General features: G+C 70.1%; 52 protein-coding genes and 1 CRISPR repeat array (1 of these 53 only partly in view). Of the genes, 25 read left to right on the top strand and 27 right to left on the bottom strand.

What is annotated here, in order from left to right; translation table 11 throughout:
* The 5 genes in view from rplB to rpsJ are tightly spaced (at most 20 nt apart) and all read right to left on the bottom strand, a layout consistent with a single transcriptional unit that may run on beyond the window.
* A protein-coding gene (rplB, locus tag ABZX10_RS16695) for a 50S ribosomal protein L2 (RefSeq protein ID WP_355542076.1) crosses the window boundary here: on the bottom strand, positions 1 to 698 show its 5' portion. 139 nt of this gene lie to the left of the window's left edge; only the first 698 of its 837 coding nucleotides appear in the window; the start codon lies at positions 696 to 698; the stop codon falls past the left edge of the window.
* Positions 699 to 1010, bottom strand: coding sequence for a 50S ribosomal protein L23 (gene rplW / locus ABZX10_RS16690; protein WP_068522672.1), 312 nt, complete (start codon positions 1008 to 1010; stop codon positions 699 to 701). It lies immediately after the preceding gene.
* A complete protein-coding gene (gene rplD / locus ABZX10_RS16685) occupies positions 1010 to 1663 on the bottom strand; it encodes a 50S ribosomal protein L4 (protein WP_355542072.1) in 654 nt (217 codons plus the stop codon). Before rplD ends, rplW begins: the two co-directional genes overlap by 1 nt.
* Complete coding sequence (gene rplC / locus ABZX10_RS16680; RefSeq protein WP_355542069.1) at positions 1660 to 2325, bottom strand: 50S ribosomal protein L3; 666 nt, start codon at positions 2323 to 2325, stop codon at positions 1660 to 1662. Before rplC ends, rplD begins: the two co-directional genes overlap by 4 nt.
* Positions 2326 to 2345: 20 nt before the next feature.
* Positions 2346 to 2651, bottom strand: coding sequence for a 30S ribosomal protein S10 (rpsJ, locus tag ABZX10_RS16675; RefSeq protein ID WP_003938093.1), 306 nt, complete (start codon positions 2649 to 2651; stop codon positions 2346 to 2348).
* 383 nt (positions 2652 to 3034) lie between these two features.
* Here rpsJ and ABZX10_RS16670 point away from each other — a divergent pair, with 383 nt between their 5' ends.
* Entirely contained in the window at positions 3035 to 4042 is a 1008-nt protein-coding gene (locus tag ABZX10_RS16670; protein WP_355542064.1) for an alpha/beta fold hydrolase, read from the top strand.
* A 24-nt stretch (positions 4043 to 4066) separates the two neighbouring features.
* Here ABZX10_RS16670 and ABZX10_RS16665 read toward each other — a convergent pair whose 3' ends face one another.
* On the bottom strand, positions 4067 to 4657 hold the full coding sequence (locus tag ABZX10_RS16665) for a hypothetical protein (RefSeq protein ID WP_355542061.1): 591 nt from the start codon (positions 4655 to 4657) through the stop codon (positions 4067 to 4069).
* A 94-nt stretch (positions 4658 to 4751) separates the two neighbouring features.
* On the opposite strand from ABZX10_RS16665, the gene ABZX10_RS16660 reads away from it, so the two are divergent.
* Positions 4752 to 5234 carry a hotdog fold domain-containing protein gene (locus tag ABZX10_RS16660; protein WP_355542058.1) on the top strand — a complete coding sequence of 161 codons (483 nt, stop codon included), beginning with the start codon at positions 4752 to 4754 and terminating at the stop codon, positions 5232 to 5234.
* Positions 5235 to 5355: 121 nt separating this feature from the next.
* Positions 5356 to 6087: a hypothetical protein gene (locus tag ABZX10_RS16655; RefSeq protein ID WP_355542055.1), complete on the top strand. Its 732-nt coding sequence runs from the start codon at positions 5356 to 5358 to the stop codon at positions 6085 to 6087.
* A gap of 132 nt (positions 6088 to 6219) precedes the next feature.
* Here ABZX10_RS16655 and ABZX10_RS16650 read toward each other — a convergent pair whose 3' ends face one another.
* The gene (locus tag ABZX10_RS16650) at positions 6220 to 7521 is read right to left on the bottom strand and encodes a serine/threonine-protein kinase (RefSeq protein WP_355542052.1); all 1302 of its coding nucleotides are present in this window, start codon (positions 7519 to 7521) and stop codon (positions 6220 to 6222) included.
* Positions 7522 to 7572: 51 nt separating this feature from the next.
* Positions 7573 to 8670: a CaiB/BaiF CoA-transferase family protein gene (locus tag ABZX10_RS16645; RefSeq protein WP_355542049.1), complete on the bottom strand. Its 1098-nt coding sequence runs from the start codon at positions 8668 to 8670 to the stop codon at positions 7573 to 7575.
* Positions 8671 to 8703: 33 nt separating this feature from the next.
* On the opposite strand from ABZX10_RS16645, the gene ABZX10_RS16640 reads away from it, so the two are divergent.
* Entirely contained in the window at positions 8704 to 9327 is a 624-nt protein-coding gene (locus tag ABZX10_RS16640) for an alpha/beta fold hydrolase (RefSeq protein WP_355542046.1), read from the top strand.
* On the opposite strand, the gene ABZX10_RS16635 is transcribed toward ABZX10_RS16640, so the two are convergent.
* Positions 9312 to 10799 carry an NAD(P)/FAD-dependent oxidoreductase gene (locus ABZX10_RS16635; protein WP_355542043.1) on the bottom strand — a complete coding sequence of 496 codons (1488 nt, stop codon included), beginning with the start codon at positions 10797 to 10799 and terminating at the stop codon, positions 9312 to 9314. The genes ABZX10_RS16640 and ABZX10_RS16635 overlap by 16 nt on opposite strands.
* A 74-nt stretch (positions 10800 to 10873) precedes the next feature.
* Between ABZX10_RS16635 and ABZX10_RS16630 the strand changes: the two genes are divergently transcribed.
* The 11 genes from ABZX10_RS16630 (at position 10874) to cas2e (ending at position 24188) form a co-directional block, all read left to right on the top strand.
* Positions 10874 to 12226, top strand: a complete 1353-nt coding sequence (locus tag ABZX10_RS16630; RefSeq protein ID WP_355542040.1) for an AarF/ABC1/UbiB kinase family protein — start codon at positions 10874 to 10876, stop codon at positions 12224 to 12226.
* Positions 12227 to 12278: 52 nt separating this feature from the next.
* Positions 12279 to 13301, top strand: coding sequence for a ferredoxin--NADP reductase (locus ABZX10_RS16625; protein ID WP_355542037.1), 1023 nt, complete (start codon positions 12279 to 12281; stop codon positions 13299 to 13301).
* The gene (locus tag ABZX10_RS16620) at positions 13301 to 14416 is read left to right on the top strand and encodes an alcohol dehydrogenase catalytic domain-containing protein (RefSeq protein WP_355542033.1); all 1116 of its coding nucleotides are present in this window, start codon (positions 13301 to 13303) and stop codon (positions 14414 to 14416) included. Before ABZX10_RS16625 ends, ABZX10_RS16620 begins: the two co-directional genes overlap by 1 nt.
* A gap of 950 nt (positions 14417 to 15366) precedes the next feature.
* Positions 15367 to 18159, top strand: a complete 2793-nt coding sequence (gene cas3, locus ABZX10_RS16615; protein ID WP_355542030.1) for a CRISPR-associated helicase Cas3' — start codon at positions 15367 to 15369, stop codon at positions 18157 to 18159.
* A complete protein-coding gene (gene casA, locus ABZX10_RS16610) occupies positions 18156 to 19763 on the top strand; it encodes a type I-E CRISPR-associated protein Cse1/CasA (RefSeq protein WP_355542027.1) in 1608 nt (535 codons plus the stop codon). The genes cas3 and casA overlap by 4 nt, the downstream gene beginning before the upstream one ends.
* Entirely contained in the window at positions 19760 to 20404 is a 645-nt protein-coding gene (gene casB / locus ABZX10_RS16605) for a type I-E CRISPR-associated protein Cse2/CasB (protein WP_355542023.1), read from the top strand. The genes casA and casB overlap by 4 nt, the downstream gene beginning before the upstream one ends.
* Positions 20405 to 20413: 9 nt before the next feature.
* Positions 20414 to 21526, top strand: coding sequence for a type I-E CRISPR-associated protein Cas7/Cse4/CasC (gene cas7e, locus ABZX10_RS16600; protein ID WP_355542020.1), 1113 nt, complete (start codon positions 20414 to 20416; stop codon positions 21524 to 21526).
* Complete coding sequence (gene cas5e, locus ABZX10_RS16595) at positions 21523 to 22218, top strand: type I-E CRISPR-associated protein Cas5/CasD (protein WP_355542017.1); 696 nt, start codon at positions 21523 to 21525, stop codon at positions 22216 to 22218. The genes cas7e and cas5e overlap by 4 nt, the downstream gene beginning before the upstream one ends.
* Positions 22218 to 22895, top strand: coding sequence for a type I-E CRISPR-associated protein Cas6/Cse3/CasE (gene cas6e, locus ABZX10_RS16590; protein ID WP_355542014.1), 678 nt, complete (start codon positions 22218 to 22220; stop codon positions 22893 to 22895). Before cas5e ends, cas6e begins: the two co-directional genes overlap by 1 nt.
* A 1-nt stretch (position 22896) precedes the next feature.
* The gene (gene cas1e, locus ABZX10_RS16585; protein ID WP_355542011.1) at positions 22897 to 23856 is read left to right on the top strand and encodes a type I-E CRISPR-associated endonuclease Cas1e; all 960 of its coding nucleotides are present in this window, start codon (positions 22897 to 22899) and stop codon (positions 23854 to 23856) included.
* Entirely contained in the window at positions 23853 to 24188 is a 336-nt protein-coding gene (cas2e, locus tag ABZX10_RS16580; RefSeq protein ID WP_355542008.1) for a type I-E CRISPR-associated endoribonuclease Cas2e, read from the top strand. Before cas1e ends, cas2e begins: the two co-directional genes overlap by 4 nt.
* Positions 24189 to 24268: 80 nt before the next feature.
* A CRISPR array of direct repeats spans positions 24269 to 28376; the repeat unit is 28 nt; unit sequence GTGCTCCCCGCGCGAGCGGGGATGGTCC.
* Between the two features lie 102 nt (positions 28377 to 28478).
* Here cas2e and ABZX10_RS16575 read toward each other — a convergent pair.
* Entirely contained in the window at positions 28479 to 29282 is an 804-nt protein-coding gene (locus ABZX10_RS16575) for an SDR family oxidoreductase (protein WP_355542005.1), read from the bottom strand.
* A gap of 91 nt (positions 29283 to 29373) precedes the next feature.
* Here ABZX10_RS16575 and ABZX10_RS16570 point away from each other — a divergent pair, with 91 nt between their 5' ends.
* From ABZX10_RS16570 to ABZX10_RS16540, 7 genes are all read left to right on the top strand, one after another.
* On the top strand, positions 29374 to 29532 hold the full coding sequence (locus ABZX10_RS16570; protein WP_355542002.1) for a DUF5302 domain-containing protein: 159 nt from the start codon (positions 29374 to 29376) through the stop codon (positions 29530 to 29532).
* A 254-nt stretch (positions 29533 to 29786) separates the two neighbouring features.
* The gene (locus ABZX10_RS16565; protein ID WP_355541999.1) at positions 29787 to 31424 is read left to right on the top strand and encodes an FAD-binding protein; all 1638 of its coding nucleotides are present in this window, start codon (positions 29787 to 29789) and stop codon (positions 31422 to 31424) included.
* Positions 31421 to 31750 carry a ferredoxin family protein gene (locus tag ABZX10_RS16560; RefSeq protein WP_355541996.1) on the top strand — a complete coding sequence of 110 codons (330 nt, stop codon included), beginning with the start codon at positions 31421 to 31423 and terminating at the stop codon, positions 31748 to 31750. The genes ABZX10_RS16565 and ABZX10_RS16560 overlap by 4 nt, the downstream gene beginning before the upstream one ends.
* Positions 31751 to 31788: 38 nt before the next feature.
* Entirely contained in the window at positions 31789 to 32793 is a 1005-nt protein-coding gene (locus ABZX10_RS16555) for an ABC transporter substrate-binding protein (protein WP_355541993.1), read from the top strand.
* The gene (locus tag ABZX10_RS16550; protein WP_355541990.1) at positions 32790 to 33662 is read left to right on the top strand and encodes an ABC transporter permease; all 873 of its coding nucleotides are present in this window, start codon (positions 32790 to 32792) and stop codon (positions 33660 to 33662) included. The genes ABZX10_RS16555 and ABZX10_RS16550 overlap by 4 nt, the downstream gene beginning before the upstream one ends.
* Positions 33659 to 34447 (top strand): ABC transporter ATP-binding protein, encoded by a 789-nt coding sequence (locus ABZX10_RS16545; RefSeq protein ID WP_355541988.1) that lies wholly within the window; start codon positions 33659 to 33661, stop codon positions 34445 to 34447. Before ABZX10_RS16550 ends, ABZX10_RS16545 begins: the two co-directional genes overlap by 4 nt.
* Positions 34448 to 34510: 63 nt before the next feature.
* On the top strand, positions 34511 to 35389 hold the full coding sequence (locus ABZX10_RS16540) for a hypothetical protein (protein WP_355541986.1): 879 nt from the start codon (positions 34511 to 34513) through the stop codon (positions 35387 to 35389).
* Between the two features lie 7 nt (positions 35390 to 35396).
* Here ABZX10_RS16540 and ABZX10_RS16535 read toward each other — a convergent pair whose 3' ends face one another.
* Positions 35397 to 35753, bottom strand: coding sequence for a DUF732 domain-containing protein (locus ABZX10_RS16535; protein ID WP_068573171.1), 357 nt, complete (start codon positions 35751 to 35753; stop codon positions 35397 to 35399).
* 271 nt (positions 35754 to 36024) lie between these two features.
* On the opposite strand from ABZX10_RS16535, the gene ABZX10_RS16530 reads away from it, so the two are divergent.
* Positions 36025 to 36945 (top strand): TIGR04222 domain-containing membrane protein, encoded by a 921-nt coding sequence (locus tag ABZX10_RS16530; RefSeq protein WP_355541982.1) that lies wholly within the window; start codon positions 36025 to 36027, stop codon positions 36943 to 36945.
* 13 nt (positions 36946 to 36958) lie between these two features.
* Here the strand turns inward: ABZX10_RS16530 and ABZX10_RS16525 are convergent, their stop codons facing one another.
* The 13 genes from ABZX10_RS16525 to ABZX10_RS16465 form a co-directional block, all read right to left on the bottom strand.
* Positions 36959 to 38020 (bottom strand): ATP-binding protein, encoded by a 1062-nt coding sequence (locus tag ABZX10_RS16525; RefSeq protein ID WP_355541979.1) that lies wholly within the window; start codon positions 38018 to 38020, stop codon positions 36959 to 36961.
* Between the two features lie 45 nt (positions 38021 to 38065).
* On the bottom strand, positions 38066 to 38716 hold the full coding sequence (locus ABZX10_RS16520) for a hypothetical protein (protein ID WP_355541976.1): 651 nt from the start codon (positions 38714 to 38716) through the stop codon (positions 38066 to 38068).
* Positions 38717 to 38782: 66 nt separating this feature from the next.
* Positions 38783 to 39199, bottom strand: a complete 417-nt coding sequence (locus ABZX10_RS16515) for a hypothetical protein (RefSeq protein ID WP_355541973.1) — start codon at positions 39197 to 39199, stop codon at positions 38783 to 38785.
* Positions 39200 to 39246: 47 nt separating this feature from the next.
* A complete protein-coding gene (locus ABZX10_RS16510; RefSeq protein WP_355541970.1) occupies positions 39247 to 40311 on the bottom strand; it encodes a hypothetical protein in 1065 nt (354 codons plus the stop codon).
* Positions 40312 to 40339: 28 nt separating this feature from the next.
* Positions 40340 to 40786 carry a hypothetical protein gene (locus tag ABZX10_RS16505; protein ID WP_355541967.1) on the bottom strand — a complete coding sequence of 149 codons (447 nt, stop codon included), beginning with the start codon at positions 40784 to 40786 and terminating at the stop codon, positions 40340 to 40342.
* Positions 40787 to 41489: 703 nt separating this feature from the next.
* Positions 41490 to 42680: an elongation factor Tu gene (tuf, locus tag ABZX10_RS16500; RefSeq protein ID WP_355541964.1), complete on the bottom strand. Its 1191-nt coding sequence runs from the start codon at positions 42678 to 42680 to the stop codon at positions 41490 to 41492.
* Between the two features lie 151 nt (positions 42681 to 42831).
* A complete protein-coding gene (gene fusA, locus ABZX10_RS16495; RefSeq protein ID WP_355541961.1) occupies positions 42832 to 44937 on the bottom strand; it encodes an elongation factor G in 2106 nt (701 codons plus the stop codon).
* An 86-nt stretch (positions 44938 to 45023) separates the two neighbouring features.
* Entirely contained in the window at positions 45024 to 45494 is a 471-nt protein-coding gene (rpsG, locus tag ABZX10_RS16490; protein ID WP_068533086.1) for a 30S ribosomal protein S7, read from the bottom strand.
* Positions 45494 to 45868, bottom strand: a complete 375-nt coding sequence (rpsL, locus tag ABZX10_RS16485; protein ID WP_068522692.1) for a 30S ribosomal protein S12 — start codon at positions 45866 to 45868, stop codon at positions 45494 to 45496. The genes rpsG and rpsL overlap by 1 nt, the downstream gene beginning before the upstream one ends.
* A 342-nt stretch (positions 45869 to 46210) precedes the next feature.
* Positions 46211 to 47089 carry a 3-methyladenine DNA glycosylase gene (locus ABZX10_RS16480; protein WP_355541956.1) on the bottom strand — a complete coding sequence of 293 codons (879 nt, stop codon included), beginning with the start codon at positions 47087 to 47089 and terminating at the stop codon, positions 46211 to 46213.
* A gap of 9 nt (positions 47090 to 47098) precedes the next feature.
* Positions 47099 to 47488: a DUF5313 family protein gene (locus ABZX10_RS16475; RefSeq protein WP_355541953.1), complete on the bottom strand. Its 390-nt coding sequence runs from the start codon at positions 47486 to 47488 to the stop codon at positions 47099 to 47101.
* Positions 47489 to 47538: 50 nt separating this feature from the next.
* Positions 47539 to 48300: an ABC transporter permease gene (locus tag ABZX10_RS16470; RefSeq protein WP_355541950.1), complete on the bottom strand. Its 762-nt coding sequence runs from the start codon at positions 48298 to 48300 to the stop codon at positions 47539 to 47541.
* Positions 48297 to 49217 carry an ABC transporter ATP-binding protein gene (locus ABZX10_RS16465; RefSeq protein ID WP_355541947.1) on the bottom strand — a complete coding sequence of 307 codons (921 nt, stop codon included), beginning with the start codon at positions 49215 to 49217 and terminating at the stop codon, positions 48297 to 48299. Before ABZX10_RS16465 ends, ABZX10_RS16470 begins: the two co-directional genes overlap by 4 nt.
* A gap of 106 nt (positions 49218 to 49323) precedes the next feature.
* On the opposite strand from ABZX10_RS16465, the gene ABZX10_RS16460 reads away from it, so the two are divergent.
* Positions 49324 to 50151 carry a hypothetical protein gene (locus tag ABZX10_RS16460; RefSeq protein WP_355541944.1) on the top strand — a complete coding sequence of 276 codons (828 nt, stop codon included), beginning with the start codon at positions 49324 to 49326 and terminating at the stop codon, positions 50149 to 50151.
* Between the two features lie 4 nt (positions 50152 to 50155).
* On the opposite strand, the gene ABZX10_RS16455 is transcribed toward ABZX10_RS16460, so the two are convergent.
* Positions 50156 to 50437, bottom strand: coding sequence for a DUF2277 domain-containing protein (locus tag ABZX10_RS16455; protein ID WP_355541941.1), 282 nt, complete (start codon positions 50435 to 50437; stop codon positions 50156 to 50158).
* 199 nt (positions 50438 to 50636) lie between these two features.
* Here ABZX10_RS16455 and ABZX10_RS16450 point away from each other — a divergent pair, with 199 nt between their 5' ends.
* Positions 50637 to 51722, top strand: a complete 1086-nt coding sequence (locus ABZX10_RS16450) for a YeiH family protein (protein WP_355542277.1) — start codon at positions 50637 to 50639, stop codon at positions 51720 to 51722.
* A gap of 19 nt (positions 51723 to 51741) precedes the next feature.
* Here ABZX10_RS16450 and lysX read toward each other — a convergent pair whose 3' ends face one another.
* Both lysX and ABZX10_RS16440 read right to left on the bottom strand, forming a co-directional pair.
* The gene (gene lysX / locus ABZX10_RS16445) at positions 51742 to 55134 is read right to left on the bottom strand and encodes a bifunctional lysylphosphatidylglycerol synthetase/lysine--tRNA ligase LysX (RefSeq protein WP_355541938.1); all 3393 of its coding nucleotides are present in this window, start codon (positions 55132 to 55134) and stop codon (positions 51742 to 51744) included.
* Entirely contained in the window at positions 55131 to 56081 is a 951-nt protein-coding gene (locus ABZX10_RS16440; RefSeq protein ID WP_355541935.1) for an FAD-dependent oxidoreductase, read from the bottom strand. The genes lysX and ABZX10_RS16440 overlap by 4 nt, the downstream gene beginning before the upstream one ends.
* Positions 56082 to 56226 lie beyond the last annotated feature (145 nt).

Below are 56226 nucleotides of genomic sequence, written 5' to 3'. Positions count from 1 at the left end.
TGCGGGTGGTCGACCGGGTTCATGACGACGCCACGGACGGTCGGGCGCTTGCCCTTCCACCGCATACGGCCGGCCTTGCCCCAGTTGATGTTGCTCTGCTCGGCGTTGCCCACCTCGCCGACGGTGGCGCGGCAGCGCACGTCGACGCGACGGATCTCGCCGGAGGGCATGCGCAGGGTCGCGTACGCGCCCTCCTTGCCCAGCAGCTGGATGCTGGCACCCGCCGAGCGGGCCATCTTGGCACCGCCACCGGGGCGCAGCTCGACGGCGTGGACCACGGTGCCGGCGGGGATGTTGCGCAGCGGCAGGGCGTTGCCCGGCTTGATGTCGGCGTTGGGGCCCGACTCGACGATGTCGCCCTGCTTGAGGTCCTTGGGGGCGAGGATGTAGCGCTTCTCGCCGTCCAAGTAGTGCAGCAGTGCGATCCGCGAGGTGCGGTTCGGGTCGTACTCGATGTGCGCGACCTTGGCGTTGATGCCGTCCTTGTCGTGACGACGGAAATCGATCAGACGGTAGGCACGCTTGTGGCCGCCACCCTTGTGCCGGGTGGTGATGCGGCCGTGCGCGTTGCGGCCGCCGTGGCCGTGCAGCGGACGGATCAGCGACTTCTCCGGGGTCGACCGCGTGATCTCGTCGAAGGTCGAGCCCGACGAGCCGCGACGACCGGGAGTGGTCGGCTTGTACTTGCGGATAGCCATTTAGCTCGCGCCTCCGAAGATGTCGATGGGCTTGCTATCGGCACTCAGGGTCACGATGGCGCGCTTGGTGCTCTTGCGCTGACCGTAACCGGCACGGGTGCGCTTGCGCTTGCCCTGGCGGTTCAAGGTGTTGACGCTGTCGACCTTGACGCCGAAGACCTTCTCCACGGCGATCTTGATCTGCGTCTTGTTCGCGTCCGGGTGCACCACGAAGGTGTACGTGTTCTCCTCGATCAGGCCGTAGGCCTTCTCGGAGATCACCGGCGCGAGCAGGATGTCCCGCGGGTCGGCGGGGATGGTTGCGGTTGCCATCAGGCGTTCGCCTCCTCGGTCTTCGTGGCGCTCGCGATGAACGAACCCAGAGCCTCGCGGCTGAACACCAGGTCATCGGCGTCGAGGACGTCGTAGGTGTTGAGCTGGTCGGCGAAGATCCACTTCGCGTTCGGCAGGTTCTGGACGCTGCGCTGCGCGGTGAGGTCCTCGCGGCCCACGACCACGAGGAACTTCTTGCGCTCCGACAGGGCGGCCAGGAACAGGCGGGCGGTCTTGGTCGACGCCTCCTGGCCGGCCACCAGCTCGGTGACGACGTGGATACGGTCCTCGCGAACCCGGTCGGTGAGGGCACCGCGCAGGGCGGCGGCCTTCATCTTCTTCGGGGTGCGCTGGCTGTAGTCGCGCGGCTGCGGGCCGTGGACGGTGCCACCGCCGTTGAACTGCGGCGCGCGGGTCGAGCCCTGACGGGCGCGGCCGGTGCCCTTCTGGCGGTACGGCTTACGGCCACCGCCGCGGACCTCGCCGCGGGTCTTGGTGGCGTGGGTGCCGGCACGCGCAGCGGCGAGCTGGGCCACGACGACCTGATGCATCAGGGCGATGTTGGGCTCCACGTCGAAGATCTCGGCGGGGAGGTCGACGGTGCCGTCGACCTTGCCGTCGGCGGTCTTGACATCGAGAGTCAGCTTGCTCATGCGCGAGCACCACCCTTCACGGCGCTACGGACCATCACGAGGCCGCCCTTGCGGCCGGGGATGGCGCCCTTGATCAGGATGACGCCGGCGTCGGCGTCCACCTTGAACACGGACAGGTTCTGCGTGGTCACCTTGTCGGAGCCCATGCGGCCGGCCATCCGGACGCCCTTGAAGACGCGGCCCGGGGTGGCGCAGCCACCGATCGAACCGGGGGCACGGTGCACGGCCTGCGCGCCGTGGCTGGCGCCGAGACCGGCGAAGCCGTGGCGCTTCATGACGCCGGCGTAGCCCTTGCCCTTGCTGATGCCGGTGACGTCGACGAAGTTGCCCGCCTCGAACACGTCGGCGCCCAGCTCCTGGCCCACCTCGTAGTCAGCGGCGGCGCCGGCGTCGGCGAGCCGCAGCTCGGCGATGTGGCGACGCGGGGTGACACCGGCCTTGGCGAACTGGCCCGAGACGGGCTTGTTCACCTTGCGGGGGTCGATCGCGCCGAAGGCGAGCTGCACGGCGTCGTAGCCGTCAGCGGCCTGGGTACGGATCTGGGTGACCACGTTCGGCCCGGCCTTGACGACGGTGACCGGGACGACCCGGTTGTTCTCGTCGAAGACCTGGGTCATGCCGAGCTTGGTGCCCAGGATTCCCTTGATCTTGTTCTCAGTCATATCGATTTCTCCGCAGCCGCTTACTGGATGTTCACGTCGACGCTGGCCGGCAGGTCGATGCGCATGAGCGCGTCGACCGTCTTCGGCGTCGGGTCCAGGATGTCGATCAGCCGCTTGTGCGTACGCATCTCGAAGTGCTCGCGCGAGTCCTTGTACTTGTGCGGCGAACGGATGACGCAGTACACGTTCTTCTCCGTCGGCAGCGGCACGGGACCGACCACGCGGGCGCCGGTGCGGGTCACGGTCTCGACGATCTTCCGAGCAGACGCGTCGATCGCCTCATGGTCATAGGCCTTGAGCCTGATGCGGATCTTCTGTCCCGCCACGCTGTGTCCTCTTCCGTCAAGTGTTCAAACGTATTGCTAGACACACGGACAGCTGAATCACCTGCGGGAACGTATCCCGCCTGAAGTCGATCGACGCTGTTCATGTGTCAAATTGCTCCGGTCCACGCGGTCGGGCGTGTCGCGCTGGCGCTCATGCTCCGCCGTGTGTTCCGGTGGCTCCCGCGAGGGGCGCCGGGTCGATACCGTCATCGAGTGGCCGACCGGCCCGCATCACGAAGACGTCATACGAGACCGCGCCGCCCGACAAGGCAACCCGACCAGTATGCACTGCTCGGGCCGCTTCTTCAAATCGAACCGATGGATCCGGTCGATGCGATTCGCGTCACACTCCGCGGCCAGCGCGCTCTGGAAGAATGTGTGCCATGACCGAGCAGCGCGTCGCGCCGAAGCTGGGCGCGCTGATCCTGGTGGGGGCCCTGGGCGCCGGGCTCGTCGGCTGCACGGTCGAGCCGGGGGCCGGGCGCGGCGGACCGTCGGGCTCGGCGACCGCGTCGAAGCCCCGGATCGTCGCGCGCCCCGCCGCCACGGTGCGCGACGACGCCGTCCGCTACACCTACCCCGCGCCGAACGCCGACCCCCGGCAGAATTACGGCAATCTCTACCTCCCCCGGGGCGCGCACGCTCCGCACACGGTCCCCGTGGTGGTGCTGATCCACGGGGGTGGGTGGAAGAACCGCTCCAGCGCCGGCTACATGGCCGAGGTCGCGCGGGCGCTGCAGGCCACCGGCCTCGCGGTCTGGAACATCGAGTACCGGCGCGTGGGATCCGGGGGCGGTTGGCCCACCACCTTCACCGACGTGGGCTACGCCGTCGACCACGTGCCCGCCCTCGCGGAGTCCGCGCCCGCGCTGGATCCGACGAACGTGATCCTCGTGGGCCATAGCGCCGGCGGTCAGCTCGCGGCGTGGGCGGCCTCGCGGCGCATCCTGCCGCCGGGGTCACCCGGAGTGACCTGGCCCGCGGGCGCCGGCCCGACGGTGACCCCGCGCGCGTTCGTGGCCATGGCCGGCGTGCTCGACATGCGCACCAGCTCGCGCCTCAACGACCATGTGCGCACCGCGCTCGGCGGGATGCCCGACCGGGTGCCCGAGCGGTACGCCCTGGCCAACCCGATCCAGCGCATCGACCCGACGATGCCCTCCGTCGCGATCCACGGGACCAAGGACACCGTCGTACCGGACGAGGAGTCCGTGGCCTTCGTCGCCGCGGCGCAGGCGCTCGGCGCACCGTCGCTGCTGGTCCAGCTCGACGGTGCCAATCACGGCTCCCCCGTCAACACCCGATCGCCGTACTGGCCGCGCATCCAGGCGACGATCGTGCGGCTCGCGAACGAGGGCTTCGACGCCCTCGCCGCGAATCCGCCGCGCTGATCCGCGAGCCTCGGTGAGGTTCGGTCAGGCGGTGAACCAGCGGCGCGAGGACTCCGACGCCCACAGCAGGATCGGGACCGCGATGGTGGCGACGATGCCCCAGCAGGTCAGGATCATCAACGCCGCGACGACAGTGGCGACGATCTGCACAGCCTTCGTGCGCTTGAGCAGCAGCAGAACACCGGCCGCGATGCCCGCGACACCGAGCACGAATCCGAGGACCCGGCCGACGGCGTATCCCGCCATGACCGCACCGTCGTCGATGCCTGCCGACGCGCCGAGCCCCAGACTGACCAACTGCAGCACGAGGACGCCCGCTCCGAGCACCAGGAGCACGATCGCCGCGGCGAGCACGGTGCCGGGTCGCGTCGTCGGCACGGGGCCGCCGAACCCGGGCTGACCGAACCCGGGCTGCGGGTAGCCGGGCTGACCGTAGGGCTGCTGGGCGTAGCCGGGCTGACCGTAGGGCTGCTGCGAGTAGTCCGGCTGGCCGTAGGGCTGCTGCGAGTAGTCCGGCTGGCCGTAGGGCTGCTGCGGGTACTGAGGGAGGCCGCCGTTCTGCTGCTGCCCCTGCGGATCCTGCGGATTCCGGCCGTACGGGTCGTTCGTGGTCACTGATCTCTCCCCTTCGCTGACGTGTGCGATCACGCTACCCCCGGCAACCCGGTCGCGTCGCGCACACGAACTTACCCCGCGGTAAGATAGCGACATGACGAACACCAGCACGTTGAAGATGTGGCGCACACTGAGCGACAAGCCGCTCGGCAAGCTGGCCTTCTCTGCCGCCGCCTCGCTCAAGGCCCCGTACTTCGCATCGGTCACCCCGTACATCTCGGAGATCGAGTACGGCCGCGCGGTCGTCCACGGCCCCAAGTGGTGGTTCGTGCAGAACCACATCGGTACCTTCCACGCCATCGCGGCGTGCAACCTGGCCGAGGTCGGCATGGGCATGGTCATGGAGGCCTCCACGCCGGGCACCCACCGCTGGCTGCCGAAGTCGATGACGGTGGACTACCTCGCCAAGGCCGAGTCCTCGCTCGTCGCGACCGCGACGCTGACCGAGGAGGTCGACTGGGAGGCGATCACCACCGGTCGCGAGGTCCCCGTCGACATCGCCGTCCGCGACAAGAAGGGCACCGAGGTGGTGCACGCCCGGATCACGACCTGGGTCACACCCAAGCCCTCGAAGTGACCGATTTCTGCAACTCACACACCACTGGCAACGTGCGTTAACAGGGTTCACTCGGTTTACAGGCGGTGTGGTGTGTGGCACGCTACCGTCGCACAGTCCTGCGCCCGGCCCGAGGAGAATCATGCGCCGTACCACCGTGACCACGCCCCGCTCCGCGGCCGCGTCCGTCGCCCGTAGGGCGGCCGCCACGATGGCCGTCCTGGGCACCGTCGTCGCGCTCGTGCCCGGCTCGGCCCAGGCCGAACCCGTGACGACCATCGTCCCCGGCAGTTCCGTGCTCACGGTCTCGAAGCTCGTCGGGAACGTGGCCGACGGTCGCGGTTGCACCGTCGGGTTCATCGGGCAACGTCCCGACGGTTCGCGGGTGGGCCTCTACGCCGGCCACTGCGGCGACCAGGGCCAGCAGGTCGTGGTCGACGGCCGCATCGTCGGCGTGAACACCGGCTCATCAGCACCCAGCCTGACCAAGACCGATCTGTTCGTCGTGCCGGACGCGCCCGACTGGGGCGTGTTCGCCCTCGACCCGAAGCTGGCGAAGGCCGCGCCCGGCGGCCGCATCCGTCCGAGTACCGTCGGCACCGCGCGGGCCGGCGACCAGGTCTGTAGCCAGGGCGTCTCGTCCGGATGGCGCTGCGGTTCCGTGGTGAGCGTCGACGGCGGATACATCGCCACGACGATCCCCGTGCAGGTCGGCGACAGCGGCGGGCCGCTGATCCGTACCTCCGACAACGCCGCCCTCGGCATCGCCAGTCGCGCCGCCACCTTCGACGGTCCGCTGCGCCGCAACGGTTCCCTCTTCTACGACCTGGGCTCCGCCCTCCGCGCGAGCGGCACCTCGCTCGTCGTCGGGTAGCAGCGGGCTGCCGGGCCGAGCGGCCCGGCAGGGCCGAGCACCTGCCCGATCATCCCGCACTCGGATTCCGTCCGGTTCGGACACGCTGTCCGGATCGGACAGGATCCGAGTGTCGCGTGAACGCCTCGTGCCTTATCCGGCGAACCAGGCCCGAGCCGACTTCGATCCCCACAGCAGGAGCGGCACAGCGACGGTCGCGATCAGGCCGGTGCACGTCGCGCCCAGGAGGACGGCCGTCGCGGTCGCGACGATCAGCGCGGTGCGGGTCCGCTTGGCGAACAGGAGGACCGCGCCCACCAGGCCCGCGACCGAGCTGACCATCCACAGCAGCCCCAGCGGCACCCCGATGTCCTTGTCGGCGAATCCGGAGATCCCCAGCAGGAGCCCGAACAGACTGCACAGGATCAGGACGACCGCGGACACGATCGCCTGCCACGGCAGCTTCGCCGGCTGCTGCGTACCCGGCGGCCGCACCTGCCCGGCGCCGGTCGGATACGGGGGCGGCGTCTGCGGGATCGCGGGCGGCGGGGTGTACTGCCGCGCCGGCGCGGGAGCGGCCACAGTCGGACGGGCGACGGGCCCCGAGCCGACCGCCCGGGCCGCGGTCTCGAGCGCGCGGGCGAAGTCGGCGCAGGTGCGGAACCGCCGGGCCGGATCGGCGGACATCGCGGCGGACAGGGCCCGGTCGAGCGGCGCCAGGCGCGGATCGGCCTGCGCGGCGCGGGGCACCTCGCCGCGCATCTTGCGGCTGATCACCGCGCCGGGAGTGGTGCCGGCGAACGGGCTCCTGCCGGTCAGCAGGGTCAGCGCCGTCGCGGCGAGCGCGTACTGGTCCGTGCGGCCGTCGACGTTCTCGTCGGCGAGCTGCTCCGGCGCGGCGTAGGTCACGGTGCCGACGGCCATGTTGGTCGCGGTGAGCCCGGCATCGTCGTCGATGCGCCGCGCGATCCCGAAGTCCGCCAGCAGGACCCGGCCACCGGCGTCGCCGCCGGACTCGGCGAGCAGGACGTTCGCCGGCTTCACGTCGCGGTGGATGAGGCCCTTGCCGTGGGCGTGGTCCAGCGCCGACGCGACCTGGGTGATCACCGACACGACATCCGCCACGGGCAGGCCACGGGGGTACCGATCGCGGATCAGCTGATCCAGGTCCGTGCCCGCGACGTAGTCCATCGACAGCCAGAGCTTGCCGTCGCACTCGCCGCGGTCGTGGACGCCGACGATGTTCGGATGGAAGAGCGTGGCGGCGAGGTCGGCCTCGCGGTTGAACCGCACCCGGTAGGACTGGTCGTTCGACAGGTCCTGCGGCAGGATCTTCAGTGCCTCCTGCCGCGGCAACCGCGGATGCGCGACGAGGTACACCTCGCCCATCCCACCCGCGCCCAACCGACGGACCACCCGGAATCCGGCGAATTCCTCACCGGCCTGCATCGACATGCACGGATCCTAGCGGCCGCCACCGACGGTTTCCGGCATACCGCCCGACGATCAGTCGCGCCAGAGCGTCGCCGGATCGGTGGTCTCGGCCGACGGTGCGGCCGGCGTGCCCGCCGGGGTGCGGGAGAACCGCGGCGCGGGCATCGGCGCCATCGCTCCCCCGACCTCCCGCAGGTTGCCGCGCGCCGCCATGTGCGGGTGCTTCGGCGCCTCCTCGAAGGTGAGGATCGGCGCGACGCAGGCGTCGGAGTCGAAGAAGACCTCGGCCCACTCGTCGCGGGTGCGGGTCTTCAGCGCGGCACCGATCGCGGCGCGCAGCTCGGGCCAGCGGGCCTGATCGAGCTGGAAGGGCAGGTCGTCCTGCTGGAGGTCGAGCTTGGCCAGCAGCTCCGCGAAGAACTGCGGCTCGATCGCGCCGACGGAGACGTACTTGCCGTCGGAGGTCTCGTAGGTGTCGTAGAAGGGCGCGCCACCGTCGAGCGTGTTGACACCGCGCTCGTCGCTCCAGATGCCCTGGCCCCGGAAGTCCCACTGCATCTGGCCGATGAGGGAGGCACCGTCGACCATGGCGACGTCGATGACCTGCCCCTTGCCCGATGTGTTGCGCTCGTAGAGCGCGGCGAGCACGCCGAAGACGAGGAACATCGAGCCACCGGCGAAGTCGCCCACGAGGTTGAGCGGCGGCACCGGGCGCTCGCCCTGGCGGCCGATCGCGTGCAGTAGGCCGGTGAGGGAGAGGTAGTTCATGTCGTGGCCGGCGCGCTGCGCGAACGGGCCGTCCTGGCCCCACCCGGTCATCCGGGCGAAGACGATGCGGGGGTTGCGCTCGAGCACCACGTCGGGGCCGAGGCCGAGGCGCTCCATGACGCCGGGGCGGAAGCCCTCGACGACGACATCGGCGCGGTCGATGAGCTCGAGGATCGTCTCGATGTCGTCCGGGTTCTTCAGGTCTGCCTCGACGATGGTCCGGTTCCGCTTGACGCCCGACGGGACGCCGGTGAGACCGGCCACGCCGACGCCGGGGCGCTGCACGGAGACGACGTCGGCGCCCTGGTCGGCGAGGAGCATCGCGGCGTGCGGGGCGGGGCCGAGACCGGCGAACTCGACCACCTTCAGTCCCGCGAGGGGACCCTGCTTCGAATCAGTCATGAATGCACGTTAACTTGCCCGTAGGCTGGACGGGTGACCTGGCTCTCGATTCACGATCCCGACGATGCCGTTCGCGCGACCCTCGTTCTCGCCCACGGCGCCGGCGGCAACCGCGACCAGGCGATGCTGCGGCTGCTCGGCGACGAGCTCGCGCAGCGCGGCGTGCGCACCGTCCGCATCGACCTGCCGTTCCGGCGGCAGCGGCCGAAGGGCCCGCCGTCACCGTCGGGCCAGGCGGCCGACCGGGCATCCTTCGCCGAGACGGCCCGGCTCCTGGAGATCGACGGGCCGGTCCTGTGGGGCGGGCACAGCTACGGTGGTCGGATGGCGTCGATGGCCGTCGCGGAGGGCCCCGGCCCGGACGAGCAGGGTCCCGACGGACTGGTCCTCCTGTCCTATCCCCTGCACCCGCCCGGGCGGCCGGAGAAGGCCCGCACGGCTCACCTGCCGGACATCACGATCCCGACGGTGCTCGTCCACGGCAAGCGCGACCCCTTCGCCGCGCCGGAGGAGCTGGCCGAGGCCGCGGGACTCATCACCGGCCCGATCACGATCGTGGAGGTCGCCGCGGCGCACGACCTGGCACCCGCGAAGTCCGGCGCCCCGGCGAAGGCCGCGGACGCGATCATCGCGCTGCTCGATCAGCTGAACGCGTAGTCGTCGATCGGGAACGTGCGGGCGTCGCGGCGGGCGCCGAGCACGGAGCTGGGACGCAGGAGCGTGGCCTCGCCGTGCGGGTCGAAGTAGTAGCTGCGGCTCCCCGCACACGAGCCCCGCTGGAAGACGGACCTTTCGAGCCGATGGCTCATGGTCTCCAGGAACCGCGCATTGGCCTGCTCCGTGACCTCGACGGTGCGCGCCGAACGCCGGTCGATCTCGTCGAAGACGCGCCGCAGGTGCACCATCTGCGCCTCGATGGTCCAGAAGTACGACAGCCCGGTGTAGCTGTACGGGCTGTGCAGGCTGAAGAAGTTGGGGAACTTCGGCACGGCCATGCCCTCGTAGGCCTGGAACCGTCCCTCGCGCCAGAACTCGCCCAGGTCGCGGCCGTCCCGGCCGGTGACCTCGATCGCCGGGAAGTTCTTCTCCCACAGCGAGAACCCCGTGGCGAGCACGAGCACGTCCAGCTCGTGCACGGTGCCGTCGGCCATCTCGATGCCGTGCGGCAGCACTCGCGCGATCGACGCGGCCTCGAGCGTGACGTTCGGCCGGGAGAAGGCCGGGAAGTAGGTGTTGGAGAAGGTGGGCCGCTTGCAGCCGAAGGAGTACGACGGGGTGAGCGCCGCCCTCGTCCTCGGGTCGCGGACCTGGGCGAACATGTGCGCCTTGGCCAGCAGTGCCGCCACGTCGTTGAACCGGTGGCCGTACTTGTAGTTGAGGACGCCCACGGTGTTGAGCACCTCGAGCGCCGTCGAGTTCGCCAGGCGCGCAGCGCGTTGCGTGACCGGCAGCCTCCGGAACAGTGCCTTGACGGGGCCTGGCACCGGGAAGTCGACCTTCGGCACCACCCAGATCGGCGTGCGCTGGAACACCGTGAGATGCCCCGCGACCTTCGCCAGCTCCGGGACCAGCTGCACGCCGGTCGCACCGGTCCCGATCACGCCGATCCGCCGACCGGCGAGCGGCACGTCGTCGTCCCACTGCGCGCTGTGGACGACGGTGCCGGCGAAGTCCTCGATGCCCTCGATGTCGGGCAGCTTGGGCTGGCTGAGGAAGCCGGTGGCGGTGATCAGGTAGCGGGTGCGGAGCTTCTGTTCGAGGCCGCCGTCGCGCACGACGGTGACCTCCCACTCGTCGGCGCGGGCGTCCCATCGGGCGCCCCGCACGTCGACGCCGAAGCGCATGAGCGGGCGCAGGCCGTACTTGCCGGCCACCCGGCTCGCGTACGCCTTGAGCTCGGATCCCGGCGCGTAGAGCCTCGACCAGCCCGGGTTCGGCTCGAAGGAGTACGAGTAGGTCACCGAGGCGATGTCCACCGCGAGCCCCGGGTAGTGGTTGACGTGCCACGTCCCGCCCAGGTCGTCCTCGCGCTCGAGGATCACCAGGTCGTCGATGCCGCGTTCGCGCAGCTCGATCGCGGCCCCCATGCCGCCGAATCCCGCCCCGACGATGATCACGTCGTGTGCCATGCCCGCCCCTTCGATGAACGAAACGTCAGTTCCATCGCAAACCTACACCGGTGTAGGACGGATACCCTGATGCCATGACCCAGGACGATCCGTCCACCCGCCTGCGGCGCGGCGCGAAGCTGGGCGGCGCTGTGGCCCGGCAGGCGGTCGACCGCACCGTCGCCCGGGCCCGCGCGCGCACGCCCGAGGAGCGGGCGGAGGCCGAGGAGCAGGCGGCACTCCGCGCGGCCGACCGCCTGGTCGCCGTGCTGGGGTCCATGCGCGGCGCGGCGATGAAGGTCGGACAGGCGCTGGCCACCGTCGACCTGGGACTGGTGCCCGAGCACGCCCTGCCGGCCTTCCAGGAGAAGCTGACGGCGCTCACCGATCGTGCGCCCGGCGCTGCGTTCTCCGAGGTGCTGCCCGTGATCGAGGCGGATTGTCCGCGCGGCGCCTTCGCCGATATCGATCCCGAACCGATCGCGGCCGCCTCCATCGGCCAGGTGCACCGCGGCGTCACCGCCGACGGTCGCGCCGTGGCGATCAAGGTCCAGTACCCGGGCGTCGACGCCGCGATCCGCGCCGACCTCAAGAACCTCGCCCTGCTGCTCACCGTGTGGCGGGGCCGCCGCGCCTCCGCCGTCCGGACCGAGGCCGTGCTCGCCGAGATCAGCGAGACGATCCTCGCGGAGCTCGACTACCCGGGCGAGTGCCGCGCGCAGTCCGGGGTGGCCCGACGGTACGCCGGCCACCCGTTCGTCCGGGTGCCCGCGCCGCTGCCGGAGCTGTCCGGGCCGCGCGTGCTGGTCACCGAGTTCGTCGACGGTGCGCGGTTCGGCACGCTGGGGTCGGCGCCGCCCGGGGTGCGCGACCGCGCCGGGGAGATCCTGCACCGGTTCTACGTGGGCGGCGTCTTCGGCGACGGCGAGTTCTGCGGTGATCCGCACGCGGGCAACGTCCTGGCCTGCGACGACGGACGGCTCGCGTTCCTCGACTACGGGCTCTACAAGACACTCGGCCCGGAGTCGGCGGCGTTCGAACGGGCGTGCTTCCGCGCCGCCGTCGCCGACCGCGGCGACGACCTCGTCGGGCTGCTGCGCGCCGCCGGCGCCCTCCGCGGTGACGGGCCGGGCGCCGACACGTTGCTGCGCTACTTCCGGCTGTCGGCACCGTGGCACCTGCGGCCGGGCCCGGCGACGATCACACCCGCCGAGGTCAAGCGGGCCGTCGCGGTGGCGACCTCGCCGCCCGAGTGCGATCCCCCGCTCCGCCTGCCCGCCGCCCACACCTTCTCCCGCCGGGCGGAGCTGCTCACCTTCGGCATGATCGGCGGGCTGGAGGCCACCGCCGACTGGCACGGCATCTGCCGCGAGTGGATCTACGGCGACCCGCCGTCCACCGAGCTCGGTCGCGAGCACGCCGCCTGGCTCGCGCGGAGTGGTGGATAGTGCCCGCTGGGCGGGCAGAATCCGCCACACGTCCGGCCGATAACCTGGACGCATGAGCCTGACCCCCCATTCGAGCCGCAGCCAGATCGTCACCGTCGCCGAGGTGATCGACGAGACGGAGCTCGCGAAGTCCTTCGTCTTCGACGTCGAGTGGGACTACCGGCCGGGGCAGTTCGTGACCGTCCGCGTCCCGTCGGAGCTGACGGGGTCCGTGGCGCGGTCCTACTCCCTGTACACCTCCCCGTTCGACGCCGGCAGGCCCGGCGTGACGGTCAAGCGCACCGTCGACGGGTACGCGTCGAACTGGCTGTGCGACAACCTGACCGCGGGCTCCGAGCTGGAGGTCCTGCCGCCGGCGGGCGTGTTCGTCCCCGAGAGCCTCGACGTACCCCTGCTGCTGCTCGCGGCGGGCAGCGGCATCACGCCGATCATGTCCATCCTGTCCGCCGCGCTGACGGCCGGGACGCAGCCGGTCACGCTGCTGTACGCCAACGCCGCCCCCGCGGCGACGATCTTCCGCGAGCGGATCGCCGCGCTGGAGGCCGAGCACGAGCGGCTCACCGTGATCTGGTGGATGGAGTCCGAGCGCGGCATCCCCGACGCCGACATGCTGTCCGCGCTGCTCACGCCCTATCACTCGCGCATCACCTACCTGTGCGGCCGCGACGAGTTCATGGCCGCCTGCAAGGAGGCCGCGCGGGTGATCGGGACCCCGCGGGAGCAGGTGCACCAGGAGATCTACGCCTCGCTCACGGGCGACGCCTTCGCCGACATCGTGCCCCACGAGGTGGCGGTCACCGTCGACTCGCCGCAGGTCACCGTCCACAACCTGGGCGCGACCTTCACCGTGCCGTGGCCGGAGGGCGAGTCGCTGGTGGACGTGCTCATCAATAACGGCCACGACGTGCCGTACTCCTGCCAGTCGGGCGAGTGCGCGACCTGCCTGTGCAAGCTGACGAAGGGCACCGTCGAGATGGCGGTGACCGACGGTCTGGACCCCGACGACGCCGAGGACGGTTACATTCTGGGGTGCCAGGCGAAGCCCACGTCGCCCGAGTTGGAGGTCGAGTACTGATGCGCATCCGCGGAGCCGTGCTGGAGGAGATCGGGCGCGCGCGTCCGTACGCGCAGTCGTCGCCGATCTCGGTCGGCGAGCTGGAGCTCGCGCCGCCCGGCCCGGGTGAGCTGCTGGTGCGCATCGAAGCCGCAGGCCTGTGCCACTCCGATCTGTCGGTGGTCGACGGTAACCGCGTCCGCCCCGTGCCGATGCTGCTGGGCCACGAGGCCGCCGGCATCGTGGAGGCGTTGGGCGAGGGCACCGAGAGTGTCGCGGTCGGCGACCGCGTCGTGATGGCCTTCCTCCCCCGCTGCGGCGAGTGCGCCAATTGCCGTACCGACGGCCAACTCCCGTGCACGCCGGGCAGCGTCGCGAACAACGCCGGCGAGCTGTTGGGCGGCGGCCGACGCCTCTCCCGTTCCGGGCAGGACGTGCATCATCACCTCGGGGTGTCCGGCTTCGCCACGCACGCGGTGGTCGACGCGCGCTCCGTGACCCGCGTGGACGCCGACGTCCCGCCGGAGATCGCCGCCGTCCTCGGCTGCGCCGTGCTCACCGGCGGCGGCGCCGTGCTCAACGCCGGAATGCCTTCCGGTGGCGACGATGTCATCGTCATCGGCCTGGGCGGGGTCGGCATGGCCGCCGTCCTCACCGCCCTGTCCCTGAAGTCCGACGGTGCCGTCGGCCGCGTGATCGGCGTCGACGCACAGCCCGCCAAGCTGGACGCGGTGCGCGCCCTCGGTGCCGATCTCGCCTACACCCCAGCGGAATTGGCGGAGGCGGGCGTACGGGCACCGGTCGTCATCGAGGCCGCCGGGCATCCTCGCGCCTTCGAATCCGCGGTGGCGGCGACCGCCGTCGGCGGCCGGACGGTCACCGTCGGACTGCCCAATCCCGCTGCGCGGTCCGAGATCAGCCCGCTCGTGCTGACGGCCGAGGCCCGCACGATCATCGGCAGCTACCTGGGATCCGCCGTGCCGCAGCGCGACATCCCGCGCTACGTCGAGCTGTGGCGCGCCGGCAAGTTGCCGGTGGAGAAGCTGATCAGCGGCGTCATCATCCTGGACCAGATCAACGAGGGCATGGACTCCCTGGCCGACGGTGCCGCCGTCCGCCAGGTGATCCGGTTCTGAACTGCTTCCAGTCAGACCTCGACCACCTCGGCAACGAGGTGGTCGATTCTTCGGCGCCAGTCACCACCTCTGGTCCAGCACCATGCAATAACATCCGGCACACAGAGGAGTAGGTCTTCGTGAGCGCGCCGGTGAGCCCACATCGGAGCTGACCCCTTCGGACGTGCGGACTTCGCCGAGTTCAGAGTGATTCCGTCCCACCGCAGCATCGATTCGTCCAGCTCCAGAACGATTCGCCCATCCGCGTCCGCATACACCCGGCGAAGAATTCGATCACGCGAGGCCTTGTCCGACTCGCCCTCACGCCCCACGTAGACGTGCGCAACGACAGGCATCCGCGCCGTAGCGTCAGCGAGCACCTTCCGGCGTCGATCGCTCTCGCTCTTCATGTGAATGCGGCGCTGCCCCGGGAGCACATGGACTCGCACGGCGCGCTCAACTGTCGCCCGGTCTCCATCCTCAACGATGACCACAACAACCACGTATCGCCGTCGCTTTGCCTCATCGAGGTACAGGGTCCGATTCACGACTCATCCCGAGAAAGCGCGAAGCCCCGATGCACGGTCGTCCGGCCGCGTCCGGGGCTCACTTCCCACAGGCTTAGCGCGAGGGGCTAGATCAATCATGCCACGCCTCCTTGGACTCGACAACGAGATACCGGCTCGCTCGCCGGATGGACAAGCGAGGCGGATCACCGAAGTCCGACCACGGTCGGCGTCGCCCAACACCTACTCCATCCCGTTCACCACACCGACCAGAGCCCCTCGACATATCAGCCGCAACCGTCCATCATTGTCATGCTCAGCCTCCCTCTCAAGGGATGATCCAAGTACCGAGTTGATCTCGGCGCACTCCCCGCGCAAGCGGGGATGCTGAGCATATTGAATTAAACAGTACAGAGTTGATATCCGAGCTTGATTTTTCATTCGGCGCAACCTAGCTTCATTCATATGACGCAGATCACATCACACGGGACTGACACGAACGGGCCTACGCCCGACCTGTCGGGTCCGGCCATGGCGATGTGGGCGAAGTCTCGGAACGAGGACGGGAACCACCTCCCGCTGTGGCGGCACATGGCCGACGCAGCCGCGATCACGCGTCGACTCTGGGACGCACTCCTGCCTGCGGCGACCCAGTCGCTGATCGCGGAGGCCGTCAGGTCAGCCGGCCTCGCCCAGCGCCTCATCGCATTCCTTGCCGCCGCTCACGACGTTGGCAAAGCGTGCCCGGTGTTCGCAGCAATGCCCGGCGTCGGCCTTGATCAACAGATCCGGGACACCGGGCTCAGCTTCCCCACGATCTCCCCACAGGAGCGTCGAGAGTTTCCCCACTCGCTCGCCGGCTATCGCGCACTCAGCACCTGGCTGCAACTTCACCACGGGTGGACGAAGAACGAGGCCGCCTACCTCGCCGCGGTCCCCGGCGGGCACCATGGACGCTTTCCCAGTTTCAGCAGCGTCACCGGCGACGACCGCCGGATGGGCGACGACCGCTGGCGTGGGGCGCAGGACGAGCTCTTGACCTACGCCGCCGACATCGCCGCGATGACGTCCGACGATTTCGCGGCGCTCCGATCAGTCCGGCTGAGCCAACCGGCCGCCATCGTCGTGACCGCTCTCGTGATCGTGGGCGACTGGCTCGCCTCAACGGAGTCGCTGTTCCCGTTCGCCGATCGCCGCGACTCCCTTGCCCGCGCGGACGCCGCGATGCGACGGCTCGCGCTGCCGAAGCCGTGGCAACCGCGCCCTCCTGACCTCGACACAGAGCTGTTCCGATCCCGACACGCACTCGAAGCGCCACGGCCTGTGCAGACGACGCTCGCACAGCTCGCCCGCGAGCTGCCCGAACCCGAGCTGATGATCGTCGAAGCTCCCACCGGAGAGGGGAAGACGAAAGCCGCACTCGCGGCGGCCGAAATCCTGTGCGCACGATTCGGCCTGGGCGGGGTCGTATTCGCGCTCCCCACGCGGGCCACCTCCGACGCGGTGTTCTCGGAGGTGCGCCGGTGGCTACCGCGCACTCTCGAGACCGACGACGTCACCGTCTCGCTCGTGCACGGCACCGCGGAGTTCAACCCGGAGTACGACGATCTCCTCCGTCCGTCAGGGATCCATGACGACGAGCACCGACGCCACGAGGGCACCGCGGTGGCCAATTACTGGCTGTCAGGACGTGGAAAGCTCGCGACACTGTCGAGCGTGGTCGTGTGCACGATCGACCAGGTTCTCGTCGCCGGCCTCGCGGCGAAGCATGTGGTCCTGCGCCATCTGGGCCTGTCGGGGAAGGTGGTGATCCTCGACGAAGTGCATGCTGCGGATTCGTATATGACGGAGTACCTCAAGCGAGCGCTCATGTGGCTCGGCGCCTACAACGTGCCGGTCATCGCCCTCTCTGCGACGCTGCCGCCTGCACGCAGGGCCGCGCTACTCGATGCCTACAACCAGGGCAAGAAGCGCCGCACTCGGGCGAGTGGGAGCCCGGTGTACCCGATCCTCACGACCAGCGATCCCGATGGGAGCCGATCGATCCCTCTCGCACCGTCCGGGCGGACCGCGCAGATCATGATCGACGAGCTGCCCGGTCACGAGGCCGAGATCGCCGCGGCCGCAGTCGCTGCCGCGGCCGCCGGCGGCCGCATCGCGATCGTCTGCAACACCGTGTCCCGCGCGCAGAACGTCACCCGGTGCCTCGTGTCGGCGAACAGCGACGCGACCGTGAAGCTCCTTCACTCGCGCTTCCTCGGGCCCGACCGGCGGCAACGAGAGGAAGAGCTCCGCGATCTGCTGGGGCCCGCCCCGAGTGCACCTCGCGTGGCATCCGACGCTCTGATCGTCGTCGCCACCCAGGTGATCGAGCAGTCGCTCGATCTCGATTTCGACCTCATGTTCAGCGACGTCGCCCCGATCGACCTCCTCATCCAGCGTGCTGGTCGGCTGCATCGGCACGCCAGGGCGGATGACGAGCGGCCGGCAACCATGCGCGAACCTCGCCTGGTGCTGACGGGGTTCGCGCGATGTCCCGACGGTGCACCCGACATCGATCGCGGGTGTGCCGCGGTCTACGGGTCAGCGGCGCTGCTCCGTTCCCTGGCCGTCCTCGACGAACACCGCGCCACCCTCGGTGCGATTCGTTCACCGGACGACGTCGCTTCCCTGGTGACCAGCGCGTACCAGGACGAGCTGCCACCACCGGCGGATTGGGAGGGTTCGTGGGCCGAAGCGGCGGACAACGCGTCGATTCGCGAGGCGCGGCAGGTCGGACGTGCCGGCGACTTCACGATCGATCGTCCCAAGCAGGAACCGTTGGTCGGCTGGCCCAGCGCACTGGCAGCCGATCCCAGCACGCTCAAGGGCTTGGCTCAGGTGCGCGACGCAGACGATGCGATCGAGGTCGTGCTGATCGAACGCGACGCCTCGGGTCATTTGATCGCGCCCCGCTGGGACACCGAGATCCGTGGTGAACAGGTCGATCTCGGCACCGTCGTCGAAGATCTGTTGGCGCGCCGCCTGGCCCAGGACACCGTGCGGCTGCCGGCTCACCTGGGTCGCGGCCGCGGAGGAGACCTGCTGATCGACGCGCTGGAACGCCAGGGCTTCATCGACACGTGGCAGCAATCCCGCTGGCTACGAGGAGCGCTGCCGCTGATCCTCGGACCGGACGCCCGCGCCCGGCTCGCCGATCACGAATTCGAGTACGACGATGCCCTCGGCCTCGTCGTCGACTACCGAGGAGAATCATGACCTTCAACCTCGTCGACGAGCCGTGGATCGTCGTTCGGATGGCCGACGGTGCAGCCGCCACCGTCGGCCTGCGCGAGCTGTTCCACGGCGCGCACAGGATCTCCCGAATTCACGGCGACCTGGCCACGCAGGATTTCGCGGTGCTCCGCGTCGCGTTGGCGATCTACTACAGAGCGGTCCTCGAGGAGGCGAGCGGCGACTACGACGCCGTCGACATCGCCGCGCTGTGGAACGACGGGCCGCCACTTCATGCGATCGACCGCTATCTGGATCAGTGGCACCATCGATTCGATCTGTTCCACCCCGAGCACCCGTTCCTGCAGGTGGCGGATCTGCACCTCGCGTCCGATGAGGTCCGCGGGCTGGAGCTCCTCGTCTCCGGATCACCGGGCGAGGGAGCACTGTTCAGCATGGCCCAGCGTTTGGACTACCTCGACGCCGCCACCGCCGCCCGGTGGTTGATCCACTGCCATGCCTTCGACTACACCGGGATCAAGTCCGGTGCGGTCGGCGATGAGCGGGTGAAGGGTGGCCGCGGATACCCGATCGGCGTCGGCTGGGCCGGATGGCTAGGTGGCCTGATCGTCGAGGGCGACAACGTGGCCGAGACACTCTTCCATAACTTCGTCGCGCCGAAGGAGCCCGACGACCGCGACGCACCGATCTGGGAGCTGTCCCCGCTCACCTCAGCTCCCCGACGCGCCAGTGACGCCGGCCCGTTCGGTCCGCTCGCCCTGTTCACCTGGCCCATCCGCCGCATCAGGCTCTTCCACTCCGATCGATCCGTCACCGGTGTGCTCGTCTGCAACGGCGACCCTCTCGACTACTGGCGCCAACACACCCGCGAGCCGATGTCTGCCTGGCGCCTCAGCGATGCCCAACGCAAGAAGCAGAAGTCCACGACGCCCGTCTACATGCCGGCCGCTCACGATAAGTCCCGCGCCCTGTGGCGTGGCCTGGGCAGGCTACTTCCGTGGGGCACCGACGCACCCCGCGACAAGGCCGGCGATCGCCTTCACCTGCCGCCGCACACCCTCAACGAGCTATCTCGGCGCGTCGCGCTCGGCCTCCTACCCGAGGACATCCTCATCCGGACGTCGGGAGTGGGATTCGAGTACGGCGCGCAGATGAGCTCGTACGGTGAGCTCATCACCGACGCACTCGAAATGCACCCGACGGTCACCGACCCGAGCAGCGCGAGCCACAGTGCGGTCCGCACGGCGCTCGACCGTGCCGACGGTGCGGCCCGCGCGGTCGGCAACTTCAGCGCCGACCTCGCCGTGGCGGCGGGCGGCGAGCGCGAACCAGCGATGAGCACCGCGCGAGACCGCGCCTATCACCTTCTCGAGCAAGACTTCGGCCGCTGGTTACCGACGGTGAACAACACCAATACCGAAGAGCGACTGTCGATCTGGACCAACCATGCCCGCGACACTCTCATCGCACTCGCTGAAGAGCTCACCGCCGATGCGCCGCCGGCCGCCCGCGGCCTACGCGAACGCGACGGCCATCTCGTGTCCATCGGCACGGCGCAGCACCGATTCCGGCGCAACCTCTATCACTACCTACCCACCGAATCGAAGAACGAGGGAGGAGTCGCATGAGCAGCCCCGATCCACTGACCGACCACGTCCGCACCGTCATCGCGCGCCTGCAGGACGGTGCGCTCAAGAACCGAGCGGGAGCAGTCACTACCCTGGCCCGACTCCGGCGCGCCCCGCTCAATGACCCGACTGCGGATCCGTCCGTCTACCAGGTCGTATTCGAGGGCTTCCCGCAGCAGTACCAGACGGGCGAACTCCCCACCCATCAGGAACGCGCCGCATACGTAGCAGCATGCCTGTTCAGCCATCACCAGCAGTCGAAGTCCGAGCACATGCACCGGGTCTCCCAGTCGTCGCCCGGCGGCTACGGCCTCGGTACGGCGATACGTCGGCTGGCACAGGAGAACGGCACGATCGAACCGGATAGCGCAGTGGTCCGCCGATTCAATGCCTTGGCCACCGCCGACCACGACACGGAAGTGATCCATCACGTGCGCGGTCTGGTCGGGCGGCTCCGGGCTGCGAATCTTGCACTCGACTACGGCCGGCTCGCCCGTGACCTCGCAGACCTGTTCTCGGGCGAACGCTCCCGCCGTGAGCGGGTTCAGCTCGCCTGGGCGCGCGACTTCAGCCGGCCCGCACCGTCGAAACGCGCGAGCACACCGTCCGTCCCTTCCGCTGATTCCACCACGACCCACTAGGGAGACACCATGTCCATCTACATCGACTACCACGTCATCCAGACCGTTCCACCTGCCAACATCAACCGCGACGAGGATGGCAGCCCGAAATCAACGACGTTCGGTGGAACCCGCCGCGCACGGGTCTCGAGTCAAGCCTGGAAGCGCGCGATACGCCGCGACTTCGCCGACCATCTCGATGTTTCCGAGCTGGGCGTACGGTCGCTTCGCCTCGTCGCCGACATCGCCCAGCGGATTACCGAGCGGACCCCGGAGATCACGGGCGACGCGGCCGACGACCTCGCGGCGGCAGCATTGAAGGCAGCCGGAATCAAGACCGAGAAGTCCCAGCCCCGCAAGGATTCCGAGGTCGTCTACACCAAGACCGGCGCGCTTCTGTTCCTCGGCAACCCGCAGATCGACGAGCTCGCGCGGCTCGCAGCGGACGCCCCCGACGGCAAGATCGCTGCGGCCGACGCGAAGAACGTTCTCGCGCGCGGCCATTCCATCGACCTCGCGCTCTTCGGGCGAATGATCGCGGACTCACCCGATCTCAAGGTCGATGCCGCAGCGCAGGTCGCGCACGCGATCGGCGTTCATCCCCTGGTCTCCGAGTTCGACTACTTCACCGCGGTGGACGACCGTCAGGACGACGACAACGCGGGCGCCGGAATGATCGGCACCGTCGAGTTCAACGCGTCGACGCTGTATCGGTACGCCACGGTGAACGTCTCAGCATTGCATGAGACCCTCGGCTCGGGCGAGGCCACTGCCCGCGGCGTTGAGGCCTTCACAAGATCATTCATCACCTCCATGCCCACGGGCAAGCAGAACACGTTCGCCAACCGGACGTTGCCCGACTTCGTCCTCGTGAGTGTGCGCGATGACCAGCCCATCAATCTTGCCTCCGCGTTCGAGGATGCCATCGAAACTCCCGGCAACCGCGCCCGCGCCGCCGCCGAGCTTCTCCTCCAACGGGCTGTGGATACCGACACGGCGTACGGCCTCACCCCGATCCTGTCACTCGTGGTCGGAACCCCGGGCTTCCCGACGAACACCGACTACGCGGCCGCCGTGAACCTTCCGGACCTCATCGAGCGCGTCACCTCCGACGCCTGCGCCCGTGTAGGGGAATCCTCGTGACAGCCCTGCTGATTCCCCTGAGCGCCCCTATGCAGTCGTGGGGCGACTCGAGCCGGTTCGTTGAACGTAAAACCCGACGGGAACCGACCAAAAGTGGGATCATCGGCCTACTTGGAGCCGCGCAGGGTCGTCGGCGTACCGATCCGATCGAGGACCTGGCGGCGCTGACGTTCGCGGTCCGCACCGATCAACCGGGCGAGTTGCAGCGCGACTTCCAAACCGCGATCGACTGGCGCAGCGGCAAGGCGAAGCCGCTGTCGCACCGTTACTACCTCGCGGACGCGAAGTTCCTCGCCGCCGTCGAGGGGCCGGATGACTTACTCCTGGGTCTACAGGAATCATTGGCACGACCAACCTTTCCGCTCTACCTCGGACGGCGGTCGTGCCCGCCGAGTACTCCCCTGCGGGCGCACATTCGTGAAGAATCCGCGATCGAGTGCCTGAAGGCCGAGCCCTGGATCGCGACCCTCACGCACCGTCGGAAGCAGGCGACGTCGGTGAATCTGCCCATCACCCGCGACGCGATGCCTGGCGAGCCGATCGACGAATCGATCCGCGACGTGCCGCTCAGCTTCGATCCCACTGACCGCAAATACGGCTGGCGGGACGTGGTCTACGACTGGGCCCATTTCCACAACCCGGAGTCCCGGCGCCGCACTCCGGATTGGCTCGCACCTCTGGGAGGTAGCTGATGTTCATGTCCCGCATAGCCATCAACTCGCGCCGGCGAGGAGCGGTGAAGCTCCTCGCCAACCGGCACGCGATGCACGCGGCAGTGATGTCATCGTTCGCTCCGGGCACACCGACCGAATCCGAGAACGGGCGTGTGCTGTGGCGCGTCGACCGAATCGACCATTCCGTGGATCTCCTCATTGTCAGCCCGGAGCGCCCCTGTCTGGCGCACATCGCCGAGCAGGCCGGATGGTCAACCGACAATACTTGGGCGACACGCGAGTACGCACCGTTTCTCACGACCATCGAGGCCGGAGCCAACTATGCCTTCCGCCTGACCGCGAATCCGACACACCGCGTCACCACTGGGACTACGAAGCAGATCGTAGGCCATAAGACCGTTGAACACCAACGTAATTGGCTGGTGGAGAAGTCAGAGGAGGCTGGCTTCACCATCCTCCCCAGTGTAGCCTCGACGGTCGGCGGTATCACAGCCCCTGCACTCACTCTCTCCGACCGGGACCACTCATCGTTCACTCGTAATCGTTCCCGGGTGACTCTCACCACCACCACCTACGACGGCGCCCTGACCGTCACGGATGCGGATGCGTTCCGGCACACGCTGGGACACGGGCTGGGTAGGGCGAAGGGCTACGGCTGCGGCCTCTTGACGGTGCTGCCGCTACCGACGTCATGAAATGCGGCCGGCCCGCCCGTCAGAGTTGGTGCGCGTGCAGGACCGGATCACGTTCATCTACGTCGAGCGCGCGACGATCGGTCGGGACGACAACGCCATCACGGTCACGGATGAACGCGGCATGGTGCACATTCCTGCGGCAACGCTCGGCGCACTACTCCTCGGCCCGGGAACGCGAGTCACGCACCAAGCGATGCTTCTCATGGCGGACAGCGGGTCTACGACAGTCTGGGTAGGCGAGCACGGTGTCAGGTATTACGCGCACGGCCGCCCGCTCGGTCGAACGAGTCGGCTGCTCGATGCCCAGGCGCGGGCGGTCTCCTCGAAGAAGGAGCGTATCGCCGTTGCGCGCGAGATGTACGCGATGCGCTTCCCCGGCGAGGACGTGACTCAATGCTCAATGCAACAGCTCCGCGGCCGTGAAGGCGCGCGTGTCCGCAGCCTGTATCGGGAGCACTCGGAGCGGACCGGCATTGCGTGGCTCAGGAGGGAATACGATCCTGCAGACTTCGCGAGCTCGGACATCGTTAATCAAGCTCTGTCAGCGGCACATACGTGCCTGTACGGCGTGGTTCACTCTGTCGTCGTCGGCCTTGGATGCAGCCCAGGGCTGGGAATCGTCCACACCGGGCACGACAGATCATTCGTCTACGACATCGCGGACCTCTACAAGGCCGACGTAACGATCCCTGTCGCGTTCGACGTGGCGGCCCGAATCGAAGAAGAGGACCTCGATGAGACCGACGTCGGCGGCATTACTCGCAGGGCTGTACGTGACGCACTCAAATCCGGAACGATTCTCGCCCGTAGTGTCCGGGACATTCACCACCTGCTGCTGCCCGGTGTCGACGGCGAGCAGTCCCAGGTCGACGCCGACGTGATTGAACTGTGGGACGACCACCGCGGAAATGTCGCGGGTGGAACGAACTTCGAGGATGATGGGGTGCCGCCATTCGAGTGATCGTGCTGACCGCGTGCCCCGCAGGACTGCGTGGGCATCTCACCCGATGGCTCCTCGAAGTGAGCGCCGGAGTCTACGTCGGCTCGGTCTCCTCGCGCGTCCGTGAACACCTGTGGCTTCAAGTCGTCGAGAACGTCAAGAGCGGCAAGGCAATCATGATCCACCAATCGCAGAGCGAACAGCGTCTGGCATTCAAGACGCATCTCCACGAGTGGGATCCCGTCGACTTCGACGGCATCAATCTCATCCGGCGTCCGGCTGACAACGAAACGGCGAGAGCCCGTACCCAGCGTGGCTGGAGCACCGCCTCTCATCGCCGTAGGCGGCGATGACGGAACCCGATCAACAATCTTACGCTCAGCAAAACATAGTTGGGTCGCGTTTCCTGTAGCATCATTGCTGGTCAGCAAGTGTGCTCCCCGCGCGAGCGGGGATGGTCCCACCGCCTCCGCATCGAGTCCGGGCGCGCGCTCGTGCTCCCCGCGCGAGCGGGGATGGTCCCGGCATCAGGCGGCTCCCTGCGGGATGGCGAGGGTGCTCCCCGCGCGAGCGGGGATGGTCCCAGCGATCCCCAACGGCAACGGGTCGTGGTCGGGTGCTCCCCGCGCGAGCGGGGATGGTCCTACGTTCCACCTCGCCGGTCCTCTTGCCCCCGTGTGCTCCCCGCGCGAGCGGGGATGGTCCCATCGCCCAATACGGCGCGTTCACCGTGATCGAGTGCTCCCCGCGCGAGCGGGGATGGTCCCAAGGCGGCATCAACGCCTACGGCGAAGACGCTGTGCTCCCCGCGCGAGCGGGGATGGTCCCGCGACCGCGACAATGATCGCGATGACCGACGAGTGCTCCCCGCGCGAGCGGGGATGGTCCCGGGCTCATCTGGTCGAGCACCCGACCGGCGAGGTGCTCCCCGCGCGAGCGGGGATGGTCCCGTCGCCGAGCCGGACGGCTGGTCGCAACACGGGTGCTCCCCGCGCGAGCGGGGATGGTCCCACCGCCTTGCCGCCAGCGGCACCACCGCCGTAGTGCTCCCCGCGCGAGCGGGGATGGTCCCTGGAAGCACAAGACGACGGGCGGCAAGTCATGGTGCTCCCCGCGCGAGCGGGGATGGTCCCTGCTGCACGCGGCCGCCGTCCGAGGTGGGCGTGTGCTCCCCGCGCGAGCGGGGATGGTCCCGTCGCCGAGCCGGACGGCTGGTCGCAACACGGGTGCTCCCCGCGCGAGCGGGGATGGTCCCACCGCCTTGCCGCCAGCGGCACCACCGCCGTAGTGCTCCCCGCGCGAGCGGGGATGGTCCCTGCTGGCAGCCCGCCGCCGCAGCCTTCGCGGCGTGCTCCCCGCGCGAGCGGGGATGGTCCGTGCGCCACACCGCCGGTCGCCGCGGCCAGCGCGTGCTCCCCGCGCGAGCGGGGATGGTCCCGCGACGGGGCGCGCCCACGGGCACAGCGGTGTGCTCCCCGCGCGAGCGGGGATGGTCCCTGGGAGCCGAGCGCGGAGGCCCCGCTGATTCAGTGCTCCCCGCGCGAGCGGGGATGGTCCGTCGGCCATGCGTTTCGGGAGGACCCCGAAGGTGTGCTCCCCGCGCGAGCGGGGATGGTCCCCGCGGGTCGGTGTGGCCGAGCTTGATGATCGGGTGCTCCCCGCGCGAGCGGGGATGGTCCGTCGGCCATGCGTTTCGGGAGGACCCCGAAGGTGTGCTCCCCGCGCGAGCGGGGATGGTCCCTGGCGCAGCACGTTCGCGGTCGACCGCGGCGTGTGCTCCCCGCGCGAGCGGGGATGGTCCGTCGGCCATGCGTTTCGGGAGGACCCCGAAGGTGTGCTCCCCGCGCGAGCGGGGATGGTCCCTGGCGCAGCACGTTCGCGGTCGACCGCGGCGTGTGCTCCCCGCGCGAGCGGGGATGGTCCCGACCTACTTCCCAGACTGGTCAACAGGTCGGTGCTCCCCGCGCGAGCGGGGATGGTCCGGTGCCGGTTGCCTCGGTGCCGACGAGGGTTCCGTGCTCCCCGCGCGAGCGGGGATGGTCCCTGGTGAGTCGTCTCAGACTTCGTGGACAGGAAGTGCTCCCCGCGCGAGCGGGGATGGTCCCACCGTCGAGGATGCGCAACTGCGGCTGTACGAGTGCTCCCCGCGCGAGCGGGGATGGTCCCGCCTGCAGCGCGGTGGTGACGCGCCGCTCGAGGTGCTCCCCGCGCGAGCGGGGATGGTCCCGGCCCGGCCGACCTCCACCCCGTCGTTGGTGAGTGCTCCCCGCGCGAGCGGGGATGGTCCCGGGACGAGCCGAAGTCGGACCGGGGCGGTGCAGTGCTCCCCGCGCGAGCGGGGATGGTCCCGGAAACATGTTCGCCGCTGAAATTCAGCGGCTGTGCTCCCCGCGCGAGCGGGGATGGTCCCCGGCACATCGTCGTCACTCTCCCACTGTCCCCGTGCTCCCCGCGCGAGCGGGGATGGTCCCAGATGCTCGATGAGCTCGGCGGCCGCCGCTTGGTGCTCCCCGCGCGAGCGGCGATGGTCCCGGGCGGTCGCCGCGGGCCATGTCCTCGAGGAAGTGCTCCCCGCGCGAGCGGGGATGGTCCCAACTGCCAAATAGGTAAGAGTGGCGGACCTGGGTGCTCCCCGCGCGAGCGGGGATGGTCCCCTGCGCCAACGGGGGTACGCGTCGACCAACGTGTGCTCCCGCGCGAGCGGGGATGGTCCGTAGCAGTCGTCGAGCTCCACCTCGGCGAGGGAGTGCTCCCCGCGCGAGCGGGGATGGTCCCGGCGTCGGGAAGGACGACGTCGCGCTGATCGTGTGCTCCCCGCGCGAGCGGGGATGGTCCGCGCCATCTTGCCGTTGCGCATGGGGCCAGCCTGTGCTTCCCGCGCGAGCGGGGATGGTCCGCCTGGACAGCTGGATGCCTCGCTTGACCAGGGGTGCTCCCCGCGCGAGCGGGGATGGTCCCGAACGCGCCGTAGGTAATTGGCGCAGCCAGAGGTGCTCCCCGCGCGAGCGGGGATGGTCCGACGGCTCACTCCAACCCCCTGACGGTCACAAGGTGCTCCCCGCGCGAGCGGGGATGGTCCGTGATCGAGGTCGGAGGTAAGGGCTACGGCGCTGTGCTCCCCGCGCGAGCGGGGATGGTCCCCACGGTGCCGCACTGCTCACCGGAACCGGGCAGTGCTCCCCGCGCGAGCGGGGATGGTCCGTCTGCGATCCGATCCGCCGAGATCGAGCTGGAGTGCTCCCCGCGCGAGCGGGGATGGTCCGGTGTCAGAGACGACCGAGACGATGCCCGACGGGGTGCTCCCCGCGCGAGCGGGGATGGTCCCTGGCTCTGGAGGGTGTCGAGGAGCGTGAGGCCGTGCTCCCCGCGCGAGCGGGGATGGTCCCAGGTTGTCCGGGATCCCGGTGATGCCGAGGGCGTGCTCCCCGCGCGAGCGGGGATGGTCCCGCGGGCAGGAGCGCGGCGCAGAACTCGTCGGGGTGCTCCCCGCGCGAGCGGAGATGGTCCCTGTCCATCGTGCTCGCTCCGGGAGGGTTGTAGGTGCTCCCCGCGCGAGCGGGGATGGTCCCGGGTCCGGCACCGGTTCCTGACCAGCATGGCGGTGCTCCCCGCGCGAGCGGGGATGGTCCCAGCTCGGCGTCGGCGTTGAATCGGTCGTTCCCGTGCTCCCCGCGCGAGCGGGGAAGGTCCCCGGGCGGCGGAAAGGGTCTTGCGGCAGGACTCGTGCTCCCCGCGCGAGCGGGGATGGTCCCGCGGGCTTCACCTCCGCATCCGGATCAGCCTCGTGCTCCCCGCGCGAGCGGGGATGGTCCCGGCAGCACCGGCGCCGAGACCGCGCCTCCCCCGTGCTCCCCGCGCGAGCGGGGATGGTCCGTCGGGCGGCAACGCGGTGAAGGAGGCGATCGGGTGCTCCCCGCGCGAGCGGGGATGGTCCCTACGGGCCTGGGGGCCTACCAGCAGCCGGGCACGTGCTCCCCGCGCGAGCGGGGATGGTCCCTTGCGGAGAATTGAGGGCTGACATGGCGATCGGTGCTACCCGCGCGAGCGGGGATGGTCCCCCACTGTGCGCGTGCAGCTCTGTTGGCGCGCGTTCTCTCTCCCCGCAAGCAGGGATGGTCCCAAGCGCCTCGAGCGCGGCGGCTCCGACAAGCGGTTCTCCCCGCGCGAGCGGGGATGGTCCGGCCCTATGCGCCCAGTGACCCACCGACAAGTCATGCTCCCGGCGCGCGCGGAGATGATCCCAGGTCCGGCTGGGCGTCGCAGCGCAAGGCGCGGTGCTCCCCGCGCGAGCTGGATGGTCCCGTCGCACCGACGGGCCTTGGGAACCGGTTCGGGTGCTCCCCGCGCGAGCGGGGATGGTTCTGCGTCAGTCGAGGGGAATGGGATGATGATCGCGTGCTCCCCGCGCGAGCGGGGATGGTCCCCCCGCCCCAAGGGGTCGATGCGTCATGTGGGTGCTCCCCGCGCGAGTGGGGGTTCAACCTTCGGATCCGTGCACACGTTCAGCGCGACGTGCTCCCCGCGCGAGCGGGGTTCGCCCCCGAACACAAGGTCGGTCGCCATACCCGCTGTCACCCGACCCGATTCGTTAAAGGTTCGGGCCCTGAGACACGCGTCCGAATCTGAACGACGTTGCGGGCCGATCATTCCTCCGGCGCCGCCGGCCGGGGCCAGTCCAGCGGACGCTGCTGGGCGTCGAGGCCACCGTCGGCGAAGATGACCGAGCCGACGATGTAGCGCGAGTCCGGCCCCAGGAGGAAGTCGGTGAGCGCGGCGATCTCCTCCGGCCGCCCCGCGCGACGGGCGGGGACCAGCTCGAGGAAGGCCTTCATCGCGGCGGCGATGTCGGGGTCGGCGTCACGGGTCATGGGGGTGTCGATCATGCCGGGGGCGATGGCGTTGAGCCGGATCCCGTCGGCGATGTACTCGGCGGCGTGCGTGCGCACGAAGTAGGCGAGCGCGGCCTTGGTCGCGGGATAGGCGAGCACCGAACCGTACTCGCCGTACGAATCGGCCAGGTCGTAGGCGTCGTGCTCGTCGCCGCGCAGGCAGGTCTCCGCCAGCTCCATCGGCCAGCCGGGCTGCGTGGTGGTCGAGTTCGAGCTGACCAGGACGGCGGACGCCGCCGCGGAGCGGGCCAACAGCGGTCGCAGCCCGACCAGCAGATCGACGGCGCCGAAGTAGTTCACCGCCACGAGCGACGACCCGGCCCGGCCGGCACCGGGCCCGATCCCGGCGAAGGCGGCGAAACCGTCGACCGCACCGTTCCCGACCAGCTCCCCGATCCGGGCGACCGCCTCGAACCGCCCGCCCGGCGACCCGAGGTCCGCCTCGACGTCCGCACCCGCCCGGTCGACGCCGATCACCCCGTGCCCGGCGGCGTGCAGACGATCGGCGGTGGCTGCGCCGATTCCGGATGCCGAACCGGTGACAACGTACGTTCCCATGCGCTCACGGTAGCGCCGCGTCGGCCCGAAATCCGGATGCCCCGTCGATTCGTCCGGATTAGGGTGGTGGTACTCGACGAGAGGAGACAGCATGACCGCCGACGGTGTCGCCGACAAGTTCAAGGAAGCGCTGGAGAAGAAGAACGCCGCCACCCGCAAGGGGGCCGCGCATCTGGACGGCTCGGCGAAGGGCCAGGCGCCCCACGGCTCCGAGAGCCATCAGCAGCAGTTCCGCCGCAAGAGCGGATAGCGGTTCAGCACGACCTCAGTGCAGCACCCACGAATGCACGCACCCGGACAGGGGCGTGTGCATTCGTCGTTCCCGGGCCGGCGCGCAGCCTGCCACCGCGAATGATTACCAATGGTCATTGTAATTGCCCGCCGGGCAAGGAGTTTGGCGCGCCCTGAACGGAAGCCGGGCAGCCGTTGCGACCTGCGGGTCCGCGCCCGGCGGGCTAACCGGACCATTGCCCGCTTACAGTGAACGCCCTAGCGTTCCGGACCATGACCCGCCGCCCCCGCCGCGCGCCGTCACCCGAGACGGCCGTCGACGACGACACCCACCTCCTCCTGCACGCCGACGTCCTGATCCTCGGCGGCGGACCGGCAGCCACGTGGGCCGCGATCGCCGCCACGGAGCGCGGTGCCGCGGTGGTCCTGGCGGACAAGGGCTACTGCGGCAGCAGCGGTGTCGCCGCGACCGCGGGCGTCGGGCACTGGCTGGTCCCGCCCGATCCCGCGCGGCGCGACCAGGAGATCACGCTCCGTGAACGGCGCGGCGGCTATCTCACCGATCGGCTCTGGACCGACGCCGTCCTCGACGAGGCCTGGGAGCGCACCGCCCTGCTTCCCGAGTGGGGCATGGACACCGCACCGTCGTCCTCGGCCGGCGGCCGCACCCTCCTCGGCCGCGCGCCGGACTACCTGCGCTTCCTCTGCGGCCGAGTGAAGAAGGGCGGGGCGACGATCCTCGACCACAGCCCGGCCCTCGAGCTCCTCGTGACCGCCGACGGTGCCGTCGCCGGCGCCCGCGGGCACCAGCGGCAGCGCGGTCGGGACTGGGTGGTGACGGCCGGCGCCGTCGTCCTCGCGACGGGCGGGACCACCTGGAAGAGCCACTCCCTGGGCGGCGACGTCAACACCGGCGACGGTCACCTCATGGCCGCCGAGGTCGGGGCGCACCTGTCCAGCATGGAGTTCTCCAACTTCTACGGCATGGTCCCGCTCGGCACCAGCATGGACAAGAACGGCTTCTTCATCGACGCCGAGTACTGGGACCACACCGGCACCCCGATCCCCTACCGGGACCTGCACGAATCCCGCGCCGAGCTGCTCGCCGCCTCGCTCCGCGGCACCATCACCGCCCGCTTCACCGCCCCGCCCGAGCGCCGCGAAGCGATGCGACTCGCGATGCCGAACTTCTTCATGGTGACCGACAAGCTCGGCGTCGACCCGTTCCGCGACCGGTTCCCCATCGACTGGGTGCAGGAGGGCACCGTCCGCGGCACGGGCGGACTGCACGTGCTCGACCGATCGGGCACCGTCGGCGTGCCGGGGCTGTACGCGGCAGGGGACGTCGCGGCGCGCGACCGCATCGTCGGATCGGCCACGGGGGCAGGCGGTCCCAACCTCGCCTGGGCGGTCGCCACCGGCACCTGGGCCGGACGGTCCGCCGCTGCCGCCTCGGGCGAGCGCCGCGCCCGCCCCAGCGACCTCGCCCCCGCGGGCACCGTCGGCACCCGGGGCGCGCGCCCCGTCGACTGGAGCGCCGTCGTCTCGACGACACAGCGGAGCACCCTGCCCGTCGACCGCGCCGGATTCCGGGACGCCGCGGGCCTCGCCGCCGCGGCGCGCGAGCTCGACGACCTCTGGACACACGTATCCGACGGTGCCCCCGGCGCCGGACGGGACGCCGTGCGCGCCCGCGAGGCGGGCGCGATGCTCGCGATGGCCCGCTGGTCCGTGCACACCGCGGCGCACCGCACCGAGACCCGCGGAATGCACACCCGCACCGACCATCCCGACACCGACTCCGCCCAGACGCACCGCCTGCTCGCCGGCGGCCTGGACGACGTCTGGGTACACCCCGACCCCGAGCTCCCGGTCACCGGGACCCGCGACTACGCGGAGGCGGCGTCGTGATCGAGATCCTCAGCGCCGACCTCTGCACCGCCTGCGACATCTGTGTGCGGGTGTGCCCCACGGACGTCTTCGATCGGGTGGACGGCCGGATCCCCGTCATCGCCCGGCATTCCGACTGCCAGACCTGCTTCCAGTGCGAGGCCTACTGTCCCGCCGACGCGATCTACGTCTCGCCCTCGCGCACCCCCGAGGCCGACGGGGCACCCGCCCGCGACGAGCCCGCGCTACGCGCCGCCGGGATGCTCGGCCTCTACCGCGACCGCGTCGGCTGGCGGCGGACCCACGGCGCCGCCCGCGCCGCCGTCGCCCGGCCCGACTACCACTGAACCGCTGAACATCCCACTTCGAAAGTACGAGGATCCACATGCTCCGCTCCCGCCTGCTCACCCTGGCCCTGCCCGTCGCCGTCACGGCCGCGCTCGTCGCCGGCTGCGGCTCCGGGGCCGACGGGGCGGCCCCGTCGTCCGCCTCGGCCGGGCTGGTCGAGCTGAAGTTCGGCGCTCCGTGGAACGGCACCGCCGGGAAGAAGCCCGCGTCGGTCGGCGCGATCGGCTTCGGCCTGAAGAAGGGCGTCGTCCAACCGATCCTGGCGCGACACGGCTTCAAGTACGGCGACTACGTCTCCTTCAACAACGGCCCGCCCGTCGCACAGGCCCTCTCGGCCGGCAGCCTGCAGATCGGGCAGATCGGCGACACCCCCGCGGTCCAGGCGCGCGGGAGCGGCCTCAAGCTGTCCGCGCTGGTCGTGGACCGCCCGACCAACGACATCTGGTTCCTCACCAAGATCGGCGGCGTGAAATCGATCAAGGAGCTCGCGGGCAAGAAGGTCGCGCTGCAATTCGGATCCAACTTCGACAAGTACGGCCGCGCGGTGCTCGAACGCGCGGGCGTCCTGCAGCAGACCGAGCTGGTCAACCTCCTGTTCGCCGACGCGCTCCCCGCCCTCCAGCGCGGCGACATCGACGCGGTCCCGGTACCCGCGACCACCGCCGGGATCTGGCGTCAGCGCACCCCCTTCCCGATCCTGTCCAAGGCCAGTCAGGACAACCCCGACCTGCTCGCCACCTCGGTGACCCTGGCGTCGGATTCCTTCGTCGCCGCGCATCCCGCAGTGCGCCAGGCTGTCTGGGAGGCGATCGAGGCGGGCAACAAGGAGATCGCCGCCGACCCGGACGGCTACGCACGCTTCGAGTCCGAGGTCACCGGCGCCCCAGAGCAGGCCATCCGCGAGGCGAACCTGCTGCGCTTCGGCTCCCAGGCCGCCGACCCCGACGGCGTGCGAACCGTGCGGAGCACCCTCGACTTCCTCGTCGCCACCGGCAAAGTCTCGGGCGCCTTCGACGTGAACGCCTGGGTGAACGGGAAGTGACCGCCACCCTGAACGATCCGGCGGCCTCGCCTGCCCCGCGCGGGGCGAGCGGCACCGCGGACACCGGCCACCTCGTGCGGCCCGCGGGGCGACGGCGCCGGACGCAGCCGCGATGGGTCGACCTCGTCCTCCGCGCCAGCGTGCCCGTCGCGCTGCTGGCGCTCTGGCAGGTGCTCGCCGCCCGCGGCGTCTTCGGCCCCGAGACCTTCCCGTCGCCCGCCGCGGTGTGGGACGCCTTCACCCGGCTCGTCGGCGATGGGACGCTCGCCGACAACGCCACGGTGTCGCTGCGCCGCGCCGCCGTCGGCTTCGCGATCGGCGGCGGCCTCGGCCTCGTCCTGGGCGTCGCCGCGGGGCTGAGCCGCCTCGGCGATCAGCTCCTCGACCCCACCGTGCAGATGCTGCGCACCATCCCGTTCCTGGCGATCGCGCCGCTGCTGATCCTGTGGTTCGGCATCGATGAGAAACCCAAGATCATCATCATCGCCGCGGCCGCGATGTTCCCGCTGTACATCAACACCCACGGCGGGGTCCGCCAGGTCGACGGCAAGGTCATCGAGGCGGCGCACACCTTCGGGCTCCGCGGCGTCGGCCTGATCCGGCAGGTCGTGATCCCGGAGGCGCTGCCGTCGATCCTGGTGGGTCTGCGGGTGTCGCTGTCGGTCTCGCTGATCGCGCTCATCGTCGCCGAACAGTCCAACGCGCCCAAGGGCATCGGCTTCCTCATGACCTCGGCTCAGCAGTTCTTCCAGACCGACGTGCTCGTCCTCTGCATCATCATCTACGCCCTGTGGGGACTCGGCGTCGACGTCGTCGTCCGGCTCCTCGAACGCCTGCTCATGCCCTATCGGAAGGCCGCCCGCGCATGACCGCGACCCTACCCACGACCCCCGTACCCCCCGAGGCGCCGACTCCGCCCGCATCGGTACCCGGCGGCACCGTCGACACCCGGACCGCCGTGCGCATCGCGAATGCGCGCAAGGCCTTCGGCGAGCGCACGATCTTCGACGGCCTCGACCTGGACATCGCCGAGGGCGAGTTCGTCGCGCTGCTGGGTGCGAGCGGAAGCGGCAAGACCACCCTGCTGCGCGCCCTCGCGGGCCTCGACACCGTCGACGACGGGACCGTTCTCGTTCCCGAGCAACGCACCGTCGTCTTCCAAGAACCCCGGCTGATCGCGTCGAAACGCCTGGCGGACAACGTCCTCCTCGGCGTGTCCGGGGCCCGTCGCTCGCGGGCCGCCGCGGCTACGGCGCTCGCCGAGGTCGGGCTGGGCGGGCGCGAGAAGGACTGGCCGAGCACGCTCTCCGGCGGCGAAGCGCAGCGGGTCGCGCTCGCCCGGGCGCTGGTCCGTGCGCCCCAGCTGTTGCTGCTCGACGAGCCCTTCGCGGCGCTCGACGCGCTCACCCGCATCCGGATGCACGCCCTCGTCGCCGAGTTGTGCCGCACCCACGGACCAGCCGTGCTCCTCGTGACCCACGACGTCGACGAGGCCATCCTGCTCGCGGACCGCGTCCTGGTCCTGCAGGAGGGCAGAATCGGGGCCGAACTCGCGGTGCCCTTCGCGCGGCCGCGGCGCAGGGGCGTCCCGGGGTTCGGCGACCTTCGCCGCAGGCTGCTCCACGAGCTGGGCGTGGAGGAATCCGTCGGCTGAGCCTCGGCTAGAATTGCGGTCGCAAGGGACGATGGTGAGGAGGCGGGAACGATCGATCTACCGTTGCTCGTCCCCATCCCCGTCGGCCGTCCGCAGGCGCCCGGGGCACCCCCATCGGAGAGTCCCGAGGTCCAACAGGTCCGCGCCGTCGTCGCATCGATCCTCGGCTCGTTGCGCAGCGGCCCGCACCTCCCCGAGTCGGGGCTGAACTGGGCGGTCGCCTACCTCACCCGCGGCGCCGAGCCCCTCCTGGTGGCCACCACCACGGACGCCGGATGGCTGCCGCGCGGCACCGTCGTCCCGACCGACGTGCGGGTCCTCTGGAACGTCCCCATTGCGGCGGCGTGGGCCACCGTCGACGATCCCGTGCGCCAGCTGATCGAGTTCGCCGAGCAGGGCGGCTACACGATCCGCGCGGTCGCGACCACGCATCCCAGCCGGGCGCACCACATCCCGAACGGGCCCTGGAAGCTCGTCGGGCAGCGCCACCCCGGGCCGGTCCTGCCCCGTCGCACCACCCGGTTCGAGGTCGTCGCCTCCCCCGCCCGCATCGAACAGATCCGGGCGATGAACCCCGAGGAGGCCGCCCGGCAGACCCGCGCGCTCCTGCGCGACCTGGAGCGGGTCACCGTCGACCCCGCGCACGCGATCGGTGTCGACGAGGCGCGCACCGAGGCCCGGCGGTACCTGTCCGGCGGGCACCCCGTGCCCCAGGACGTGCTCACCCAGTTGCGCCTCGATCAGGACGCGCTCGCCGACGTCCTCAGCCTCACCCGCACGTCACCGCGCGTGCTCACGGCCGGCGGCGGGCCGCCCGACGGTGCCGCGCTCCGCGACCGTCTCCTCGAGCGCGCGCTCGTCGAGGCCACACTCTCCGCGGCCTATCACGATGTCGAGTCCGCGGTGTACGCGTGGACCTTCGCCCGCTACCTGGCCCGCTGAACCGCCGTCACGGGTAGGTCTTGTACCGGTCCCAGTTCCGGTTGCACAGATACTGCGCGGCGTAGAACACCACCTGCTGACGCTCCCACTCGGGGTTGCCCGCCTGCCGGTACAGCGACTGCGTCGCCGCGACGGTGCTCGCGGGGTTGCGGTCCAGGGCGGCGCAGGCCTGATAGCCGAACCGGAGCATCTGCGCATCGGTGGTGCGGTTCCCGAAGGGCTTGACGAAGTCGTGCATGTTGCTCGTGACCACGAGGAACCGGCCCTGGTCGAGCCGACCGTCCGCGTGGGCCGGGGCCTGGACCAGTGTTGCGGCACCCAGCGCCGCGATTCCGGCCGCCATCGCCCTCATCAGCTTCGACATCGTCCGCTCACCTCCGTCGGGTGGGGCCGCGCCCCACGTGCGGACGATTATCGCCGATCGCCGTCGTCCGCGTGACGATTCCCGCACGTCCCGGCGGTGGGCCGGGCACCGCACCGTCGAACCGCCCGCCGTTCGACGGCCGCGCCGCCGCGCCGCCACCTGAGAGCCGACCATGGGATCGGTCACGGATCGGCCTCGAAGCCCTTCCCGCAGTGGCGCGATCGCCGATTCACCGCCAGTCTGAGCGCATCGACGAGAGGGGTGGATCACGATGACGCACTACCTGGCCGCGGGCGAGACCTGGGGCATCGCGAGCGGGGAGTTCCTGCTCCTCTACCTCGTCCTGTGCTTCTTCTCGGTGGGCATCGCGCTCATCGCGCGGGGCGCGAGCGGCGATCGCGGCCGACGGATCGCCGTGCTCAGCCCGGTCGAGGTCGGCATGCTCGTCTCCGACGGGAACGCGGTACTCGCCGCGATCGCCCAGTTGCGCGTCGCCGGAGTGATCGACGCGGACGGCACGCCCGTGCGCGCGATCACCCGGGAGGATCGCACGACCCTGGACTGGTTCGTCCGATCCGTCGGCGAGCGCATCGCGAGCGGGTCGACGTCCCTGGTCAGGGACCTTCAGACGCCGCTGCGGCAGCTGCGCTCCGACCTCGTACGCGACGGCCTGCTGCGCCGGCAGCCCCGCAGCGCGTGGTCGGCGCTGCTGCTCCTGCCGGTGATCATCCTCGGCTTCGCCCGACTCGGCGCCGGGCTGGCGAACGGCAGGCCGGTCGGATTCCTGGTCCTCGCGATGCTCGCGATGGGCGCGCTGTTCCTGTACTTCGCGTTCCGCACGCGCCGGCGCACCGCGGCGGGACGGCGCGAACTCGAGGCGGCCCGGCAGCGCAACGCCCACCTGCATCCGCGCCTGCAACCCTCGATGCGCACCTACGGCCCCCAGGCGGCGGCCTACGGCGCGGCGCTGTTCGGCGTCGCCTCGCTGATGCTGTTCGACCCGGTCCTCGCGGCGACGCCCGCAGCCGCGCAGGCGGCGGCGATGACGCCGGCGTTCACGATCGGCGGCGGCACGGGTTCGGGGTCCAGCTGCTCGTCGGGCTCGTCCTTCAGCAGCTGCTCGTCGGGCAGCAGTTGCGGCTCGTCCTCGTCGTCCAGCAGTAGCTGCGGCGGGGGTGGATGCGGCGGGTGACGGTGCACCGTCATCACCTACGCTCCGCGGCACGCGACGCGAACCTCAGGTGGGCGTCGAGGCCCGGCATCCCGAACGCCAGTCCGCCGGACTCGGCGGCCACGAGCACTCCGGCCTGCGTCAGTCGCGCCCGGGCGGCGGTCAGAGTGCGCCCCGGGACTCCCATCGCGCGGGCGACGTCCGCCTGCGTGGCCGTCCCGCCCGGGAGCGTTGCGAGCGCGTCGAGGAATCGCCGCTCCCGCGGCTCCGTGACCTGCTTGAGCGCGGCGACGTACAGAGGGCCCAGCGATCGGATCGCGGGCCGCGTCGCCGCGTCGACGTGCGCCTTCGACATCGTGCGCGCCGGCCTGCGTGCCGTCAGCGCGGCCGCCCACGCATGCGCACCGATCACCTGCAGCGCTGCCGGGAACCCCGCGGCCCACGCGGCCGCGCGGTCGATCGCTTCCTCCTCCCACTCGACGCCCCCGCTCGCGGCGGGCAGGGCGAGGAACCGCCGCGAGGCGTCCGCGTCGAGACGCTCCAGATCGTGCGTCTCGAACCGCGCCTCGTCCGCCGAGACCGAGTCCACGCTCAAGCGGCCCGGGGCGGCCGCGATGAAGAACGCGACCGGCGCGCCCGCCCGCCCCTCCCGAGAACTCCGGACCACACGGGCGACGGTGCGCAGCACGGCCGGGTCCGCACCGTCGGCATCGTCCAGGAAGACGGCGAGACCTCCCGGCCTCTCCTCGACGGTGCGCCGCGCGACGGACCGCAGCAGAGCCTCGATGTCGTGGGCCTGGCACGAGGCGGGGCGGTGTGCACGCCGCCCGCGGACGGGTACCACCGCCGCCTCCCCGCACCGCCGCCGTGCGGCCGCCGCGAGGGCGTCCGACGGCGTGCCGGACCGCAGGGAGGCCCGAAGGGTGCACATCGCGAAGCGCGTCTCGGCCTCGAACTGCACGGCACGCAGGACCGAGGTCTTGCCTATGCCGTCCAGCCCCCGCACGACGCACACCTGCGGCGCAGAGGTACCGGTCGAGGCCACCGTGTCGAGGACCCGCCGGAGCTCGGAGCGCGGCTCGGACCTCCCCACCACGATCGGTGGCGCCTTCGCCGCGGGAGGATGGGACGGGAGCATCCGTCACACCCCCAGCTGCTGGGCGAACATCCGGACCGACGCACCGTCCGCCGAGTTCATGTCACAGCGCACGTCGCCGTAGCCCTCGGGGAGTCCCCCGCCGTACCCGGATCCGTCGGTGTACTGGTGCGCGATCATCCCGTCGGCGAGGTCGACGGTGTCGGGGCCGAATCTCGGAAGAGCGCCGTACGCGGGCACGATCCACCTCATCCGCGGCCGACTGGGCCAGATCGCCGCATCGTTCGGATTGAGGTAGCCGATCACCCGGCGTGGCCGGTCGAGCTGCCCGGCCCCCGGACCCGCGCGCCATACGGAGAGTTGCCGGACGGCGCCGTTGAACGCCTCCGAGTTGTCGCCCGCGATCCGCCCGTTCCAGGACTCGGCGTCGACCATGCTCACGACGCCCGGTCGGTCGTCGCCCTGCATCTGCACGTGGGTGCGGACGCAGTCCTGCCAGTTCTGCCGGATGACGACGTAGACGATGAGTACCTCGAGCCGGCCCTGGTCCAGCCATTCGGTCGCGAGGTCGTAGTTGTGCGCGAAATTGTCGTCCCTGTGCGTGCCGTCGTTCGAGCGGATCGACAGGACGCGGTAGGGGTACGAGTCATCGAGCGGCGGCTGCCACTCGCTGATATCGGCAAACAGGGTGTCCATGTCGCGGTCTCCTGTGTCGGCCGAGCGCGGCCCGCCCCCTCCACGGGGAAGGGGCGGGCCGGTGCGCTAGGCGTTGGGTTTCGGCGCGGTCGGGACGGTCGGGGCCGGCGACTGGTCGACGGACGGCTTCTGCACCTTCTCGGGCACCTTCGAGGTCGTCTCGGCGCCCTGCTTGAAGATCGCGCCCGCGGCGTCGGTCGTCGACGTCGGATCCTTCAGCGCGCTCGACTGCGACGCCACCGCGCCGGCGATCCCGCCGGTCACCCCGCCCACGTAGTCGAACACGTTGCGCAGTGCCGGGATCGTCTCGCGGACGACCTTCGGGTCCTGCACGCCGACCTCGTACGGGAGCGCGGGATCGTGCGGCGGCACGTGGGTGGTCTCGGCCCGCTCCGTGGGCAGCAGATTCGACATCCCGCCCTCGGTGGTGCCGGCGGTCTGCGAGAGCTTGGTCGCGAATTCGGTGATGGTTTCGAAGATCATGATGTCAGTTCCTTCAGTCGGTGAGTTGTTCAGTGGTCGTCCGTCGGCTACACGTAGTGCTCGCGCGTGCGGCTGAACGACTGGTTCTTGTTGCCCATGGGCTCCTCCGCGAACACCGTGTGGTCGACGGCGAGGCTGGAGACGATCTCCGCGATCCCCTTCGGCCGGTAGGTGAGATCGGGATCGATCAACCCGAGAGTGGCGATGTCCTGCGCGATGACCCGGGCCGTGGTCGGCTGCTTCGCCTGCGGCGGTACCTGCTGCAGCGGCACCTCCTGGGGGTACTGCAGCGCGACGAAGCCGCCGAACGTGATCGGCAGCTCGTAGGTGAACTGCGTGAGCTGTCGCCGCTGGGTCGCCATCGTCTGGACGCGGGAGCTCGGTGGGATGTCGCCGGACACGGTGGACGACGAGCGCCACGTGGTGAGCAGCTCTCCACCGATCGAGCCGGTGATCCCGAACATCAGCTCCATGCCCATCATCGAGCTGCCGAGTGAGGTGGCGCCGACCATCTCCCGCACGGCATCGGTCACCGCCGCCTCGAGAGTGGTCTCGTTCTCGGTACCGATGTTGTCCTTGTGGTTGTGCACGGTGAACGCGTTCGCGGCACGGGCCTCGAGTTCGACCGTGATCTCCCGCTCCTCGGTCTCCGACTGCTCCGAGGTCTCCTCATCGGTGAAGGTGATCTCCGTGGTGCCCTCGAGGTTCCACGTGAGCTTGTTGGAGATCGTGAACTCGACGGTGTCGGAGAAGTTCCTGGCCACTCCCGCGCCGGCGCGGTTCTCGTAGGCACGGAGCGACAGGACATCGGCGGCGGGCTGGACGATGTCGGCGCTCTGCTCCACGATCGGCGCGCCGATGTTCATGTACGCGTTGTATCCGAGCGTCGCGGCCGACGGACCCGAATAGTCACCGAAGACCACCGAATTGATGGAGAGCCCGGTGGGTCGAACGGTCACGACATCACCGTTCTTCAGGAACGACAGCTTCAGCCGGTCCGAATTGAGGATCGAGCCCACCGAGTCGGGGGTGATCCCGAGCTCCGCGAGATTGGTGGGGGTGAGGAGCCGACGCTTGTAGGCATCGATATCGGTCGTATTGATATTGGGCATGACAAATATTCCTTACTTCATGAGGGTGTTATTCGATATCCGAATTCGACGGGTCGTCCGATTGTTCGGCCGGGTACCCGGATTCCGGATTCCTGCTGCGCACGGACGATTCGAGCGCGTTCGCGCGCGCCGCGGTGCCACCCAGGACGATGGGTGCGGACGCGACCAGAATGGCCCACTGATGCTCGGTGACGAGCCCCGCGACGACGATGACCGAGCCCAGCGCGGTGAGCACCGGATAGATCCAGTACCTCAAGCGCTCCGGCGATTTCAGGGCGGAGACACTGGAGTCGGTCACGGCGACGATCAGCGCACAGACCGCGGTGATGAGCTGCGCGGCACGGTCACTGAAGGTCGACACGGTCAGTAGCAAGGGCGATGCGGCCGGCGCCGTGGCGTGCAGGAAAATCCGGACATCCTGCCAGGTGCGGATTCCGAATACGGTCGGTGAGCGATCGTCCGAGTCGGAGTCCACGGGGGTTCACCGTTCGGGTGATGTACGACCGGCTGAGCGGCTGAGATTGTGAGACGTAAGCAGCCTGAGACTTCTGCTCATGAGGACAGTCCCTCCATTGAACTATTAACAAGTGACTAGTGACAATTTTCGACGCCACCACCAATGCGACGGCAGCCCCGTATCTTCTGTTCCGGATCGTTATTTCTCGATCCACTAGCAAGACTAAATGTCTCGCGGCGAGTTATCGACTGATGGCAACGTGTTTTCGCTCACACTGTCGCGATCGCCGGAGTGGCGGCTTGACGCCGCCGGGCTGCCGAGCCTTCGCGCGACGGAGCCCCCGCCGCGGCCCGAAGCACTCTCAAAACGACCGAAGAAGAGAGAGGGGGTTCGAATCCTCTTGCGCAACAACCGGATTCATGTCGGTCGCGGAAGCGGGTCGGGCTACTGCGCTCGCCTCGAAACCCGGTGACCGGTGGAACCATCCACCGTCTGCGATCGACGATCGAGCGCCTTCCGGGCGGTGTGCACACGCAGCCGGAGCGGATCGGGACATCCGGATCGGCCCGTCGTCGAGTCGTCCATCCCGAATCCGGGCGTACCGGAGTGGTCCGGATCAGGGCATCGTCGGGCCCGGATGACCGCACCCGAGAGCCCCCGATATACGAAAACGGCGCCTCTCCCCGAAGGGAGAGACGCCGTTCTCAGCTGTGACCGAAGATCAGGCGATGATCTTCGTGACGCGGCCGGCACCGACGGTGCGGCCACCCTCGCGGATCGCGAAGCGCAGGCCCTCGTCCATGGCGACCGGCTGGATGAGCTTGACGCTCATCTCGGTGTTGTCGCCGGGCATGACCATCTCGGTGCCCTCGGGGAGGGTCACGACGCCGGTCACGTCCGTGGTGCGGAAGTAGAACTGCGGACGGTAGTTGTTGAAGAACGGGGTGTGGCGGCCGCCCTCGTCCTTCGACAGGATGTACGCCTGGCCCTCGAACTCCGTGTGGGGAGTGGTGGTGCCGGGCTTCACGACGACCTGGCCGCGCTCGACGTCCTCGCGCTTGAGGCCACGGACCAGCAGACCGACGTTGTCGCCCGCCTGGCCCGAGTCGAGCAGCTTGCGGAACATCTCGATGCCGGTGACGGTGGTCTTCGTCGACTTCTCGCGGATGCCGACGATCTCGACCTCCTCGTTGACGTTGATGATGCCGCGCTCGACGCGACCGGTGACGACGGTGCCACGACCGGTGATCGTGAACACGTCCTCGACGGGCATGAGGAAGGGCTTGTCGGTCTCACGCTCGGGATCCGGGATCGCGGTGTCGACCGCGTTCATGAGCTCGAGGATCGACTCGGTCCACTTGGCATCGCCCTGCAGGGCCTGGTAGCCCGACACGCGGACGACGGGGGCGTCCTCGTCGAACTCCTGCGAACCCAGCAGCTCGCGGACCTCCATCTCGACGAGCTCGAGGATCTCCTCGTCGTCGACCATGTCGCACTTGTTCAGGGCGACAAGGATGTAGGGCACGCCGACCTGGCGGGCGAGCAGCACGTGCTCACGCGTCTGGGGCATCGGGCCGTCGGTGGCGGCCACGACCAGGATCGCGCCGTCCATCTGCGCGGCACCGGTGATCATGTTCTTGATGTAGTCGGCGTGACCCGGCGCATCGACGTGAGCGTAGTGACGCTTCTCCGTCTGGTACTCGACGTGGGAGATGTTGATCGTGATACCACGAGCCTTCTCCTCCGGCGCCTTGTCGATCTGATCGAAGGCCGAGGCCTCGTTCAGGTCCGGGTACTTCTCGGCCAGAACCTTGGTGATGGCAGCCGTCAGGGTGGTCTTGCCGTGGTCGACGTGACCGATGGTGCCGATGTTCACGTGCGGCTTCGTCCGCTCGAACTTCGCCTTCGCCACTTGATGTCCTCCTGGACGTAGGTGCTTGCAAGGCCGGGTGCCCAGCAAGCGAGTGTGATTACTTCAGTTGTTCTCGACGCCACGGCCGGGGCCGTGGGTCTGACGCCGCGGCGGGAGCCGGGAAGCGCCACGCTCCGGAGAGCGGGGAGAACTACTCCCCGTTCACCTTCGCGATGATCTCCTTCGACACGTTCGCCGGAACCTCGGCGTACGAGTCGAAAACCATGGAGTAGTTCGCTCGGCCCTGGGTCTTCGACCGGAGGTCGCCGATGTAGCCGAACATCTCCGACAGCGGGACCTGCGCCTTGACGACGCGGGCACCACTGCGTTCCTCCATGGCCTGGATCTGGCCACGGCGGGAGTTGAGGTCGCCGATCACGTCACCCATGTAGTCCTCGGGGGTCGTGACCTCGACAGCCATGATGGGCTCGAGGATGACGGGGCCGGCCTTGCGAGCGGCCTCCTTGAACGCCTGCGCGCCGGCGATCTTGAACGCCATCTCGGAGGAGTCCACGTCGTGGTACGCGCCGTCGAGCAGCGAGACCTTCACGTTCACCATCGGGTAGCCCGCGAGCACGCCGTACTGCATCGCGTCCTGCGCGCCGGCGTCGACCGAAGGGATGTACTCCTTCGGGACGCGGCCACCGGTCACGGCGTTGACGAACTCGTAGGTGACACCGTCCTCGGCGTCCTCCAGCGGCTCCAGCTTGATGATGACGCGCGCGAACTGGCCCGAGCCACCCGTCTGCTTCTTGTGGGTGTACTCGTGCTTGTCGACCGACTTGCGGATCGTCTCGCGGTACGCGACCTGCGGCTTGCCGACGTTCGCCTCGACCTTGAACTCGCGACGCATGCGGTCGACGAGGATGTCGAGGTGCAGCTCGCCCATGCCGCCGATGACGGTCTGGCCGGTCTGATCGTCGAGCTCGACGGAGAAGGTGGGGTCCTCCTCGGCGAGCTTCTGGATCGCGACGCCCAGCTTCTCCTGATCGGACTTGGTCTTCGGCTCGATCGAGACGTTGATGACCGGGTCCGGGAAGGTCATGGACTCGAGGACGATCGGGTTCGCCGGATCGCAGAGCGTGTCACCGGTGGTGGTGTTCTTCAGGCCGATCATCGCGTAGATGTGACCAGCGGTCGCATCCTCGACGGGCATCTCCTTGTTGGCGTGCATCTGGAAGAGCTTGCCGATGCGCTCCTTGTTGCCCTTCGTGGCGTTGAGCACGCCGGTGCCCGAGTCGATGTGACCCGAGTACACGCGGACGAAGGTCAGCTTGCCGAAGAACGGGTGCGCGGCGATCTTGAACGCCAGAGCCGAGAAGGGCTCGTCCTTGCTGGGCTTGCGCGAGAGGATCTTCTCCTCGTCGCCCACGGCGTGGCCCTCGATGGAGGGCACGTCGAGCGGGCTGGGGAGGTAGTCGATCACGGCGTCGAGCATGGGCTGCACGCCCTTGTTCTTGAACGCCGAGCCGCACAGCACCGGGTACAGCTGACGCGACACGGTCAGCTTGCGGATGGCGCCCTTGATCTCCTCGATCGAGAGCTCCTCGCCGGCGAAGTACTTCTCCATCAGAGCCTCGTCGGACTCGGCGACGGTCTCGAGCAGCTTCTCGCGGTACTCGGCGGCCTTGTCGACCAGGTCCGCCGGGATCTCCTCGATCGTCGGCTCGGCACCGGTCTCGACGACGCCGCGCCAGGTGATGGCCTTCTGCTCGATCAGGTCGACGACGCCGTCGAAGGCATCCTCGGCACCGATCGGCAGCTGCAGGACCAGAGGCTTCGCGCCGAGGCGCTCCTCGATGGTGCGCACGGTGAAGTAGAAGTCGGCGCCCAGCTTGTCCATCTTGTTGACGAAGCAGATACGGGGGACGTCGTACTTCTCGGCCTGACGCCAGACCTGCTCGGACTGGGGCTCGACGCCCTCCTTGCCGTCGAAGACGGCCACGGCACCGTCGAGCACGCGGAGCGAGCGCTCCACCTCGACGGTGAAGTCGACGTGCCCGGGGGTGTCGATGATGTTGATCTGGTTGCCGTTCCAGAAGCAGGTGACGGCGGCGGAGGTGATGGTGATACCACGCTCCTTCTCCTGCTCCATCCAGTCGGTGGTCGAGGCACCGTCGTGGGTCTCACCGATCTTGTAGTTCACGCCGGTGTAGAACAGGATGCGCTCGGTAGTGGTGGTCTTACCGGCATCGATATGCGCCATGATGCCGATGTTGCGGACCTTCGTGAGGTCGGTAAGCACTTCCTGTGCCACGGTGGTAAGCCTCGTTCTCGTTGAAGGATGGGTGGAACTCCGGTGACCCGGGCCGGCCGCCGTGGGGCGGCCGGCCCGAGATCAAGTCACCAGCGGTAGTGCGCGAACGCCCGGTTGGCCTCGGCCATCTTGTGGGTGTCCTCGCGACGCTTCACCGAAGCGCCCAGACCGTTGCTCGCGTCGAGGATCTCGTTGGCGAGCCGCTCGATCATGGTCTTCTCGCGACGCTGCCGCGTGAAGGTCACCAGCCAGCGCAGCGCGAGGGTGTTGGCGCGACCGGCCTTCACCTCGATCGGCACCTGGTAGGTGGCGCCACCGACGCGGCGGCTCTTGACCTCGAGCGACGGGCGCACGTTGTCGAGCGCCTTCTTCAGCGTGAGAACCGGATCGGTGCCGGTCTTCTCACGGGTCGCCTCGAGGGCGCCGTAGACGATGCGCTCGGCGGTGGACTTCTTGCCGTCCAGGAGCACCTTGTTCACGAGCTGGGTGACCACGGGCGAGCCGTAGACGGGGTCATTGACGACGGGGCGCTTGGGCGCCGGTCCCTTACGAGGCATCAGCCCTTCTCCTTCTTCGCGCCGTAGCGGCTCCGCGCCTGCTTGCGGTTCTTGACACCCTGGGTGTCGAGCGAGCCGCGAATGATCTTGTAGCGAACACCCGGGAGGTCCTTCACACGACCGCCGCGGACGAGCACCATCGAGTGCTCCTGAAGGTTGTGGCCTTCACCGGGGATGTACGCGGTGACCTCGACCGAGCTGGTCAGGCGGACGCGGGCGACCTTACGAAGCGCCGAGTTCGGCTTCTTCGGGGTCGTGGTGTAGACGCGGGTGCAGACGCCGCGACGCTGCGGCGAGCCCTTGAGGGCGGCCACCTTCGTCTTGGACGCCTTGTCCCGGCGGCCCTTACGGACCAGCTGGTTGATAGTCGGCATAGAAGCGCTGTTTCCTTACGTTCTTCGGCTTCGTCGGCCGTGCGGCCGACGTGTTCCTACTGCTGCGGTTGTAGCTCCGGGCAGTCCCCGACCTCAACGAAGGTCGGAACTCCGCAGCGCGGCCCCACCCGCTTCCACGACTCTCGCCGTTTCCGCTGGTCAGTCCCGTTTCCGGGAAGTAGCTACCCGCCCCGCACGTACCCCGAGGTCGGGCGTGTCGCGCACCTGTGGGCGGTTCCGGTCACCCGGCCTACGCACAGACACGTGAGATCGTCCTGATGTTCATCAGGCACGGCTCCCCAGCTTACCGTGCTGAACTCACCATGGTCAAAAGAGTTGCCGTCACCATGCCCGGTAGTCCCGGACCGGCACGCGCGGGCCCCGTCGTTCGCGGTCCACCCCCGCCCGGACGAGCAGCCTGACCACCCGGCCGCGCTGCCCGCGGTAGGGCTCGAGGACCTCGAGCATCCCGGCATCGTCCAACGCCTCGCCCGCCAGACCCATTCCCACGATCCGCGGCAGGTGGTAGTCGCCCACCGGAACGGCGTCGGGGTCGCCGCAGGCCCGCCCGAGCAACTCGCCGACGGTCCATGGTCCGACCCCCGGCAGCGCCCCGAGCCGCCCCGGGCGATGCTCGACCTCGACGGCGCTCGCACCGACGATCGTCCGCATCCGCACCGGCTCCACGCCGGCCCGGTGCCACTCCCAATCCGGGATCGCGGCCCACCCCTCCCGCGGCGGCGGGACCCGCAGGTCGGGACGCCCGTCGGGCCCGGGCGCGACGGTGCCGTGCCGCCGCAGCAGGTAACGCCACGCCCGGAACGCCTCGGCGCCGACGACCTTCTGTTCGAGAACGGTGGGTACCAGGGTTTCCCATACGCGGTTCGACCTGGTCAGGCGCAGCCCCGGCGAGGCCGCGACGGCTCGCTCGACGATCGCGTGTCGCGGCACCAGGGCGGACGGGTCGTCGTGCTCGCCCGCCATCGCGGGCGCGTTCTCCAGCAGCCAGGGCGCGCCGCTCCCCCACGCCTGGGCCGTCACGACACCCCCGGCCAGGCGCAGCCGCAGCGTCCCCGGGCCGTCGGGCGTGTGCACGGCGCGCCACAGCGCACCGTCGGGCGTGCGGGCGTACGCCGGGTCGCCCGCGCCCCGGCGGAGGACGCCGACGGTGCCGTGCAGGTCCAGCACGTGCCCCGGCTCCCAGGAGCGTTCTACCGTCACCCGGCGAGGCTACGCCGCCCGGTGCCGGTACTTCTCCTCGTACACCGCCGCGCGACGACGATGCTCGGCGAGCTGGCTACCACTCTCGGTGTGCGGGTCGATGCCGTTATCGGCGAGCAGTTCCTGCAGGTAGATCGAGCGCAGGCCGCCGACGAAGACGATGGCGGGCAGCGCCATCATCGCGACGAGGGCGAGCTTGACCCACAGCGGCGAGGGCAGGGCCAGCGCGACGACGAGGAAGGGCACGAACATCAGTGCCCCACGGATGAAGAAGCGACGGTTGTGGCCGGGGCCGGTGGCGTCGTTGACCACCCAGTCGTGCATGGAGTCGGGCAGGCGCATCCCCATGAGGTACTTCACCCGCTCGAGGAGGTTCGGTGTGGTTCGGGTAGTGGACATACCCCCAGATTACGCCGATGTGATGCAGCTCACAATCGTGCGGAATCCGCTCACCGGGCGGCGCTGCGCCGGTAGGCGATGGCTCCGAGCCCGGCGAACACCGCGAACCACACGATGATGTTCACCACCGCGACGAGCGGCGAGACGTGCGCCCCCGAGAACTGCCAGCCGCCGGTGATCGGGTACCGCGCGAGCGTCGCGACCCCGTACATCGGCGTGAACTGAGCAGCCGTCAGCGCCCAGCCCGAGAGCGGCAGGAACACGTTGCCCGCGAAGGCCAGCACGGTCAGCAACAGTCCCGGCACGTGCATCACGATCTCGGGTCGCAGTGCGAGGCCCAGCGCCAGCCCGAGGGCGCCGAACACGGCGGAGCCCAGCCAGGCGATGAGCAGGGCCGCGGCGAAGGCGCCGGTCTCCACCTGCGCGCCGGTCGCCAGCGCCAGCACCGCGATCACGAGCACCGGCACTGCGGCGACGGTGAGCGCGCCGATCACCTTCGACGCGAGGTACCCCGCGGGCCGCAGCGGCGTCAGCTGCACCGTGCGGACCCAGCCCGTCGACCTTTCGACCGCCACCTGCGCCGCGGTCGTGGTGGCGGCCGACGCGGCACCGTAGAGCGCGAGCCCCGCCGCCATCCAGGACGCGAAGTCGCCGTGGGCGAACCGCACGTCGACCCCCTTCTGCCGGAACAGGGCGACGTAGAGGATCACCGGCAGCACCGTCGTGATGATCAGCGTCTGGCGGTTGCGCAGCTGTCGACGGATGTCGAGCGCGAGGAAGCGGGGAGTGAGCCCCGCGAGGGTGGTGGTCATCGTGCGTTCTCCTTCGTGAGCTCCGTGGTGAGGGCGACGAACGCGTCCTCCAGGCCGTGCGTCGTGGCCTCGACGTCGCGCGCGTCGGTACGGGTGAGCAGGAACCGCAGGGCCTCGTCGGAGGCCTCCGCGTCGGCGGTAAAGACGGTGCGCGCGCCCCGCACCTCGGCCACCCGGACGCCGGGAACGGCGGCGAGGAGGGCGGAGGCACCGTCGGACCCGACGACGGCGGAGAGCTGCCGGCCGGTGGCGACGGCCCGGACCTCGGCGGTCGGGCCGTCGGCGACGATCGAGCCGCGCGCGATCATGACGACGCGGTCGGCGAACTGGTCCGCCTCGTCGAGGTAGTGCGTCGCGAACAGGACCGTCGAGCCGCGTCCGGCGTCGGCGCGGACCGACGCCCAGAAGCGGCGGCGGGCGTCGACGTCCATGCCCGCGGTGGGCTCGTCGAGGATCAGCAGGTCCGGCTCCGCGAGCAGCGCGAGCGCGAACCGCAGGGCCTGTTGTTGGCCGCCGGAGCACTTCCCGACCTGCCGCGTGCGGATCCCGTCGATGCCCGCGCGGGCGATCGCGGCGCGGGGGTCCGAGCCGGGATGCAGAGCCGCGACCAGGTCGACGGTGTCCTGCACCGTCAGAGTGGGCAGCAGGCCGCCCGATTGCTGGACCGCGGCCACGCGGCCCTGCGCGACCGCCTCCCCGGGCGTCCCGCCGAAGACGGTGACCGTCCCCGCGTCGGGCGGGATCAGGCCGAGGATCATGTCGATGGTGGTGCTCTTGCCGGCGCCGTTCGGGCCCAGGAAGGCGACGACCTCGCCGGATTCGATCGTCAGGTCGAGGGTGTCGACCGCGGTCATGACACCGCCGTCGGCGGCGGGATAGGTCTTGGTCAGTGATCGGAGTTCGAGTGCCGTGGACATGCCGCCCACGCTGCCCTGCGGCGACCGCGCCCGGATCCACCCGCGGGTGGAGACCGGGGTGGATCCGACCCTGTGATCCACATCATGTTCGGCGTAGATTTCCCTCATGCGTATCCGGATCCCCGTGACCCTGGCGGCACTCTCCGCGGCGGTGCTCGGGACGGCCGTTCCCGCCGCGGCCGCGCCGTCCGCGAGTCCCCCGCCCGCCGGGGCGCTGCTGCAGCAGTTCGCGCGGAACCAGCTGCAGAACTGCTCCGCGATCTGCCCCTACGCCGCGCAGGGCGTCCTGACGGTGCCGGCCGGGCTGGTCGCCGCGCCCGGCGCGGCCCTGATGGCCGTCGGGGCGGGCCGGACCCCGCTCGCCGCGCTCGGGGCCGGCGCCGCTGCCGTGTCGGCACCGGCGAACGCGGCGATGACCGGCATCATCGGCAACGACCTGAACCAGGTCGTGCCGCGGTTCCAGAACGGCGTGCTCGTGGGGACGATCGACCTGATGCGGATCGGCGAGGGCACCGGCACCGTCGGCGCGCTGCGCACGGATCTGCTGGCGGCCCTGCAGGAACCGCTGCCGCCCGTGGCCCCGACTCCCCCGCCGTTGACCACGCCGCCGCCGTTCGGCAGCGCGCCCGCTCCGCAGGGTCCGGTGGAGACCGCGGTGGTGGGAACCACGAACACCTTCTTCGCGGCGGCGTTCTACGTCCCCGAGCTCTCCCTGCTCGGCGCGACGCAGACGGCGAACGCCGCGGCCACGACGCTGGCGGGCACGGGTGACCCCTCAGCGGCGGTGTCCGCCGGCGCGGACGCGGCGGGCGCCGTCGCGACGGAGAACGCCGCGATCCTGTCCGACGCACTGTCCCGGAGCGGCGGGACGCAGCGGACCGCCGACAGCACTGCCGACGCGGGGACGGACGTCAGCACAGCTCACAGCGACTGATCACTCAGCCCGCGGCCGCAGCGCGCGCCGCGATGCGCGCCCGAACCTCCGGGCGCCGCAGGGGCGGCACCGTCTTCGGCGGCTGCCGGCGCGCGGGCAGCGCGTCGAGCAGTTCCTCCGTGGCGGCGGTCACCTTGGCGACGGCGAGCTCGAAGGCCTCGCGATTGGCATCGCTCACCTTCTGCACGCCGGAGACCTTGCGCACGTACTGGCGCGCGGCGGCCTCGATCTCCTCGTCGGTGGCCGCGGGCTCGAGCCCGCGCAGTTCAGTGATGTTGCGGCACATGCATCCACGCTACGTTCGAATCCGCCGGATCGGAACCCTTCCGATCCGGACACGGCACCGACAGGCTCGCTCACGTGAAGAATCTCGACGCCGACTGGTGGTCTGTCATCGTGACCGGTGTGATCGTGCTGGCGGCCGTCGCCGGCGTGCTGCCGAGGATCGGCTGGTGACCGCGGACACTGCGGCGGGTGACACCGTCATCGAGGCGCCGCCCGGCCCGCAGCGACTCCTGGCCTATGCGCCCGGGGTCCTGCTGCTCCTGGCGATCGGGTTGCTGGCGAAAGTCACCGAGTCCTGGGTGAACGGCACCGTCAAGGCCCATCACTGGACCTTCCCGAACATCGAGTACGTCCTGTGGGCGATCCTGTTCGGTCTGGTGGTGGCGAACACCGTCGGGATCCCGAAGATCTTCCGGCCCGGGATCGGCAGCTACGAGTTCTGGCTCAAGATCGGCATCATCGCGCTCGGCTCACGGTTCGTGCTCGGCGACGTCGCGAAGCTGGGCGGCACGAGTTTCCTGCTCATCCTGGTCGACATGACGATCGCGGGCGCGATCATCCTGCTGGTCGCACGGCTGCTCGGCCTGTCCGGCAAGCTCGGCAGCCTGCTCGCGATCGGGACCTCGATCTGCGGGGTCTCGGCCATCGTCGCCGCCCGCGGCGCGATCCGCGCGCGGAACTCCGACGTCTCGTACGCGATCACGGCCATCCTCGCGCTGGGCGCGGTGTCTCTGTTCACGCTCCCCGCTCTCGGTCACCTGATCGGCCTCACCGACCACGAGTTCGGTCTCTGGGCCGGCCTCGCAGTGGACAACACCGCCGAGACCACCGCCACCGGCTATCTGTTCTCCGACGAGGCGGGCAAGCTCGCCGTCGTCGTGAAGTCCACGCGCAACGCGCTGATCGGCTTCGTCGTGCTCGGCTTCGCGGTGTACTGGGCCTCCCGCGGGCAGGCGGACGCGATCGCCCCCGGCGTGGGTGCGAAGGCGCGGTTCGTCTGGGACAAGTTCCCGAAGTTCGTGCTCGGCTTCCTCGCGGTCTCGGCGCTGGCCACCTTCCACGTGATCGACAAGGGCGGCCTCGCGAGCCTCGCGAACTTCTCGAAGTGGGCCTTCCTGCTCACCTTCGCGGGGGTCGGCCTCAACACCGACCTCCGCGAGATCGCGCGGACGGGGTGGCGGCCCCTCGCCGTCGCCGTCGTCGGCCTGGTCGTCGTGGCGACGGTGTCCCTGGGCCTGGTCCTGTTCACGGCGCGCGTCCTGCACTGGGGTGTCGCCGCCGGCTGAGCGCGACCACACCCCGCCGCTACGCGGTCCCGTCGACCAGCGGCCGGACGAACGGGAAGGCCAGTGTGGCACGGATGTTGACGCCCGCGAGCAGCATGACGATCCGGTCCACACCGAGTCCGAGGCCGCCGGTCGGCGGCATGGCGTACGTGAGGTCCTTGAGGAAGCCCTCGTCGAGCTGCATGGCCTCCGGGTCGCCCGCGGCCGCGGCCATCGACTGCCGGGTGAGCCGCTCCCGCTGGTCGACCGGGTCGTTGAGCTCGGTGTAGGCGGTGCCCAACTCGGCGCCGAAGCCGACGAGGTCCCACCGCTCCGTCAGGTTCGGGTCGTACGAGGTGCGGCGCGTGAGCGGCGAGACCTCCACCGGAAAGTCGCAGTAGAAGGTGGGGTGGGTCGTCCTCCTCTCGACCAGCGCCTCGTACAGCGCGACGACCAACTCCCCCGCGCTCGCCGTGGCAGGCGCGGGAACGCCGAACCGGCCACAGACCGACGCCGTCTCCGCGCGGGTCGAGCCCGACGTCAGCTCCGTCCCGACGGCCCGCGAGACCGCCTCATGCACCGTCACGACGGGCCACTCCCCGCTCAGGTCCACCTCGCCCTCCGGACGCAACGCCACGGGGCGGCCGTTCATCGCGACGGCCACGGCGAGGATCACCTCGCGGGTCAGCACGCGCATGGCGTCGTAGTCGCCGTAGGCCTCGTACGCCTCCAGCGCGGTGAACTCCGGGTTGTGCGTGGCGTCGACACCCTCGTTGCGGAAGTTGCGGTTGATCTCGAAGATCCGGCTCATGCCACCCACCGCGAGACGCTTGAGGTACAGCTCCGGCGCGATCCGCAGGTAGAGGTCCTGGTCGTAGGCGTTGATGTGCGTGGTGAACGGGCGCGCCGCTGCGCCGCCGTGCACGCCCTGCAGCATCGGGGTCTCGACCTCCGTGAATCCGCGCGCCGCGAACTCGGCGCGTAGCGCGGCAACGCCGGCCGAACGCCGGTACAGCAGGTCCACCGCGTCGCGGTTGGTGATGAGGTCCAGCAGGCGGTTGCGCGTACCGTCGGCGATCCTGGCGCGCAACGCGGGCACCGGGCTCAGGCACTTCGCCGCCATCCGCCACTCGTCGAGGCGCACCGATAGTTCGCCGGTGTGCGAGCAGATCACCTCGCCGGTCACGCACACCAGGTCACCGAGGTCGACGAGGGTCCGCCACGCGGCGCGGGCCTCGGCGGGCGAGCCCGCCCGGTCGGCGAGGACCTGCAGGCGCGCGCCGTCCTCCTCCAGCACGGCGAACGTGACGCCGCCGAAGTCGCGCAGCGCCCGCACCCGCCCGGTCACCGAGACGACGGTGCCGTACGCCGCGTCCGGTTCGCGGCGCGGGTGCGCCGCGCGGATCTCCGCGAGGCCGTGCGTCCGGGGCACGGACCTCGGGTAGCCCGGAATCCCAGCCGCCTCCAGCGCGTCCAGTTTGCGGCGCCGGACGCGTTCCTGCTCGGACAGCCGGGGCGCGGGCGCCTCGCGGACGAGCAGTCGGGCCTCGTCGGCGAGGAGCGCCGCGGTGAACCGCGGGTCCCGCGCCGGCTGGTCGTCGGGGCGGCCGGGCCCGGTGAGGAACTTCGGGATCAGGTGCGGGATGTACCCCTCGGCGATCGCGACGGCGATCACCGTTCGCACGACGGTCAGCGCGGGGTCGTAGCAGAGCAGCCGCGGCACCCACTCGGGACGGTACTTCTCGTTGGACCGGTACAGCGTCTCCATCTGCAGGAAGCGCGACGCGAAGCCCAGGACCGCGTCGCTGAGCCGGGTCACCGGGCCGGCGCCCACGTCGTCGGCGCCGAAGAAGACCGCGCGGAAGATCGCGAAGTTGAGCGAGATCCGTCGCACCCCGATCGCGGGGGCCTGCTCGACCACGTGGGTCACCATGGCCTCGATCAGGCCGTTCTCGGCGTCGGGCGAGCGGCGCATGAGGTCCAGCGACAGCCCCCGCGCTCCCCACGGGACGAAGGACAGCAGGCCCTGCGGAGTGCCCTCGGCGTCGCGGGCGGTGACCAGCACGCACCTGCCGTCGACGGGGTCGCCCAGCCGACCCAGCGCCATCGTGAAGCCGCGCTCGGTGTTCTGCCCGCGCCACGCTTCGGCCAGCCGCACGACCTCGGCCATCTCGTCGGCGGTCACCTCGGCGTGCCGACGGACGTCGATCGTGTAACCCGCCGCGCGCAGCCGCGTCACGGCCTGCCGCACGGCCCGCATCGGGCGGCCCCTGAGCGTGAAGGCGTCGACGTCGATGATCGCCTCGTCCCCCAGCGTGAGGGTCTTCAGACCGGCGCCGGCGAACATGCGCGCGGCGTCGACGGACGCGGCGCTGACCGCCGGATAGCGACTGTGCTCGCGGCAGTGCGCCAGCCAGCTGTCGATCGCGGCGGGCCATGACTGCCGCTCTCCGATCGGATCGGCGCTGGCCAGCGACACCGTGCCGACGTCCCGGAAGGTGATCGCCGCGCGAGCGTCGGGCGCGAACACCACCGACTTGTCGCGGCGGGTGGCGAAGTAGCCGAGCGAGTCGTCCTCGCCGTGCTCGAGGAGCAGCCGCCGGACCGCGGACTCGTCCTCCTCCGTGAGCATCTCCGAGCCGCGCGAGGCCCGCCAGATCACCATCACCGTGAGTACCAGCACCGCGGCGGACAGCCCGCCGGAGACGGAGTACACCCAGCGGAACCCCGACCGCCCGTCGAGCAGGAAGTCCTGACCCGGCGGGACGATCACGCCGAACGTGCTGCGCAGCGCCCACGTCGCCTTCTCCGCAAGGGTCGTCAGCGTGTGCGGGAACATCGCCGTGAGGGCCAGGGTGATCGCGTACGCGACGACGAAACCACCGATCAGCGTGCCCGCCGCAGCGCCCCGCGAGCCCGCGGTCAGCCGCGCGGGGAAGGCGCGCCGAGACGTCGCCACCGCGACGAAGCACACGCCGGCGAGCAGCGTCGCCGCGGCCGCGCCCGACGCGGACTCGCGGACCGACCAGTACACGTCGAACAGGTGCGGGGCGCGCCCGAACCGGGTGTCGCCGGTGGTGATCGCGACGAGGTCCACCGCGTTCGACAGCGTCGTCAGCGCCATGAGCACGAGGGTCACGGTGTGCGCAGCGCGCAGCCTGCGGCGCAGTGCACCGCTGAGCAGCGTCAGCAGGGCGACGACGAACAGGCTCGGTTCCGTCGGGACGCCGAGCGCGCTGATCATGTCCGCGAGCACCAGGAACAGGTGCTGCCCGTGGAACAGCAGGGTCAGGAGCGAGACGAGCGCGGCCGCGGCCGTGAGCCGGGCGAGCCACTTGGCGACCGCCCGCGCGAACCGGTCGCGCCGCTCGTCCGTCGTGCGCGGCGGGGAGGAGTAGCTGCGGTGGGCCGGAGCGAGCACCTCGGGCGTCATACGAGCGCCGCGACCTCGTCCGCGCAGCCCCAGCTCAGCGTGACCCCGGCGCCGCCGTGTCCGTAGCAGTGCACGACGTCCCCCTCGCGCTCGAGGCGCACCGTCGGGCGGGAGGGCCGCAGGCCGACGTTGTGGCCCAGCACCCGCGCATCGCGCAGCTCGGGTACGAGGTCCCGGGCCCGCTCGAGGATGGCGTCGGCGGTGGCGGGGTCCACGGTGAGGTCCTCTGCGCCGTGGTCCTCCGTGCCGCCGACGACGATGTCGCGCGAGCGCGGCACCACGTAGGTGGTCACACCCAGGTCCAGGGCGGAATCGTCGATCCACCAGCGGTCGACGCCCACCTGCTCGAGGCGGACGACCTGCCCGCGGACCGGCTCCATCGACGCGTCGCCGACCAGCTCGCGCGCGCCGAGCCCGGTCGCGTTGACGACGAGCCCGTTCAGCTCGTCGAGCGACCGTACGTCGCGCTGTTCGACGGTGCCGCCCAGCTCCCGCACGCGCCCCGCGAGCCAGGGCAGGTAGACGGGCATCTCGATCACCGGCGAGACGAAGCTCCAGCCCTCGGCGTACCCGGGACGCGGCTCGAGGACCCGCTCGACCGACGGCACCGCTGATGCCCACCACGGCTCCGGGACGGGCTTGCGGAAGATCTCCGTGCCCGGCGTCATGACGACACCGTCGACGCCCCGGGCGGCGAGGTCCGTGAATGCTGTGAGCGCGGTCGCCGACCAGCCGCCGACCCGGTCGCGGGGCTCGGCGAGGTAGGGGTACCAGACTGCGGCGGCCACGGCCGAGGTCACGGTGTCGACGCGGCCCGCCCGCTCCGCTCCCGGCGCCGACGGCGGGAGCGCCCGCCCGTACACGCGCACGTCGTGCCCCGCCTCCAGCAGGCGCACCGCGCACGACAGACCGATCACACCCGCACCGACGATCGTCACCCCAGTCACACGAACAGTGTGTCAGGACTAGACATCCCAGGGGCGTAGGGAGTCAAGCGGCGTGTGCGTCGATTTCAGTTCGGTGACGCCAGGCGGTGGTCTCGTTGTAGCGGTTTCGGCTGGCGAGGCAGCCGTGGAGGATGCCGACGAGGCG

The sequence above is a fragment of the Tsukamurella sp. NPDC003166 genome (genome assembly GCF_040611135.1).
Taxonomy (GTDB): Bacteria; Actinomycetota; Actinomycetes; order Mycobacteriales; family Mycobacteriaceae; genus Tsukamurella.
Note: the sequence above shows the minus strand (reverse complement) of the source record. Positions and strands in the feature narration are given on the sequence as shown.

What these genes read in the sequence shown, in the direction of transcription:
- rplW (WP_068522672.1), bottom strand. Translation starts at nt 1,010, where the DNA reads ATGGCAACCGCAACCATCCCCGCCGACCCGCGGGACATCCTGCTCGCG.
- rplD (WP_355542072.1), bottom strand. Translation starts at nt 1,663, where the DNA reads ATGAGCAAGCTGACTCTCGATGTCAAGACCGCCGACGGCAAGGTCGAC.
- rplC (WP_355542069.1), bottom strand. Translation starts at nt 2,325, where the DNA reads ATGACTGAGAACAAGATCAAGGGAATCCTGGGCACCAAGCTCGGCATG.
- ABZX10_RS16670 (WP_355542064.1), top strand. Translation starts at nt 3,035, where the DNA reads ATGACCGAGCAGCGCGTCGCGCCGAAGCTGGGCGCGCTGATCCTGGTG.
- ABZX10_RS16660 (WP_355542058.1), top strand. Translation starts at nt 4,752, where the DNA reads ATGACGAACACCAGCACGTTGAAGATGTGGCGCACACTGAGCGACAAG.
- ABZX10_RS16655 (WP_355542055.1), top strand. Translation starts at nt 5,356, where the DNA reads ATGCGCCGTACCACCGTGACCACGCCCCGCTCCGCGGCCGCGTCCGTC.
- ABZX10_RS16650 (WP_355542052.1), bottom strand. Translation starts at nt 7,521, where the DNA reads ATGTCGATGCAGGCCGGTGAGGAATTCGCCGGATTCCGGGTGGTCCGT.
- ABZX10_RS16645 (WP_355542049.1), bottom strand. Translation starts at nt 8,670, where the DNA reads ATGACTGATTCGAAGCAGGGTCCCCTCGCGGGACTGAAGGTGGTCGAG.
- ABZX10_RS16635 (WP_355542043.1), bottom strand. Translation starts at nt 10,799, where the DNA reads ATGGCACACGACGTGATCATCGTCGGGGCGGGATTCGGCGGCATGGGG.
- ABZX10_RS16630 (WP_355542040.1), top strand. Translation starts at nt 10,874, where the DNA reads ATGACCCAGGACGATCCGTCCACCCGCCTGCGGCGCGGCGCGAAGCTG.
- ABZX10_RS16625 (WP_355542037.1), top strand. Translation starts at nt 12,279, where the DNA reads ATGAGCCTGACCCCCCATTCGAGCCGCAGCCAGATCGTCACCGTCGCC.
- ABZX10_RS16620 (WP_355542033.1), top strand. Translation starts at nt 13,301, where the DNA reads ATGCGCATCCGCGGAGCCGTGCTGGAGGAGATCGGGCGCGCGCGTCCG.
- cas3 (WP_355542030.1), top strand. Translation starts at nt 15,367, where the DNA reads ATGACGCAGATCACATCACACGGGACTGACACGAACGGGCCTACGCCC.
- casA (WP_355542027.1), top strand. Translation starts at nt 18,156, where the DNA reads ATGACCTTCAACCTCGTCGACGAGCCGTGGATCGTCGTTCGGATGGCC.
- casB (WP_355542023.1), top strand. Translation starts at nt 19,760, where the DNA reads ATGAGCAGCCCCGATCCACTGACCGACCACGTCCGCACCGTCATCGCG.
- cas7e (WP_355542020.1), top strand. Translation starts at nt 20,414, where the DNA reads ATGTCCATCTACATCGACTACCACGTCATCCAGACCGTTCCACCTGCC.
- cas6e (WP_355542014.1), top strand. Translation starts at nt 22,218, where the DNA reads ATGTTCATGTCCCGCATAGCCATCAACTCGCGCCGGCGAGGAGCGGTG.
- cas1e (WP_355542011.1), top strand. Translation starts at nt 22,897, where the DNA reads ATGCGGCCGGCCCGCCCGTCAGAGTTGGTGCGCGTGCAGGACCGGATC.
- ABZX10_RS16575 (WP_355542005.1), bottom strand. Translation starts at nt 29,282, where the DNA reads ATGGGAACGTACGTTGTCACCGGTTCGGCATCCGGAATCGGCGCAGCC.
- ABZX10_RS16570 (WP_355542002.1), top strand. Translation starts at nt 29,374, where the DNA reads ATGACCGCCGACGGTGTCGCCGACAAGTTCAAGGAAGCGCTGGAGAAG.
- ABZX10_RS16565 (WP_355541999.1), top strand. Translation starts at nt 29,787, where the DNA reads ATGACCCGCCGCCCCCGCCGCGCGCCGTCACCCGAGACGGCCGTCGAC.
- ABZX10_RS16555 (WP_355541993.1), top strand. Translation starts at nt 31,789, where the DNA reads ATGCTCCGCTCCCGCCTGCTCACCCTGGCCCTGCCCGTCGCCGTCACG.
- ABZX10_RS16545 (WP_355541988.1), top strand. Translation starts at nt 33,659, where the DNA reads ATGACCGCGACCCTACCCACGACCCCCGTACCCCCCGAGGCGCCGACT.
- ABZX10_RS16535 (WP_068573171.1), bottom strand. Translation starts at nt 35,753, where the DNA reads ATGTCGAAGCTGATGAGGGCGATGGCGGCCGGAATCGCGGCGCTGGGT.
- ABZX10_RS16530 (WP_355541982.1), top strand. Translation starts at nt 36,025, where the DNA reads ATGACGCACTACCTGGCCGCGGGCGAGACCTGGGGCATCGCGAGCGGG.
- ABZX10_RS16520 (WP_355541976.1), bottom strand. Translation starts at nt 38,716, where the DNA reads ATGGACACCCTGTTTGCCGATATCAGCGAGTGGCAGCCGCCGCTCGAT.
- ABZX10_RS16515 (WP_355541973.1), bottom strand. Translation starts at nt 39,199, where the DNA reads ATGATCTTCGAAACCATCACCGAATTCGCGACCAAGCTCTCGCAGACC.
- ABZX10_RS16510 (WP_355541970.1), bottom strand. Translation starts at nt 40,311, where the DNA reads ATGCCCAATATCAATACGACCGATATCGATGCCTACAAGCGTCGGCTC.
- rpsG (WP_068533086.1), bottom strand. Translation starts at nt 45,494, where the DNA reads ATGCCTCGTAAGGGACCGGCGCCCAAGCGCCCCGTCGTCAATGACCCC.
- rpsL (WP_068522692.1), bottom strand. Translation starts at nt 45,868, where the DNA reads ATGCCGACTATCAACCAGCTGGTCCGTAAGGGCCGCCGGGACAAGGCG.
- ABZX10_RS16475 (WP_355541953.1), bottom strand. Translation starts at nt 47,488, where the DNA reads ATGTCCACTACCCGAACCACACCGAACCTCCTCGAGCGGGTGAAGTAC.
- ABZX10_RS16470 (WP_355541950.1), bottom strand. Translation starts at nt 48,300, where the DNA reads ATGACCACCACCCTCGCGGGGCTCACTCCCCGCTTCCTCGCGCTCGAC.
- ABZX10_RS16465 (WP_355541947.1), bottom strand. Translation starts at nt 49,217, where the DNA reads ATGTCCACGGCACTCGAACTCCGATCACTGACCAAGACCTATCCCGCC.
- ABZX10_RS16460 (WP_355541944.1), top strand. Translation starts at nt 49,324, where the DNA reads ATGCGTATCCGGATCCCCGTGACCCTGGCGGCACTCTCCGCGGCGGTG.
- ABZX10_RS16455 (WP_355541941.1), bottom strand. Translation starts at nt 50,437, where the DNA reads ATGTGCCGCAACATCACTGAACTGCGCGGGCTCGAGCCCGCGGCCACC.
- lysX (WP_355541938.1), bottom strand. Translation starts at nt 55,134, where the DNA reads ATGACGCCCGAGGTGCTCGCTCCGGCCCACCGCAGCTACTCCTCCCCG.